At 42.9% G+C, this 57671-nt stretch carries 55 protein-coding genes, 2 tRNA genes, 1 rRNA gene and 1 pseudogene (2 of these 59 only partly in view); 5 read left to right on the forward strand and 54 right to left on the reverse strand.

What is annotated here, in order from left to right; all coding sequences use genetic code 11:
* The 19 genes from M1E09_RS21505 to spoIIE all read right to left on the reverse strand — a co-directional run.
* A 16S ribosomal RNA gene (locus M1E09_RS21505) occupies positions 1 to 395 on the reverse strand; it reaches 1157 nt to the left of the window's first position.
* Between the two features lie 320 nt (positions 396 to 715).
* Positions 716 to 2209, reverse strand: coding sequence for a lysine--tRNA ligase (gene lysS, locus M1E09_RS21510; protein WP_456272796.1), 1494 nt, complete (start codon positions 2207 to 2209; stop codon positions 716 to 718).
* A gap of 378 nt (positions 2210 to 2587) precedes the next feature.
* Positions 2588 to 2800 carry a helix-turn-helix domain-containing protein gene (locus M1E09_RS21515; RefSeq protein WP_456272797.1) on the reverse strand — a complete coding sequence of 71 codons (213 nt, stop codon included), beginning with the start codon at positions 2798 to 2800 and terminating at the stop codon, positions 2588 to 2590.
* Positions 2752 to 3279: a 2-amino-4-hydroxy-6-hydroxymethyldihydropteridine diphosphokinase gene (gene folK, locus M1E09_RS21520; protein WP_456272798.1), complete on the reverse strand. Its 528-nt coding sequence runs from the start codon at positions 3277 to 3279 to the stop codon at positions 2752 to 2754. Before folK ends, M1E09_RS21515 begins: the two co-directional genes overlap by 49 nt.
* A gap of 1 nt (position 3280) precedes the next feature.
* The gene (folB, locus tag M1E09_RS21525) at positions 3281 to 3640 is read right to left on the reverse strand and encodes a dihydroneopterin aldolase (RefSeq protein ID WP_456272799.1); all 360 of its coding nucleotides are present in this window, start codon (positions 3638 to 3640) and stop codon (positions 3281 to 3283) included.
* Positions 3633 to 4469 carry a dihydropteroate synthase gene (gene folP, locus M1E09_RS21530; protein ID WP_456272800.1) on the reverse strand — a complete coding sequence of 279 codons (837 nt, stop codon included), beginning with the start codon at positions 4467 to 4469 and terminating at the stop codon, positions 3633 to 3635. Before folP ends, folB begins: the two co-directional genes overlap by 8 nt.
* A 5-nt stretch (positions 4470 to 4474) precedes the next feature.
* Positions 4475 to 5341, reverse strand: a complete 867-nt coding sequence (pabC, locus tag M1E09_RS21535) for an aminodeoxychorismate lyase (protein ID WP_456272801.1) — start codon at positions 5339 to 5341, stop codon at positions 4475 to 4477.
* Positions 5342 to 5356: 15 nt separating this feature from the next.
* A complete protein-coding gene (gene pabA, locus M1E09_RS21540; RefSeq protein ID WP_456272802.1) occupies positions 5357 to 5944 on the reverse strand; it encodes an aminodeoxychorismate/anthranilate synthase component II in 588 nt (195 codons plus the stop codon).
* Positions 5941 to 7335 (reverse strand): aminodeoxychorismate synthase, component I, encoded by a 1395-nt coding sequence (gene pabB, locus M1E09_RS21545; RefSeq protein WP_456272803.1) that lies wholly within the window; start codon positions 7333 to 7335, stop codon positions 5941 to 5943. Before pabB ends, pabA begins: the two co-directional genes overlap by 4 nt.
* A 169-nt stretch (positions 7336 to 7504) precedes the next feature.
* Positions 7505 to 8428 carry a cysteine synthase A gene (gene cysK / locus M1E09_RS21550; protein ID WP_456272804.1) on the reverse strand — a complete coding sequence of 308 codons (924 nt, stop codon included), beginning with the start codon at positions 8426 to 8428 and terminating at the stop codon, positions 7505 to 7507.
* A gap of 369 nt (positions 8429 to 8797) precedes the next feature.
* Positions 8798 to 9700 (reverse strand): peptidyl-prolyl cis-trans isomerase, encoded by a 903-nt coding sequence (locus M1E09_RS21555; RefSeq protein ID WP_456272805.1) that lies wholly within the window; start codon positions 9698 to 9700, stop codon positions 8798 to 8800.
* A gap of 22 nt (positions 9701 to 9722) precedes the next feature.
* On the reverse strand, positions 9723 to 10610 hold the full coding sequence (gene hslO / locus M1E09_RS21560; RefSeq protein ID WP_456272806.1) for an Hsp33 family molecular chaperone HslO: 888 nt from the start codon (positions 10608 to 10610) through the stop codon (positions 9723 to 9725).
* 11 nt (positions 10611 to 10621) lie between these two features.
* Positions 10622 to 11392: a type III pantothenate kinase gene (locus M1E09_RS21565; protein WP_456272807.1), complete on the reverse strand. Its 771-nt coding sequence runs from the start codon at positions 11390 to 11392 to the stop codon at positions 10622 to 10624.
* 864 nt (positions 11393 to 12256) lie between these two features.
* Complete coding sequence (gene ftsH, locus M1E09_RS21570; protein WP_456272808.1) at positions 12257 to 14215, reverse strand: ATP-dependent zinc metalloprotease FtsH; 1959 nt, start codon at positions 14213 to 14215, stop codon at positions 12257 to 12259.
* 123 nt (positions 14216 to 14338) lie between these two features.
* Entirely contained in the window at positions 14339 to 14887 is a 549-nt protein-coding gene (gene hpt, locus M1E09_RS21575) for a hypoxanthine phosphoribosyltransferase (RefSeq protein WP_456272809.1), read from the reverse strand.
* 12 nt (positions 14888 to 14899) lie between these two features.
* Positions 14900 to 16300, reverse strand: a complete 1401-nt coding sequence (tilS, locus tag M1E09_RS21580) for a tRNA lysidine(34) synthetase TilS (RefSeq protein WP_456272810.1) — start codon at positions 16298 to 16300, stop codon at positions 14900 to 14902.
* Positions 16301 to 16389: 89 nt separating this feature from the next.
* Entirely contained in the window at positions 16390 to 17370 is a 981-nt protein-coding gene (locus M1E09_RS21585) for a protein kinase domain-containing protein (protein ID WP_456275049.1), read from the reverse strand.
* Positions 17339 to 18076: a VWA domain-containing protein gene (locus M1E09_RS21590; RefSeq protein WP_456272811.1), complete on the reverse strand. Its 738-nt coding sequence runs from the start codon at positions 18074 to 18076 to the stop codon at positions 17339 to 17341. Before M1E09_RS21590 ends, M1E09_RS21585 begins: the two co-directional genes overlap by 32 nt.
* Before the next feature lie 112 nt (positions 18077 to 18188).
* The gene (gene spoIIE / locus M1E09_RS21595) at positions 18189 to 20678 is read right to left on the reverse strand and encodes a stage II sporulation protein E (RefSeq protein WP_456272812.1); all 2490 of its coding nucleotides are present in this window, start codon (positions 20676 to 20678) and stop codon (positions 18189 to 18191) included.
* Positions 20679 to 20959: 281 nt separating this feature from the next.
* Between spoIIE and M1E09_RS21600 the strand changes: the two genes are divergently transcribed.
* A tRNA-Met gene (locus M1E09_RS21600) sits at positions 20960 to 21036 on the forward strand.
* A gap of 10 nt (positions 21037 to 21046) precedes the next feature.
* Positions 21047 to 21118, forward strand: a tRNA-Glu gene (locus tag M1E09_RS21605).
* Positions 21119 to 21639: 521 nt separating this feature from the next.
* Here the strand turns inward: M1E09_RS21605 and M1E09_RS21610 are convergent.
* From M1E09_RS21610 to spoVT, 8 genes are all read right to left on the reverse strand, one after another.
* Positions 21640 to 22062, reverse strand: a complete 423-nt coding sequence (locus tag M1E09_RS21610) for a S1 domain-containing RNA-binding protein (RefSeq protein ID WP_456272813.1) — start codon at positions 22060 to 22062, stop codon at positions 21640 to 21642.
* A gap of 74 nt (positions 22063 to 22136) precedes the next feature.
* Complete coding sequence (locus M1E09_RS21615) at positions 22137 to 22535, reverse strand: FtsB family cell division protein (protein WP_456272814.1); 399 nt, start codon at positions 22533 to 22535, stop codon at positions 22137 to 22139.
* 14 nt (positions 22536 to 22549) lie between these two features.
* On the reverse strand, positions 22550 to 23176 hold the full coding sequence (yabQ, locus tag M1E09_RS21620) for a spore cortex biosynthesis protein YabQ (RefSeq protein ID WP_456272815.1): 627 nt from the start codon (positions 23174 to 23176) through the stop codon (positions 22550 to 22552).
* Positions 23173 to 23475: a sporulation protein YabP gene (yabP, locus tag M1E09_RS21625; RefSeq protein WP_456272816.1), complete on the reverse strand. Its 303-nt coding sequence runs from the start codon at positions 23473 to 23475 to the stop codon at positions 23173 to 23175. The genes yabQ and yabP overlap by 4 nt, the downstream gene beginning before the upstream one ends.
* Positions 23476 to 23556: 81 nt before the next feature.
* Entirely contained in the window at positions 23557 to 23826 is a 270-nt protein-coding gene (locus M1E09_RS21630) for an RNA-binding S4 domain-containing protein (RefSeq protein WP_456275050.1), read from the reverse strand.
* Between the two features lie 26 nt (positions 23827 to 23852).
* Positions 23853 to 25313, reverse strand: a complete 1461-nt coding sequence (yabN, locus tag M1E09_RS21635) for a bifunctional methyltransferase/pyrophosphohydrolase YabN (protein ID WP_456272817.1) — start codon at positions 25311 to 25313, stop codon at positions 23853 to 23855.
* 12 nt (positions 25314 to 25325) lie between these two features.
* On the reverse strand, positions 25326 to 26930 hold the full coding sequence (locus M1E09_RS21640) for a putative polysaccharide biosynthesis protein (protein WP_456272818.1): 1605 nt from the start codon (positions 26928 to 26930) through the stop codon (positions 25326 to 25328).
* A gap of 124 nt (positions 26931 to 27054) precedes the next feature.
* Positions 27055 to 27591, reverse strand: coding sequence for a stage V sporulation protein T (spoVT, locus tag M1E09_RS21645; protein ID WP_456272819.1), 537 nt, complete (start codon positions 27589 to 27591; stop codon positions 27055 to 27057).
* Positions 27592 to 28141: 550 nt separating this feature from the next.
* Between spoVT and M1E09_RS21650 the strand changes: the two genes are divergently transcribed.
* Positions 28142 to 28678, forward strand: coding sequence for an MEDS domain-containing protein (locus tag M1E09_RS21650; protein WP_456272820.1), 537 nt, complete (start codon positions 28142 to 28144; stop codon positions 28676 to 28678).
* Positions 28679 to 29035: 357 nt separating this feature from the next.
* Here the strand turns inward: M1E09_RS21650 and mfd are convergent, their stop codons facing one another.
* The 13 genes and pseudogenes from mfd to yabG form a co-directional block, all read right to left on the reverse strand.
* Positions 29036 to 32566, reverse strand: a complete 3531-nt coding sequence (gene mfd / locus M1E09_RS21655; protein WP_456272821.1) for a transcription-repair coupling factor — start codon at positions 32564 to 32566, stop codon at positions 29036 to 29038.
* 185 nt (positions 32567 to 32751) lie between these two features.
* The gene (locus M1E09_RS21660) at positions 32752 to 32982 is read right to left on the reverse strand and encodes an anti-sigma-F factor Fin family protein (protein ID WP_456272822.1); all 231 of its coding nucleotides are present in this window, start codon (positions 32980 to 32982) and stop codon (positions 32752 to 32754) included.
* A gap of 72 nt (positions 32983 to 33054) precedes the next feature.
* A complete protein-coding gene (gene pth / locus M1E09_RS21665) occupies positions 33055 to 33612 on the reverse strand; it encodes an aminoacyl-tRNA hydrolase (RefSeq protein WP_456272823.1) in 558 nt (185 codons plus the stop codon).
* Between the two features lie 88 nt (positions 33613 to 33700).
* Positions 33701 to 34354: a 50S ribosomal protein L25/general stress protein Ctc gene (locus M1E09_RS21670; protein WP_456272824.1), complete on the reverse strand. Its 654-nt coding sequence runs from the start codon at positions 34352 to 34354 to the stop codon at positions 33701 to 33703.
* Positions 34355 to 34927: 573 nt separating this feature from the next.
* Positions 34928 to 35887, reverse strand: coding sequence for a ribose-phosphate diphosphokinase (locus M1E09_RS21675; protein WP_456272825.1), 960 nt, complete (start codon positions 35885 to 35887; stop codon positions 34928 to 34930).
* A 14-nt stretch (positions 35888 to 35901) separates the two neighbouring features.
* Complete coding sequence (gene glmU, locus M1E09_RS21680; protein WP_456272826.1) at positions 35902 to 37278, reverse strand: bifunctional UDP-N-acetylglucosamine diphosphorylase/glucosamine-1-phosphate N-acetyltransferase GlmU; 1377 nt, start codon at positions 37276 to 37278, stop codon at positions 35902 to 35904.
* Between the two features lie 732 nt (positions 37279 to 38010).
* Positions 38011 to 38307: a septation regulator SpoVG gene (spoVG, locus tag M1E09_RS21685; protein ID WP_113928178.1), complete on the reverse strand. Its 297-nt coding sequence runs from the start codon at positions 38305 to 38307 to the stop codon at positions 38011 to 38013.
* A gap of 269 nt (positions 38308 to 38576) precedes the next feature.
* The gene (locus M1E09_RS21690) at positions 38577 to 38951 is read right to left on the reverse strand and encodes a RidA family protein (RefSeq protein ID WP_456272827.1); all 375 of its coding nucleotides are present in this window, start codon (positions 38949 to 38951) and stop codon (positions 38577 to 38579) included.
* 1 nt (position 38952) lies between these two features.
* Positions 38953 to 39802 (reverse strand): annotated as a pseudogene (gene purR, locus M1E09_RS21695) (pur operon repressor).
* 61 nt (positions 39803 to 39863) lie between these two features.
* Positions 39864 to 40733 carry a 4-(cytidine 5'-diphospho)-2-C-methyl-D-erythritol kinase gene (gene ispE, locus M1E09_RS21700; protein WP_456272828.1) on the reverse strand — a complete coding sequence of 290 codons (870 nt, stop codon included), beginning with the start codon at positions 40731 to 40733 and terminating at the stop codon, positions 39864 to 39866.
* A gap of 568 nt (positions 40734 to 41301) precedes the next feature.
* Positions 41302 to 41481 carry a small, acid-soluble spore protein, alpha/beta type gene (locus tag M1E09_RS21705; protein ID WP_456272829.1) on the reverse strand — a complete coding sequence of 60 codons (180 nt, stop codon included), beginning with the start codon at positions 41479 to 41481 and terminating at the stop codon, positions 41302 to 41304.
* Positions 41482 to 41611: 130 nt separating this feature from the next.
* Positions 41612 to 41878: a biofilm formation stimulator Veg gene (gene veg, locus M1E09_RS21710; protein WP_006837798.1), complete on the reverse strand. Its 267-nt coding sequence runs from the start codon at positions 41876 to 41878 to the stop codon at positions 41612 to 41614.
* A gap of 614 nt (positions 41879 to 42492) precedes the next feature.
* Positions 42493 to 43386: a sporulation peptidase YabG gene (yabG, locus tag M1E09_RS21715; protein ID WP_456272830.1), complete on the reverse strand. Its 894-nt coding sequence runs from the start codon at positions 43384 to 43386 to the stop codon at positions 42493 to 42495.
* A gap of 142 nt (positions 43387 to 43528) precedes the next feature.
* Between yabG and M1E09_RS21720 the strand changes: the two genes are divergently transcribed.
* Positions 43529 to 43930, forward strand: a complete 402-nt coding sequence (locus M1E09_RS21720) for a VOC family protein (protein WP_456272831.1) — start codon at positions 43529 to 43531, stop codon at positions 43928 to 43930.
* A gap of 401 nt (positions 43931 to 44331) precedes the next feature.
* Here M1E09_RS21720 and rsmA read toward each other — a convergent pair whose 3' ends face one another.
* From rsmA to metG, 5 genes are all read right to left on the reverse strand, one after another.
* The gene (rsmA, locus tag M1E09_RS21725; RefSeq protein ID WP_456275051.1) at positions 44332 to 45210 is read right to left on the reverse strand and encodes a 16S rRNA (adenine(1518)-N(6)/adenine(1519)-N(6))-dimethyltransferase RsmA; all 879 of its coding nucleotides are present in this window, start codon (positions 45208 to 45210) and stop codon (positions 44332 to 44334) included.
* On the reverse strand, positions 45203 to 45763 hold the full coding sequence (gene rnmV, locus M1E09_RS21730) for a ribonuclease M5 (protein ID WP_456272832.1): 561 nt from the start codon (positions 45761 to 45763) through the stop codon (positions 45203 to 45205). The genes rsmA and rnmV overlap by 8 nt, the downstream gene beginning before the upstream one ends.
* A 175-nt stretch (positions 45764 to 45938) precedes the next feature.
* On the reverse strand, positions 45939 to 47147 hold the full coding sequence (locus M1E09_RS21735) for a ubiquitin-like domain-containing protein (RefSeq protein ID WP_456272833.1): 1209 nt from the start codon (positions 47145 to 47147) through the stop codon (positions 45939 to 45941).
* A gap of 242 nt (positions 47148 to 47389) precedes the next feature.
* Positions 47390 to 48157, reverse strand: coding sequence for a TatD family hydrolase (locus M1E09_RS21740; protein WP_456272834.1), 768 nt, complete (start codon positions 48155 to 48157; stop codon positions 47390 to 47392).
* A 259-nt stretch (positions 48158 to 48416) separates the two neighbouring features.
* Entirely contained in the window at positions 48417 to 50375 is a 1959-nt protein-coding gene (gene metG / locus M1E09_RS21745; protein ID WP_456272835.1) for a methionine--tRNA ligase, read from the reverse strand.
* Between the two features lie 469 nt (positions 50376 to 50844).
* On the opposite strand from metG, the gene M1E09_RS21750 reads away from it, so the two are divergent.
* Entirely contained in the window at positions 50845 to 51135 is a 291-nt protein-coding gene (locus tag M1E09_RS21750; protein WP_456272836.1) for an AbrB/MazE/SpoVT family DNA-binding domain-containing protein, read from the forward strand.
* 168 nt (positions 51136 to 51303) lie between these two features.
* Here the strand turns inward: M1E09_RS21750 and M1E09_RS21755 are convergent, their stop codons facing one another.
* From M1E09_RS21755 to tmk, 9 genes are all read right to left on the reverse strand, one after another.
* Positions 51304 to 52158, reverse strand: a complete 855-nt coding sequence (locus M1E09_RS21755) for an STAS domain-containing protein (protein ID WP_456272837.1) — start codon at positions 52156 to 52158, stop codon at positions 51304 to 51306.
* Positions 52159 to 52202: 44 nt separating this feature from the next.
* Entirely contained in the window at positions 52203 to 53078 is an 876-nt protein-coding gene (gene rsmI / locus M1E09_RS21760; RefSeq protein ID WP_456272838.1) for a 16S rRNA (cytidine(1402)-2'-O)-methyltransferase, read from the reverse strand.
* 30 nt (positions 53079 to 53108) lie between these two features.
* On the reverse strand, positions 53109 to 53855 hold the full coding sequence (locus M1E09_RS21765) for a tRNA1(Val) (adenine(37)-N6)-methyltransferase (protein ID WP_456272839.1): 747 nt from the start codon (positions 53853 to 53855) through the stop codon (positions 53109 to 53111).
* Positions 53856 to 54059: 204 nt separating this feature from the next.
* Positions 54060 to 54431: a DNA replication initiation control protein YabA gene (yabA, locus tag M1E09_RS21770; protein ID WP_456272840.1), complete on the reverse strand. Its 372-nt coding sequence runs from the start codon at positions 54429 to 54431 to the stop codon at positions 54060 to 54062.
* Between the two features lie 14 nt (positions 54432 to 54445).
* Positions 54446 to 55273: a PSP1 domain-containing protein gene (locus tag M1E09_RS21775; RefSeq protein WP_456272841.1), complete on the reverse strand. Its 828-nt coding sequence runs from the start codon at positions 55271 to 55273 to the stop codon at positions 54446 to 54448.
* A gap of 6 nt (positions 55274 to 55279) precedes the next feature.
* Positions 55280 to 56263, reverse strand: coding sequence for a DNA polymerase III subunit delta' (holB, locus tag M1E09_RS21780; RefSeq protein WP_456275052.1), 984 nt, complete (start codon positions 56261 to 56263; stop codon positions 55280 to 55282).
* Positions 56264 to 56282: 19 nt separating this feature from the next.
* On the reverse strand, positions 56283 to 56723 hold the full coding sequence (locus tag M1E09_RS21785; protein WP_456272842.1) for a YaaR family protein: 441 nt from the start codon (positions 56721 to 56723) through the stop codon (positions 56283 to 56285).
* A gap of 19 nt (positions 56724 to 56742) precedes the next feature.
* Entirely contained in the window at positions 56743 to 57072 is a 330-nt protein-coding gene (locus tag M1E09_RS21790) for a cyclic-di-AMP receptor (RefSeq protein WP_456272843.1), read from the reverse strand.
* A 234-nt stretch (positions 57073 to 57306) separates the two neighbouring features.
* A protein-coding gene (gene tmk, locus M1E09_RS21795) for a dTMP kinase (RefSeq protein ID WP_456272844.1) crosses the window boundary here: on the reverse strand, positions 57307 to 57671 show its 3' portion. Its footprint extends 283 nt past the window's final position; the window shows 365 of its 648 coding nt (coding positions 284–648); its start codon lies off the right edge, out of view — the gene reads right to left on this strand; it ends in the stop codon at positions 57307 to 57309.

A 57671-nucleotide genomic window follows, 5' to 3' on the forward strand; every position in this document is an offset into this window, starting at 1 on the left:
CAGACTTTCGTCCATTGCGGAAGATTCCCTACTGCTGCCTCCCGTAGGAGTCTGGGCCGTGTCTCAGTCCCAGTGTGGCCGATCACCCTCTCAGGTCGGCTACGCATCGTCGCCTTGGTGAGCCGTTACCTCACCAACTAGCTAATGCGCCGCGGGTCCATCTGTAAGTGGTAGCTAAAAGCCACCTTTCCACTTTTCCTCATGCGAGGAAAAGAAATATCCGGTATTAGCCCCGGTTTCCCGGAGTTATCCCAGTCTTACAGGCAGGTTACCCACGTGTTACTCACCCGTCCGCCGCTGACTTCAGGGAGCAAGCTCCCATCAGTCCGCTCGACTTGCATGTATTAGGCACGCCGCCAGCGTTCGTCCTGAGCCAGGATCAAACTCTCCGATAGAAGTTTGACTTGCTCATTTGCTATTTTTAAAGTGTTAGCAACTTTGTAAGAACTTTGTTCTTACTAGAATTAACGTTGACGTTTTGTCTTGTTTTGTTCAGTTTTCAAGGTTCAATCTGTTTCGCCGCTCGTTTTTGGCGACTTAATTATCTTACCATTTCTCCGAAGCTGAGTCAACAACTTTTTTGAAAAAGTTTTTCGTGTTGTCCGCCTTGTTTTGCGGCAACGAATAATAATATACCATCTATTTAAAACTCGTGCAACACTTTTTTTGAAATTAAATTAAAAACTCCGGCTGACAACAGCCGGAGTTAACAAAATCAGTCTCTATGACGCATTAACGGGAATAATAGAACATCACGGATTGAAGGAGAGTTGGTCAGAAGCATCACCAGGCGGTCGATCCCGATTCCAAGACCGCCAGTTGGAGGCATGCCGTATTCCAAAGCTTCGATGAAATCGTCATCCATCATGTGCGCTTCTTCGTTTCCTTCTTCTCTTTCTTTCAACTGGGCCTCAAAACGCTCTCTTTGATCAATAGGGTCATTTAACTCTGTAAATGCGTTTGCATGTTCACGGCCGACTATGAATAGTTCGAAACGGTCAGTGAAACGGCCGTCCTCGTCATTCTTTTTCGCAAGCGGAGAGATTTCTACCGGGTGTCCATAGATGAAGGTAGGCTGGATTAGCTTGTCCTCCACCTTTTGCTCAAAGAATTCATTTAAGATATGTCCGTACTGCATAGTTGGCTTAACTTCGATGCCATGATCTTTGGCAAGCTGATGAGCTTCTTCATCAGTCATCTCTTTCCAGAAGTCTGCGCCTGTATGTTCTTTTACGGCATCTGCCATATGAAGACGAGTCCATTCTGGTTCAAGGTTAACTTCATAGTCACCGTATTGAACCGTTGTCGAACCAAACACTTCTTTTGCAATGTGGGCAATGAGGTTTTCCGTCAGAGCCATGATATCACGGTAGTCCGCATAAGCTTCATACAATTCAATCATTGTAAATTCCGGGTTGTGGCGTGTGGACACTCCCTCATTACGGAATACACGGCCGATTTCATATACTTTCTCCATGCCGCCGACAATCAGCCTCTTTAAGTGAAGCTCAATGGCGATACGCATGTACAATTGCATATCAAGGGCATTGTGGTGGGTAATGAACGGACGGGCAGACGCTCCCCCTGCGATAGCATGCATCATTGGTGTTTCTACTTCAAGGTAACCATTGTTATCAAGGTACCTTCTCATAGACTGAATGATTTTACTGCGGGCAATGAACGTTTCTTTGCTTTCCTGGCTTGTAATAAGATCAAGATATCTTTGGCGGTAACGCTGTTCAACATCTTTAAGGCCGTGGAATTTTTCAGGAAGCGGTCTTAACGCTTTGGCAAGGAGGGTGAATTGTTTTGCCTTGATGGACAACTCTCCCACTTTTGTTTTGAAGACGGTTCCTGTCACACCGACAAGGTCTCCAAGGTCGGCTGTATTGAAAATTTCATACTCTTCTTCACCGACACCATCTTTACGGACGTATAGCTGAATTTGGCCGGCAAGGTCCTGAATGTGAGCGAAGCCCGCTTTTCCTTTTCCGCGTTTTGTCATGATTCTTCCTGCCATCGTCACTGAAACTTCTTTCTCTTCCAGTTCCTCTTTCGTGAAAGAATCATATTGTTCTTTGATTTCTTGAGAAGTATGTGAACGGTCGAAACGCTTTCCGAATGGATCTAACCCTTTTTGACGGAGGTTTTCCATCTTTTCACGTCTCACCCGCAGCTGGTCGTTTAATTCTTCGTGACTCATTCTCATTCACTCCTGTTCTATCTGCTAGTTTTTATATTAAATTAGCCTATATGATTTTATACCATACTATTTTACACAATATATGTATTTCGAACACCCCTAAAGGTCTATTTATTGCAAAAAGCTTGTTTTTAAGCTTACTCTGTTTGGGCTTTGCTGCTAAAAGAAGAGCTATCTTTGACTATCACCATCAAGGTAAGCTGCTGCATAAAGCCGAAGGTGAGTTCCCCGGAACCGCCCACCGTCCAGGCAAAAAAATAGGACCGGCAGCATGAAAGCTTCCAGTCCTTACGATGTATCCGGCGTTCGATTGCCTTGCTTTTTCTTTAGCTTGCTTCATTAACGAGCTCATGAGTTCACAATCGTAAATGGCAATTCACTAAGCTATCTATCATCAGAAGGATCCAAGTCTTCCCGAGGTATTCCCAGGATTTCTGCTACATTACCGAGAAATTCCTCCGTAGGCAGGCGGCTGCCTCGTTCTATTTCTCCAAGGACAGATACTGATATACCCAACTTCCGGGCCAGCCCTTCTTGTGTTAAACCTTTTAACTTTCTGAATGCACGTATGCGTCTTCCCCACTTATCTGTTTCCATAACCGAACTCCTTCTTTATCAGGTATTTCATCTAGAAGAGCACTCATAGAGGTATCCAGCTTAGGATGTTTGATTGTCTGGGACAGTTCCGCCAGCGGCACGAGCACAAAAGCCCGCTCATGCATGCGTGGATGAGGAACAATAAGTTTCTCTGTTTCAATATTTTCTTGATTATAGAGTAAAATGTCAAGGTCAATTATTCTCGGCCCCCACCTGAACTCCCGCTCTCTCCCAAGGTCCTTTTCGACTTGGAGGCATTGGCGCAGAAGTTTTTCCGCAGAAAGTGAAGTGGTGATTTCCAGAACTAAATTCAAGAATTCACCTTGTTCCGTAAATCCTACCGGCTCCGTTTCGTAAATCGAAGAAACCTTCATTACCTCTATGTCGTGATGGTGATTTAAAAGTTTAATAGCCTCTTTCAGATAGTTCTCCCGGTTTCCTACATTGGAGCCCAATGACAGGTATGCTGTGTTTTTCATATTAACGCCCCCTGGTAATTTCAACAGCTACCGAACGATAATGTCCCGGTATCGGCGGGTCCGGTTTGATGACTTCAATTGTACAGGTTTCCACCTTTGAAAAATCAAAGAGGATCTTTTCAGCCAGCTTCTCGGCCAATGCTTCCAGCAATTTATATGGTTCTCCCTCGACAATCTCTTTGCAGACTGAATATACTTCTCCGTAATTGACAGAATCGTCCAGTTCGTCACTTTTACCCGCTTGGGATAAGTCGAGTTGCAGAGAAAGACTGACCCTGAACCTTTGGCCGAGTTTCGTCTCTTCAGGGAAGACTCCATGGTACCCGTAAAATTCCATATCGCTGACTTTGATTTTATCCACTGCATTCACCCTTTCCCATCATCGCATCCATCATGACAGCCATTCTTTTGATTTCCCTGACATCATGGACACGAACAATCTGGCAGCCTTTCTGTATTCCGAAGCAGACAGTTGCCCCTGTCCCTTCCATTCTTTCTTCCACCGGAAGGTCGAGGATGGCGCCGATCATCCGTTTGCGGGAAGTTCCAAGCAATACCGGGTATCCCAAATCAACAAGCATGTCCAGCTTTCTCATCATTTCAAGGTTGAGTTTAAGGTCTTTTACAAATCCGATACCTGGATCGAGAATGATATTCTCCCTCGGTATTCCCGATTTGATGGCAATATCAATGCTTCCTCCAATATCCTGAAGTACATCACTGATAAAATCCCCATAATCCATGTTATCCCGGTTGTGCATCAGAATGATAGGCGCTTTGAACTCTGCAGCCACTGCAGCGATTTCCGGCTCCTTCTTAGCACCCCAGACATCATTAATGATATGCGCTCCTGCTTCCAAGGCTCTTCTTGCAGTTTCAGCTTTATAGGTATCAATGGAAATCGGTACAGCCACTTCTTTCGTTAAGGCTTCTATGACAGGACATACTCTTGCAATTTCCTCTTCTTCAGTGACAGGTTCATGGCCGGGGCGGGTCGACTCTCCGCCTACATCAATGATATCCGCTCCCTGGCTTACCATTTCTTTAGCACGTTTCACCGCCTGTTCAACAGCATTGAATTTTCCTCCATCCGAAAAGGAGTCAGGTGTAATATTCAAAATCCCCATCAAAAGGGTTCTTTTGCCATAATCCAGCTCATATGGTCCGGCTTTGATGATCTTTGATGCCATCTTACTCAGCCCCCCTGCAGTTCTTTTTTTGAAAATAAAACTTTAGAATCCCGTTCATAATGTCTATATAACCTCTTGGTAACAGGTCCATTTTCACCTGGGTATGGTTTACCGGAAAAACCATTGACCGGAATGATTTCCTGTACTGAGTTTGTAAAGAAGGCTTCACTCGCGTCGAGTAGATGTTCCGGCTTATATAACCCTTCTTCAACTGTGATTCCTGATTTTTTCGCCAGTTCAATGATATACTCCCTTGTTATCCCGTTCAATATTCCAGTCTCCAGTGCAGGGGTATAAAGCCGGCCTTCAGATACCCAGAATATATTGGAGGTGATGCCTTCCGCGATATAACCGGCTCTTGTTAGAAACAGGCCTTCTTTTCCTGGGTCATCCCCTATTTCTCTTTTGGCCGCTATGTTATTGAAATAATGATGCGATTTCAGCCTGGTTGAGGTTTCGGGAGTATTCCTCGCCAGCTTTAGCAGCACAGCTTCCTTTTCCCTTAAAGGATTCAGCACGGGAAGTTCTTTTTGCAGCAAGAGAACATTCGGCGCGTCATAAGGGGCCGTTCTAAGACCGATTTCACCTTCCCCTGCAGAAATGTTCAAACGCAGATATGAATCTGCCAGCTTGTTTTTCCCAGAGAGTTCAGTTATCACCGCCTGAACGTTCAATTCATCAACCTCAAGCTTGATATTCAAGGTATCCAGCCCTTTTTGGAGCCGATCAAGATGATCTTCCAGAAGAAAGGCATGCCCGTCATAAGTCCTCATGGTTTCAAACAAGCCCATTCCATATAAAAAGCCATGGTCAAAAGGCGAAATCCGGACTTCATCTTTATGGATTATCTCACCGTTCAGGTAAACGTACACTTTAAGCCCCTCCCCTTAGACAGTTAAAGGTGCCCTCTTATAATTTTTCAAAAAATTCGCCAAAAGTTCTTTGCCTTCTTCGGTAATAATCGACTCAGGATGGAATTGAACACCTTCAATCGGATATTGTTTGTGACGTAAAGCCATGATTTCCCCATCCGCTGTTTCCGCGGTGATTTCCAGGCATTGGGGCATTGTCTCTTTTCTGACGATCAAGGAATGGTACCGCCCTGCCTGGAACGGATTGGACAATCCTCCGAAAATCGTCTTTCCATCATGGGTGACAGCTGATGTTTTTCCGTGCATCATTTTCTCCGCTTTCACCACATCGCCTCCGAACACTTGGGCAATCGCCTGATGTCCGAGACAAACACCGAAGATCGGTATCTTGCCGGCAAAGTATTCGATTGCTTTGAGGCTGATGCCTGCTTCATTAGGAGTACAAGGGCCTGGAGAGATCATCAGGTAATCCGGAGACAGAAGCTCGATTTCTGCCAGATTGATTTCATTATTTCTTTTTACTACAATTTCTTCACCAAGTTCTCCTAAATACTGAACGATGTTATATGTGAACGAATCAAAGTTGTCAATCATTAGTATCATTTGCCTGCTCCTTCTGCCAGTTCTTTTGCTTTCCAAACGGCTTTTGCCTTTTTCAGGGATTCCTTATATTCATGTTTGGGATTCGAATCAATCACGACTCCTGCTCCCGCCTGAATATGAGCTTGTCCATTTTGGGCAAACAGCGTTCTGATGACGATATTCAATTCCATATCCCCATTAAATCCGATCCATCCGATTGAACCTGTGTAGATACCCCTTCTGACCGGTTCAAGTTCTTCGATGATTTGCATTGTCCTCACTTTAGGCGCTCCCGTTATTGTTCCACCAGGGAACACAGAACGGATCAAATCCTTCCCATTCTTATTATTCGCTATCGTTCCTCTGACGTTTGAAACGATATGCATAACGTGTGAGTATTTTTCGATAACCATAAATTCATTCACTTCCACGCTGCCATATTGACAGACCCTGCCGAGGTCGTTTCTTTCCAAATCCACTAGCATGACATGTTCAGCCCGCTCTTTTTCATTTTGAATCAGTTCATCTGCAAGCCTTCTGTCTTCCTCTTCATTTTCCCCGCGCGAGCGAGTACCGGCTATCGGTCTGGTACTCACCTCTGACCCTTTCTTTTTGACAAGGAGCTCAGGGGACCCTGATGCAATTTGAAAGTCAGGTGTGTGGACATAGCTCATATATGGGGAAGGGTTCAACTCTCTCAACTTTCGGTAAATGCCATAAGGTGACGCTGCCAAAGGCTGGGATTGCCTAACAGACAGGTTAACCTGAAACACATCTCCTTCACTGATATAAGACTGAATCCTTTCCACCGCCGAGATAAACTCCCCTTCATTCATCGAGACTGATCGTTCTGCATGAGAAGGCACTGCTGCAGAAGCTTCTCCAGGCGCCTGTTGTGATAATGCATTTTTCCAGGTACTGATGTATTGTTCGAAGGTATCCATCCCGGTAGAATGGGCCATCAGCCAGATTTGTTCTGTCTCATGATCGAATACCGCCCATTGATTAAACACCATGAAATAAAGATCGGGTGTTTTTAAGTCATCTTCCGCCTTGTTTCCGAGCTCTTCGATTTGACGGGCATAATCATAACTGATAAAACCCATGGCTCCGCCTTGAAAATCCGGGAGGCCGGGGTCCCTTTTCAAGTGCGGGGTCTGAAGGCGGCTGTATAAAACATCCAATGGATCACCATCAACGGCCTCTGTATTTCCTTGTTCCCTTATTTCCGTTCTCTTATCCTTCGATTCTATAATTGTAACCGGATCGAACCCGGCTATACTGTAGTTTCCGCCTCTTCCGCTTTCAAGAAGAATATGATGGCTCTTGTCAGCTGTTACCTTTTCATACGCCTGAAAAAAGCCAGCCTTTGAAGATGATAGAAGTTCATAATGAAGTCGATTAGTATCCACGGATGGTTCACTCTCCTAGTTTTTCTCTTCTACCATCATACATGAAGTCCTGACGTGTTTCATAGTCCAAAAAACATCGCTGTTTTACTCAGCAATAAACCCTTCATAGCGTTACTGATATTTTAAACTGCAAAAAAATTGACCAGGAAATAATCCCTGGTCACCATTTTCAGTCTTCAAATTGATATAGTGGTGTGCTCAAATATCTTTCGCCGTTACTAGGAATGACAGCCAAGACTTTTTTGCCTTTTCCTAGCTGTTTGGCAACTTTCAATGCGGCACTGATGGCAGCGCCCGAGGAAATCCCTCCCAGAATCCCTTCTTCCTTCGCAGCACGGCGCGCAAAGTCAAAGGCCTCCTCATTTTGAACTGTAATGACTTCATCATAAACGTCTGTGTTCAAGATATCAGGTACAAATCCGGCACCAATTCCTTGAATTTTATGAGGCCCTGGATTTCCTCCTGATAGAACCGGTGAATCTGAAGGTTCCACCGCATAGATTTTAACATTCGGGTAGTTCTCTCTTAGCACCTGTCCAGCACCTGTAATCGTTCCTCCAGTACCGATACCGGAAATGAAGGCGTCCAGGCTATCCATCTGCTCAACGATTTCCTTTCCTGTTGTTCTGCGATGAATCTCAGGATTGGCTTCGTTCTTGAATTGCTGCGGCATAAAGTAACCTTTTTGCTTGGCAAGCTCATCTGCTTTTCGTATAGCGCCTCCCATACCTTCTGGTCCCGGAGTCAAAACCAACTCCGCCCCGTAAGCACGAAGCAGATTCCTTCTCTCCATGCTCATTGTGTCCGGCATAACAAGCACCGCTTTATAGCCTTTTGCAGCCGCCACCATCGCAAGCCCGATACCGGTATTGCCGCTCGTCGGTTCGACAATGGTATCTCCCGCCTTAAGGTTTCCTGACTCTTCAGCAGCTTCAATCATTGCTAATGCGATTCTGTCTTTCACACTGCTTCCCGGATTCATATATTCCAGCTTCAAGTACACTTCTGCACTGTCATCTTCAACTAGTCTGTTTAATTTAACGATCGGCGTTTGGCCTATTAAGTCTGTGATCGAGTTTGCTATTCTAACCATAATCACCACTCCTAATCCCAAGTATTTTGATGGGTTTTAATTTAAATTAACAATTTTCTGTCATTATGTCAATTATTTGATTCCTAACCGTGAATCAATGGCTTTATAAAAGGCTGTTTTCGTATAGATTGTTGCTCTCGGAAAAATCCCAAGTGCTGGATTTTCCCCCTGGGTACAAGGTTTTTTCTCTCTGAACAGAGAGAGTAGCTCTTTTCTTTCTTGCTTACTAAGTTATACCCTGTGGATAATGGCTGTATTTTTTTGGGATTCATGTTAAATTGCAACAAAGTTTAAGAAAAGAGCCTTATAAAAAAGAAGCACGGTTACATCGACAACCGAACTTCCTTTTTATCTAAAACGACCTATATCTTAAAGGCTTCCTTCATAGAACCATTCAACATCAAGTTCATTCCAAAAATCTTCCGGCTTCACTGTCCCTTCCACCTGTTCCAGGGCCAGCCTTCTCCGGATTTGTTCTTTCACTTCTTTTAAAGAATAGTCTTTCGCTTCCAGCTTATCATTCAATTGTACAATGTAATAATTCCCATCGTATTCAATAACATCCGATGTTTCACCTGTTTCCAAAGATGTAACAACTTCTCCGGCATCCCCTGCTAATATATGCGAATCGGCAGGGATATATCCGATATTTCCCCCTTGAACGGCAGAAATGTCATCAATGGACCGTTCCATAGCCAGAGCAGGGAAACTGGAACCTTCGTTCAGTTCCTTAGAAATTTGTTCTGCTTCTTCTCTGCTCTCTGCAACAATTTGCGAAAGGTTGTACATTTCCGAAATGGAATACTGGTCTTGATTTTCTTTATAATACTTTTCGATGTCATCAGAAGGGATATCAACATCCTTGGTAACGATCTTCTCGAGAAGAAGCTCCATTCTTACTCTTTCTCTCAGGACTTCATCACTTTTGCTAAGATCTTCATCATAAGTATTGAACACACTTTTGATCAACATTATTTCCTGATCCAATTCCTCTTCTGATACTGTAATAGCATATTGATCCGCAAGCTGGGCGATCACATTCTGATTAATCAGTTCTCTCAGGACCTCTTTCCCATACCTTTTTTCCATTTCGTACATCCACGATTCCCTGCTTATCTGCTTTTCACCGACACTCGCTGCCGTTTCTGTCCCTGCTGGCATGGCGGTACCAGCTTCTCCTTGATCTTGGTTTAAAAAGACCAGGAATGTTATCGCATTGCTCACTATCAATATAAATACCAATGCAACTAAAACCGATCTTTTCAATCTCACTTCGCATCCAACCCCTTAGATGTTACTGCAGATTTTCGCCGTCATTCTTTAACTCTGCCAATTCATCAGCAGAGTAGTGATAAGTCTCATTACAGAAATGGCATTGTGTTTCCGCTCCGCCATCTTCATCGATCATTTCCTGGATTTCTTCTGCTCCCAAACTTGCAATGGCATCCCCAAATCTCTCCTTGGAACAGCGGCATTGAAATTGAACCGGCATCTTATCGAGGATTTTGACATTCTCTTCTCCCAGAAGCTCATGAAGCAGCTCTTCCGGAGTAAGGCCTTTTTCAATGAGCTTGGAAACAGGCGGAATTGTTTTCAGCCTGTTTTCAATTTCTGTAATCGTCTCATCTGGAGTCCCTGGCATCAACTGGATGATGAAACCGCCTGCTGCCAATATTGAATTATCCGGATTGACAAGTACACCAACACCTACTGAAGATGGAACTTGCTCTGACGTAACAAAATAATAAGTGAAGTCTTCACCAAGCTCACCTGAAACAATCGGTACCTGACCGGTAAAATGATCTCGCATGCCGATGTCTTTGACTACTGATAACGTGCCCGAAGTTCCCACTGCCCTTCTGACATCGAGCTTACCATGTTCGTTCAAATCAAAATGAACCTGAGGGTTGGTAACATAACCCCTGACTTCTCCCTTCGCGTTGCTGTCTACGATGATAGCACCAAGAGGGCCGTCGCCTTCAACTTTGATCGTCAGCTTATCTTCCCCTTTTAACATTGCCCCCATCATGACACCGGCACTCATTGATCTTCCGATGGCAGCTGATGCCGTAGGCCATGTTCCATGTCTTCTCTGTGCTTCATTTACCGTATCTGTACTCTTAACCGCATAGGCTCGGACTTGTCCTTCGTACGCCAATGCTTTCACTAAATAATCGCTCATACTATTACCTCCTATACTGTGCTGTTTCTTTCATAAATGAGCTTTAATCCTTTTAACGTCAAAAATGGATCGACAACATCGATGACATCCGATTCTTTCGAAATCAATTGTGCAAGACCGCCAGTCGCAATTACAAGCGGATTATGTTTACTGGTCGCTTTCATTCGTTTGACAATGCCCTCTACCTGTCCAACATAACCGTACAGAATTCCTGACTGCATCGCTGAAACGGTATTCTTCCCGATGATATGGTCAGGGCGGCCGATTTCGATCCTTGGCAGTTTAGCTGCTTTTGAATAAAGAGCCTCCGTCGAGATTCCGATTCCGGGAGCGATAGCCCCTCCCATATATTGCTTGTCCTCATTGATATAACAATAGGTTGTCGCAGTTCCGAAGTCGACGATAATCAGCGGCCCGCCGTGTTCTTTAATGCCGGCTACCGCATTGACGATTCGGTCTGCCCCTACTTCACGAGGATTTTCATATTTTATATTCAAACCTGTTTTAATTCCAGGTCCAACAACTAACGGTGTGATATTAAAGTATTTCTTACACATTCTTTCCAATGAAAACATAATTGGAGGAACAACAGAGGAGATAATGATCCCTTCAATTGAGTCAAAAGATAGTTTCTCATGCTCAAAAAGGTTCTTTACAATCATGCCGTATTCATCTTCTGTTTTGTGGCGATTCGTTTCCATCCTCCAGTGATACTTCAGCTCTTCACCGTCATATACTCCAAGTACTATATTGGTATTCCCTACATCCAAGACAAAAATCACTATTTTCACCCACTAATACATTGATTTCATTCTGCCAACATCATACCACAATTGAAACTGTTTGGTGAAAGCTGTTGTCTTATTAAAATGCTCTTTTCGCAAAGAATGTGGCTGAGTAAAAAGAATGGATTTCCGCTCCAGGCGCACGACTCCGCGGGGCGGGCGGTGAGCCTCCTCGGCTGAATAAAAAGCGGAAGCGGCCGTTCAGCGACGTACAGATTGGAGGGCTCTCGCATGAGATAAAGGAAACACAACGAACAACGTGAGTTGATGTTGACTTATCGCAAGGAGAGAGACCGAAATCTGCTAGTCGCTGGCCGCTGGAGCTGGATTCGCCTGCGGGGTTACGTTCCAGTGGGTACGTAACCTTGGTCTCACCTGTCCCGCTAATCCCGCAGGAGGTCGCACACCTTCCGCTCCAATCCCCCTACCTCCATTAAAGCAGCGGTAAATTAGGCTGAAAAACAACAATCTTTTAGAAAAGAGGCTATTAAAAAGCGAAAAGGCCACGTTCAGCGGCGTAGAGACTGTACCGGCCGAGCATTCATTAGAATGAACGGAGAATTTCCATCGGAGCTGAATCGAGTGCTAAAAAAATGGGGATTCAGACAGAAGGTTCAATTTAGAACTAATTTGAGTCCGAATCAAGAGGGCATTCGTCCAAAAGTAACAGCGAGACCAACTAAGTCGGGAATGATTGGGTGGTTAGGAATCAGAAGGTCATAGGAAGCTGGTCAAGTAAGATAGGATGCTCTTTCTGTTATTCTCGTGAATTATTTGACCTTTTAAGATTTCTACGTGTATTTTTAGAAGCCTTTTTAACGCAAAAAAGACACCAGCTAAGCCGGTGTCCTTTTTAAAGAATTATTCTTTTTTATCATCCTCAGCTGACTCATCAGATGTTTTAACAGTGTCATCCTTTTTTTGAATGTTCACTTTCACATCTTCTTTGTCATTCTTCGGAGCTTCATCATCTCCATAGCCGCGGTCAGGAAGTTTGCCGTGATCCATTAGATGCTTGATTTGTCCGGCATCCAGTGTTTCCACATCCAATAATGTGTTTGCGACAAGTTCCAGTTTATCACGATGCTCGGTAAGGATTGTTTTCGCTCTTTCATAACAATCCTTGATAAAGCGCTGAATCTCAAGATCAATCTCATATGCGATTGCATCAGAGTAGTTTTGCTCGTTGTTAATATCTCGTCCAAGAAACACTTGGCCGCCTTGTGTTGAACCGAATTGAAGCGGTCCGAGTTTTTCACTCATTCCGAATTCGGTTACCATTCTGCGGGCGATTCCTGTGGCACGCTGGAAGTCATTATGGGCACCTGTAGAAACTTCACCGAAGATAACTTCTTCCGCTACTCGTCCTCCAAGCAGTCCTGTAATCTTATCCAGAAGCTCAGGCTTTGTCATGAAGTAACGATCTTCTTTTGGAAGCATTACAGCATAACCGCCGGCTTGGCCGCGTGGTACGATTGTAACTTTGTGGACCATTTCCGCTTCGTCCAGCACAAGGCCGATAACCGTATGGCCAGCTTCGTGGAATGCCACAATTTTGCGTTCCTTCTGTGAAACGACCTTGCTCTTCTTGGCTGGACCGGCAATGACACGGTCAGTCGCTTCATCAATGTCACGCATATCGATTTTCTTTTTATTTTCACGGGCAGCTACAAGCGCCGCTTCGTTCAATAGGTTCTCCAAGTCTGCCCCGGAGAAGCCTGGTGTCCTTGCAGCAATTGCCTTTAAGTCAACCGACTCATCAAGCGGTTTATTTCTGGCATGCACACCAAGTACTGCTTCACGTCCTTTGACATCAGGACGGTCAACCGTAATTTGACGGTCAAAACGTCCCGGACGCAGTAAGGCTGGGTCAAGAATGTCAGGACGGTTTGTCGCAGCAACGATGATGATTCCTTCGTTTGCACCGAATCCATCCATTTCAACAAGTAATTGATTCAATGTTTGCTCACGCTCATCATGTCCTCCGCCAAGGCCTGCTCCACGCTGGCGTCCCACTGCATCGATCTCATCAATAAAGATGATACATGGGGCATTTTTCTTAGCATTTTCAAATAGGTCACGAACACGTGATGCACCGACACCGACAAACATTTCTACGAAATCAGAACCACTGATAGAGAAGAATGGTACTCCCGCTTCTCCGGCAACGGCACGTGCGAGCAATGTTTTACCAGTACCCGGAGGTCCGACTAGAAGGACCCCTTTTGGAATTCGTGCACCGACCTCTGAGAATTTCCTCGGGTCTTTAAGGAATTCCACGACTTCCACAAGTTCATTTTTCTCTTCATCCGCTCCGGCAACATCTTTGAAGCGGACTTTCTTCTTTTCTTCACTGTAAAGCTTGGCTTTACTCTTACCAAAGTTCATGACCCGGCTTCCGCCGCCCTGCGCCTGGTTAAGAAGGAAGAAGAAGAGTATAAAGATGATCACAAATGGAATGATTGTCGTAAAGAAAGACACCCAGCCGCTTGTTTCTTTGGCCATTAAGACATCAACCTCAATGCCATTTTGAGCTGCAGCTGTATTGATCCGCTCCAATACTCCTGAATCATTCCCCAGTACATTTGTAAGGAAATACTGTTCCTCGCTATATCCAGTCAGTTTCCCCCGTACCTGATATACACCTCGTTCAGGCTGGATGGAAAACGACTCTACCTCACCATCTTCCAAGTGAGTGATGAATTCGTTATATTTAATGTTTTCTGTAGGCTCGTTGCTGTTGTTAAAGTAACTCACCACACCTATAATGACGAGAAATACTAGTAAGTAGAATATGGTGTTTCGAAAGATCCGGTTCATCCCTTACCTCCTCCCACGGTAAAAATGCTATATAAAATAGTATCATAGTAAATCATGGTATTACAACAATTAGCTACCAGCTTTCATACATTATAACGGAATCGCTTCCCCGTTAGATTGTACTTATTCGTTTGTACTATACACTTCTGGTTTCAGGACGCCGATATAAGGCAGATTGCGATATCTTTCAGCGTAGTCCAAACCGTATCCTACAACGAACTCATCCGGTACCAGGAATCCAACATAGTCCGCTTTGATATCCGCTTTTCTCCCTGACGGCTTATCCAAAAGCGTGACGATTTTGATGGACTTCGCTTTTCGGTAGCGGAACAGTTCAACCAGGTAGCTCAACGTAAGGCCGCTGTCGATGATGTCCTCGATAATGAGGATATCCCTGCCTTCCACTTTTGTATCCAGGTCTTTGACAATCTTGACTTCTCCCGATGAAACGGTTGAGTTCCCATAACTGGAAACATCCATGAAGTCCATTTCCAAGTATGTATCCATGCGCTTAAGCAGGTCACCCATGAACGGCATTGCACCTTTTAGGACACCGATTGCCAACGGGTAGCTGTCTTTATACTCTTCAGTGAGTTCAGCGCCCAGTTTCTTGATTTTTTCTTGAAGTTCTTCTTCAGTAATAAGGACTTTCTCGATATCTTTGTTTAACACTTCGTCTGCCTCCTAGGAAGATGTTTGCTGTGAAAAGATTAACCTTACATAATTACCCGTTTCTTCTGCTTCATCACTGGCAAAGACTGATTTTCTCAGTTTGGGAATCCAGAGAATCTCACCGGCATCATCCTCGATGATCGGCCATGCATCTCTTAGACTGACAGGAATCTTTTCATCGATAAATATATCTTTTACCTTTTTCGTACCATTCAACCCTTTAACTTTCATACGGTCTCCCGGCTTCCTGTTCCGAATCCTCAGCGGAAAGGCTACCCTCTCCTTCTGGAAAATGACGGAAGGTGCTCCCCCGTGCTGATCCTCAGCGCTTTGCAGTATAAATGCTTGCTGATCAGGCAGTTCAATACTCTCACCTATGTCCAATGTATAACAAAAATCTTTGCTGCCCTCCGGCCTTCCAAATGTAAATGAGCATTCATCATAGGAACGGACTGCTTTGAGGTTTCCCGGAAGATCGAGACTTAATGAGGGGCTGTCTTTCATTATTATTGCTAAAACATCTTGAATATGTATAGATGATAATGATGAAGGCCTGTCTTTGTAAAGATAATTTAATATTAGATGAATCATTCTTCTTTGTAAAGGAAGAGGCATTGCGCGAAAGGCAGGAATATCAACAGCCGCTCCATCCTTGTTTTTAGTAAGCATGCTTTCGAGTTTTTCCTCTGCCAACACTTGCAGAAATGCTTCATCCTCTGCCTGTTCTTCACTAAATTGTTGAAATTTCAAATGAACCAATGGATTCTCTTCCTTCAGGAAAGGCAGAACCCTGTGCCTGAACCTGTTTCGGGTGTAATCCTGTTTATCATTGCTCGGATCATGCCGGGGATTCAAGCCGGTGTCTACACAATAACTGGTGATCTCGAGCTTGGAAAGGCATAAGAGAGGCCTTATGATATGTCCCTTTCCAAATTCCCTCCTGAAAGGGATTCCGCTCCTGGTCATTCCACTGCTGCCTCTTGTGATCCTCATCATGATGCTTTCTATTTGATCGTCTCCATGGTGCCCTAAAGCCAGCTTTGTAAAACCCTGGCCTTTCATAAGTCCGTCAAAAACCTTATACCGTACCTTCCTCGCACCCTCTTGAAGGCCAAGCTTTTGCTGATCGAGATAGCCCTGTACATCCACCCTTTCACCAAAAAAGGGAATGCCTCTCTCTTCACAGAATCCTTTGACAAAAAGGAGTTCCTCATGGGACTGTTCCCCCCTGAACATGTGATCGATACACACGGCAGCCAGGCGCAAGTCCCAAAGCTTTTTATATTTATCTAAAAAATACAGCAAAGACAAGGAATCCGGCCCGCCGGATACTGCTGCCAGAACAGAATCACCTTGCTCGATTAATTGATGCTTCTTAATAAAATCTATGACTTTTCTTTCGTAACTGAACATAGTGCCTCTTCCTGAAAAAAGATTTACTCCTATTTTAACAATAATCCCTTCCCATTACACTGAATGCGGTGTACAGCCGGAAGATGGATTCACAAAAGTTCACCATAAATATAGAGAACATATAGCAGAGTGACAATAAGAACAATCAGGACTGTTTCAAGAAATCCTCCTCCAGACTTCTTTTTGTTCAGCTGCTGGCGTGAAGCTGTTACAGGCTGCCGGGAAGGCCTGGGCGGTGCAGTTTTCCGGCTGGCGGATGCATTGCCCGCTGATAAGGCATTCAACATCGATTGCCTCATCTCCATAGCAGAAGAGAACTTCCCTTCGATAGCCATCATAATCGGCTCCTTGAACTTCTTTAGTTCTTCTTTCGCCCCTACCGCGTTCTTTAATTGGTCTATTCCCCCGCTGCCGCTCTTATTAAACCTTTTGGGGTAGGACAGGTTGATCAGGATCATGGCAGCGGAGAATAAATCATAAGAAGGCTCTGCTTTTCTTGAGTGTCCAAGCCAGTAGCCCCTGTCGAAAAACTCGGTGAATTCCTTAATCGCTCTTCCCTGCATTGTCGTACCACCTACATCAATACAGCGGATCTTATAAGGAGGGCCTGCCACGATCAGGTTATCCGGCTTCAAATCCCCAAAAACCCACCCTTCTTTATGGATTCGGTCCAAGTCATTCAACAGCTGTATGACCAATACACCGGTCCAGGAGAACCCTTTCTTTCCAACAAATGCGAGCAGGTCGGGGCCCTGGATATATTCCATCACATAAAAAGGGATCTTCTTCCCTCCAATTTCCCAATCATCCACATCAAGCAAAGAAGGTCCAAGGGGTGCTCCTTGGACCTTGGCAAAAGCCTTTAATACGTTTACTTCCGAGGTTACCGACATCGAGCTGTCACTCATCTTTAGTGCTACATAATCCGCACCGGTCTGAGCGAGGTAGACGATACCGTTAGCCCCGTATCCAAGTTCTTTTACAATCGTATACTGTTGTTTATGCCACTTGCCGGTAATTCTTGTTCCAGAAGAAAATTTATATTGTTTCTTCAAAGTATTGTTCATCATCACGTGAGAGCAAACCCCTTAATGAACGTTTTTTCTTAAAGGAAGAGATCGCTTCGCTGATTGCTGGACCGGTTGGCGTTATGCCGCCTGAGGAAAGTTTTGAAAAGACGCTCGTCAGCGACTCCAGCTTAGGAGTCCAATCCAGCAATTTTTCGACATCTTTCCTTTTCCCGGGAAATACTAATACTGAAAACATATTGTCTCCCATTCTGGCGTTCATGCTTAGGGACAAGTCCAACAAGGCTTCTTTCACTGTAGGGAGCTTGTGCTTCATGCTGGCACTTGTATCGACAAGAATCAACACTTCCAAGTCCGAAGACTCTCCCAGTTCATCGACCACTTCCATAACCTCTCCACGTTTCTCCGGAGGCAGTTCTTCCATTGATGCATTATTTCCCAATATCTGTTTCAATTCTTTATTAACGACCCCCTGCAAGGTTTGCGTCATTGCTTTTCTTGTAACCATTTGAACAGTCTGCGACAATTGCTGTGCGTAGACAATCTGGCTGACTCCCCCGCCTGACATTGCTATCCCTTCTATTTCCTCCATGCCTCTTTCATCAATCGCATCATTCTCCATTACCCCAATAACATTGACCGTGATTCCCTGTTCCTTTGCCAGTGCTGCCATTGCAATTGGGTCTTCTCCTTGATTGGAGCACCCATCCGTTATTAATAGAACTTGTCGAAGTGTACCTGTCTTCAACAGATTCCCCTCCTCTAACTTTGTTTGTTACCATCTTCGCCTGTTTGAGAGGGAAATATACTCTATTGAACTACTTTTAAAGACTACCAAACACCATGCTCCTTCTTAATTCTTATGAAATTTTCTCCTTCCTCTTATATTTTTGGACTGGGATGGAACTCCATTTTGGTATATTGTGCTGGATTTTTGATACGACAATCGTCATATCATCCTCTATCTCCCCAGACCTTGTCCGGATGACTTCATCCATAATAATATCTGCCATGGCTTGAGGATCCTCTGTATCTACTTCTTTTATCTTCCGTTTCATCCAAACATCATAGTTTTCAACATGCTTCGGCCCTTCGAATACACCATCACTCATCATGATCAGCAGATCTCCCGCTTTCAATTGTTCACTCACAACATCGACATCGAATTCATAAAAAATCCCCATTGGAAGATTGCCTGCTTCCACTTTCACTACTTTATCTCCTCTTTTGATGAAACTTGGGGTGGAACCGATCTTCAAGAACTTTGAAGAGGCATCCTGGAGATCAATCATGGCAAGATCCAGGGTTGAAAAGATTTCATCATTCGTTCTCAACGATAAAATAGAGTTCACTGCCTTGATCGCCACCTTTTCTTCAATACCGGACTGAAGAATTTTTTGCAGCAGACTCAAAGTTTCATTGCTTTCATAATGTGCTCTCTCTCCATTTCCCATTCCATCACTGATGGCTACCGCATACTTGCTGGCACTCAGCTCGATCATCGAATAACTGTCTCCAGAGATCAGCCCCCCTCCTTTTGCTGCATGGGCGACACCTGTATCGACCATGAAGGCTTTGGCACTTCCGAAGGTAATTTGGCAGTGCCCGTTTGGAAATGCCGAACTTTCCTCCTTTTGAACAACAATATTCTCACCTAAAATGTCCGAGAGCATTGGTGCTATCAGCTTCTCTCCTTCCCCATGTCCATTTCCGTTAGGCAGGGTCATCTCAATATCCACGTTCCCCTGGTCAAGCGAGTAGATTTCCACATTTTCAATATCCATTCCGAACTCTTGCAGAGATTCAAGAATCTGCTCTTCCTGCTGCTGATGATTCTCTCTTTCCCGCTGGATTTCGCGGGCAAAATCCCCCATTACTTCCGAAACACCCAGTAATTGATCTGCGACGAGCTTCCTGCTTTCTTGTACCTGCTTTTTCAATTTGAGATTCGCCTGATAATATGTCAGCTCCTGTGATATGACATCCTGGACTTTTTTGGAGCGGACACAGTGCTTCTCCAGCTCTCTTCCTATTTTTCCGGTTACAGGAACATTCCCCTGATCCATTTCACACATGACATCTTTCATTAAATCATAGGTATGATTGAAGTTTCTTGCCCAGCATTGCTCCTTCTTGAAGCATGTCTGACAAGTCTTTTCCGTTACATTGCTCAAAAACTGATCGAATTCCCATTCATCAGTATCCTCCGTATCTGCTCTGTCCTCCAACCTGACAAAACTGTTGGATAGCGCTTGGAAAACAGAAGAAAACTGTTCAACTCTGCTTGCTGTTACATCCCTTACTTTTCTAATATATTGCTGCTGCTCCTGGTTATACTCAGCTGTACCTGGTATATGCTTAGCGAGCTTAGTCGTAAGTGCAGGGGGCGTTAAAAATAGCAGAAAGATAGCGATTCCTGATTCATATAGAGTTTTTGTCAGAGATGTATCACTCTCTCCGTACATTCCGATCAGCAGCGTTGCAATCAACAAACCGATTGCTGCTCCAGCTTTCTTCCCCTCTTTCAGCAGGCCGCCGAGAAGTCCGGAAAAAGCCAGCAGGCTCATTTGATAGAAACTCGCTACACTTGCAAGGCTGAAAATCAACCCTGTCACCACTCCGACAGTGGAGCCAACGGTAGCTCCGGCAACAAAGGAGAAAAGCAGTACAAGATAGCGCGATAAGATATGTTCAATAGAAAGGTTATAGACAGACCAGCCGATTGTGCCAGTCATGACCGATGCCAACAGGATGATGAGGCTGACCACTTCTTCGGTCTTTAACGCCTTTTTTCGCTTGCTGATGGAAAACAGGGGGACACTCTGTATGAAAATTAAAGTCAAGATAAACGAAAGTGTCGCTTCCACCCCGGCCATCGCACCATCATAGATTGTCAGTACCTGTCCGTTTGTTATGTACCCAAAGGACAGTTTGACCGCTATTGTCGTGAAGAACACGAAGTAAGGCACAGCCTTAAGTTCATTTTTTTGAAGTTTTCTTGTAATCCTGAAGAAAATCAGGAATATAATTGTACTGGCAAACGTATACGTAATATTAGTAACTGACAAGGTTAGAGCTCCAGCCAGCAAGCCCATCAGAGCCACAGGAGCACGATCTCGCCGGACCATATAGACAGCCGCAAAGAAAGGGATGGCAAACGGAGTCAAATGTGACAGAATCAGTGCTCTTCCAAGAAGAAACCCTAAACCGAACAGAACAAAGCCCTTTTGGATAAAAAACCACTCGAGCTTCTGCATTAAGGCTTTCACCCCCAATGAGAACTCCGATTTAGTATGTTCAATGTCGACATTCCTCACCGGCTCCATTACACTGTGCTCAATTTTTTCCATACTTATCCTCTCCCCTGGTCTTATTCATTGTAGACATTATAAAGCGGACAAGCTCAGAAGTTTGTCAAAACAGCGGTTATAATTGAAAGAAAAGTTCGACTTCTTTCTTCTAAAATACAGGAAACCTGTAGATTGCCAAGGAGACTACAACCCTTGAAGGGCTGTTAGACAGCAGGGAAAATAAGGAATGATTAAATTGACATATTTCTCGAATAATCTGTTGACAATTTTTTTAATCCTATGTATTATATTACTTGTGTCTCAAAACATTTTTTAAATATGGCGGTGTAGCTCAGCTGGCTAGAGCGTACGGTTCATACCCGTGAGGTCGGGGGTTCGATCCCCTCCGCCGCTACCATATTTGTTTTGGCCCATTGGTCAAGCGGTTAAGACACCGCCCTTTCACGGCGGTAACACGGGTTCGAATCCCGTATGGGTCATACTAAAACACGACAGGAATCCTGTCGTGTTTTTTGTTTTTCCTTTATGATTTTCAGATTCAACATCACACAAATCAAAACAACAGGGCTTTGTTAGTTAATGCTTCTCTCATTTGACTCTAAAAGGAGAAATATATTTATACATTGGTTTAACAAGTGCATTTGTTCTGATTCTATATCAGTTAATTAAGAAAAGAGCAACCTGGACGATTGAATCAATCTTGCTTTTAAATAAACTCATACAGTTTCAGGGGAATATTAAGGGTGATTGGAGCGGAAGGTGTGCGACCTCCTGCGGGAATAGCGGGACAGGTGAGACCAAGGTTACGTACCAACTGGAACGGAAATCTGAAAACACTTTTTTAAATAGGGAAAATCAACAGCCTCATAATGTAGCCAAACAAAAAAAGAACCAGCTGCTTTCCAGGGATGAAATTCAGCCAATTCTTTTTCTTGCGCTCTGGTAAGCTCTTACTTACAGAGACTTCTCTATAAACCTGCTATATATAATAGACAGCAAGTTAACCTCTTTTAGCTCCTCTGCCGCCACGTTTTGATTCTGTATGACGTTTTAATGAAGATAAACGGTCTTCGCTATCCTTTAAGAAACGCGCCATCTTCTGTTCGAAATTCTCTTTTGTGCGAGTGTCATTCATTTTGTTATTGCGTGGACGCTGAGGACGCTGCGGGCGCTGGGGGCGTTGCGGCTGGTCTTTAGCCTTCCGGATGGATAAACCGATCTTTCCGTCTTTCTCAACATTCATGACTTTTACTGTAACTTCATCACCGACTTTTAAATGTTCATTGATATCCTTAACATAATTGTCAGCAACTTCACTAATGTGGACAAGACCTGTTGCACCTTCCGGCAATTCTACGAACGCTCCAAAATTTGTAATCCCTGTTACCTTACCCTGTACCTTGCTGCCTACTTCAATTGACATAAAAAGAATGCTCCTCCTTAAAATATTAAAAAATAAACCTTACTATATATTATAGCCAAACAAAAAAAAGAGTGTCAATAAGACGACTCTTCTTCTTCTTTTTTCTTATCCGGCTCGGGAATATTGAAAATTATTTCACCTTCGTCTGAAAGAAAATAATCTCTTCTGGCCAATTTGGCGATATAGTCATCATCATTGAGCTTTATGATTTCCTCTTCCAATATGGCCTGCTGCTTCTCCAGGTGTTCAAGTTTCACTTCAAGCCTGGCTTTTTCTTCTTCCTTCTGGTCGAGAACAGAAGCGCGCGAGATGAGGGTGGAAACGAGAAAACCGCTTATGGTGACGGCCAGGATAAATAGTAAAGTCAAACGGCGAAAGAGTCTCTTCTTCCTGTGGTGGCTGATCTTTTTCTTTAGTTCCTGCTGGCGGACATAAGCATTTTCCATCGAAGTGATATTTCGTTCACGGCTCACCCCTTGCACCTCCTTTATCTTTTAAATATCTTTTTCACCTTGGTAAGTATAACTTTAACAAATGGAAATAAATATCCTGCTAATTTATTATATAACTTCTCGACGAATTTTTTAAGATTTTTCGGCAAAAGCCCATAAATTATTTTTACCACCCAAAGCAACGGCGCAAACAAGATTTTTATAATGGCAAGTACCGCTTTCACAACAAAGCCAAAGACTGACCATAATCCTTTGGCAATGCCTGCGAGAATCGAAACCAGTAACAGGACCAGCCATTTCACCGGTGAGTAGATCAAATTCATTGCCAGTTTTACAAGAAACCTGTAGAAAGAAATACTCCCCTGAATGACTCTTTCCAATATCTTTTTGTATAAATCTTTCAGAAGAGCCTGGTATCCTGCGAAACCGCATAGCAGTGCAACAAAAATGTAAAATCGCACTTCACCGAAATTGACAGAGAACAAGATATAGAAAATAAAAAGGGCTTGCAGAATCCAAAACAGGAAATCGTTCAGGAAAACAAGCCAGCGTTTTTTCGTCTTTCTGTTCAGAAAACGGTTATACGTATCCAGTGCCGCTCCAAAAACACTGCCCATGCCGACCATCGCCAGCATGGTATAAAATTGGACCGAGAGCGTCATCGGAACAGCTTGCTAAAGAATCCTTTAGCTTTTTCTCCACTTTGCTCATCTAAATAGACAATATCAAACACTTTACCCTTAATGGAGACAATACCTTTATCGACATCGAGATTCTTCATCTGCAGGTTCTGTCCTCTGATTGAAAGGAATCCCATCACCGTTTCCAGCAGAAATTCCTCATTATCAAAGCTCTCCACCTGCTTCACACCTGTAATATCCAACAGGCGTCTGCCTCTCATCATGACATCATGTTCCTGCATTGTTCCTTTGTTACTGCCACTTTCATGATATTGATTCATTTTCATCCCCCACATTCACAAAGTACAGGCTTTGTAACTATATGTATGCGGTTGAAATGAAAATAGAACAAGCTATGAAATTCACTCAGACTCTTCGTTAACTCTTTCTTCACTTATGATTGTAAACATGGTGCCGGCTTCTTCCTTGCGTGTTGATTCCTGCAGGCGGTCCACTTTTGCTGTCACTACCTTCTGACCGAAGCGGATCTTTAATTCATCGCCGACCTTCACATTCGAACTCGCTTTTGCCTGTAAATCATTGATGGTGATTCTGCCTTTGTCCGCCACTTCTTTTGCCAAGGTTCTTCTTTTAATGAGGCGTGATACTTTTAAGAACTTATCTAATCGCATTGTTGCCATTTATATTCTCTCCTTCACTAGTTGATTCCCTTCTCTTTCGCTTCATCCCAAAAGTGATCCAGTTCATTCAACGAAAAATCCTCGAAGTTCTTTTCACTTTCCTTCACCTTTTTTTCCACATATGAAAAGCGATTGAAGAATTTATTATTCGCCATCGCCAGAGCCTCTTCCGGATGTACCTTATAAAAACGGGCGATATTGATCAGCGAAAACAGCAAATCACCAAATTCACTGATTTGCGTGTGTTTATCTCCTTTCGCTGCCTCTTCACGGAATTCCTCTATTTCCTCGCCTACTTTTTCCCAGGCATCATCGGCAAGATCCCAGTCAAAGCCGACTTTGGCAGCCTTTTTCTGATACTCGTACGCTTTCATCAACGCTGGGTATCCTTTTGCGACTCCTTTAAGCAGCGGCTTTTCCTGTTCACCTTTTTCTTCTTTTTTAATACTTTCCCAGTTGGCTTTTACATCAGCAGAATTCTCCACACTCACATCTCCGAATACGTGCGGGTGCCTTCTTACCATTTTGGCAGCGACCGTTTCCAGAACTTCATTGATCGAGAACATTCCCTCATCTTCCCCGATTTGGGCATGAAGCATAATTTGAAGCAGAACATCTCCCAGCTCTTCAATTATATGGTCGGGATCCTCTTCTTCTATCGCTTCAAGAAGTTCATATGTTTCTTCTATTAAATACTTCTTCAGCGAATGATGGGTCTGTTCGATATCCCATGGACATCCGCCCGGTCCGCGCAGGCGTGCAATGATATGCCTGAAGGTGGAAAATTGTTTGTACCTTGTCTCCATTGCAGGAGCCGGCGGCACATACAAGCTTGTTAAATTATTGAGTTCCACTTCCCGGTCAAGTTCAACCAGGGGAACAGCCTTGACAATTTCTTCTCTGGTGCCGGCAGCCGCGACAATCTTCACTTCATAATCATAAGGATAAAGTTCCATCAGCGTCAGCTTTACATCAGAGGCGACAAAACTATCGTAGACCTGGCCGATGATAAGATGCTGTGTCATCCGGATATCTTCCTGATGCAAGTCGGTCCCATCCAACAGCTGAAATCCCTCAATCGGATCAGCTTTCACCGCCGCAAAAAGCGGGTCCAGAAAGCTCTGTCCTCCTGAAATCTCCAGTTCGAATCCCTCTTTTTCCGCTGCTTCAATTAACAGCTGAACTGTTTTTTCAGCAACAAGGGGATGCCCCGGGACTGCATATAAAATCTCATCTTCACCAGCAGCCTGTTTCAGCACTTCGACAATTTCAATGTAGACACTTTCAAAGCTGTCATGCTTTTCATATATGTAATCAAAAGACTCATAAATGAAGCCTTCTTCCTCTAATTGCTGTACTACCGGGTGTCTTTCAGTCCGGATAAAGGTCTTTCTTTCACTCTTTAACTGCTTATAAACACCCAGCGGCAGCTGATCCAACTCGCCTGCTCCAAGGCCGGCAACAATAATTTTATGCATGGTATACCTCCGTCATGAATTAATACGCCTTGCTAAGGAACTCAGTTTTGATCCCAACGGAAGCTGTTCCATTTCAACCTGGGAAAAAATCTGCCCTTTTAAAATGATCGCAATAAAAATGATGCCGCCCAGCCCCGCACCGGTAAGGGCTTGTATCATTGATAGGAAGCGGGAGTCCACACCGTCCATCATCATCGTGAAAACAAGTGAATGAAGCTGAAGGACCAGTGTCATGCCTAATCCGGCAATTGCTGTAATCAGATAAAACCGGCGTGAAAGGAATAAAAAGCGGAATTGTTTCTTTAAACGCCATATGAGCATGGCAGCGATCATTCCCAAGGCTGCTACAGTCGAAATCGAGGAGCCCATCGTTCCATACTGATATACAAGAAGGATATTAAGAACGTACTTAATCCCAAGCCCTGCAAGAATCGTCATCGCTGGAAAATAGATCAGTTCAATTCCCTGCAGAATGCCTGCAATCGTCAAGATGATGGAACTGAATAATATAGATAAGCAAAAAACAGCAATGACATCAGAGCCTGCACTGTTTTGAAAAAGCATGATGTTCGTGGGTTTGATGATATTGATTAAGCCAAGAGCAGCAGCAAACCCTGTTAAACTTCCAATTTTAAGCGCCAGCCTGATCTTTTCATGCATCTCTTCCTTTTCACCTTTGCGGAAAGCCGCAGTAATCAGCGGAACCAACGTTAAAGAAAGAGAGGTGCTGACAATGGTGCCTAATTGGATGAAAGGCTGGCCGCGGTCATAAACCCCCTTCAACTGTTTCGCTTCCGCTTCTGCTATTCCCGTTTTTAACAAAAGAGAATAGACATTAAGGGCATCGATCAGCTGAAGCAATACGAGCAGCATCCCGCTGACACATATAGCTGTGCCATGCTTGAGGAGCCTGCTCCATATTTGTTTGTCTTCCCGCCTTAATCTTAAAGAGAAGGGATTAAATATACGCGCTCTTTCCTTCCATACAAACGTTATGAGCACCAAAATACAGACAAGACCCCCTGTGATGGAGCCGAACAAGGCGCCTGCACCTGTTACATAAAGCGAATATCCTTCAGCTGTCAGTATCGCTGAAAAGGCAATGATTGTTATAACCCGTACCAGCTGTTCACCCACTTGAGAGTAGGCAGTGGGGACCATATTTCCGGTCCCCTGATAAAAGCCCCGCAGTCCCGATATAAATGGAAGCAGGAGGAAGGTGAAACTGATCAATTCAATCAGTTCTATCAGCTGAGGGTCCCCCATCAAAGCTGCAATGGAACCTGCTCCGAAGTAAAGAAAAAGAAACCAAAGCATGCCGGTCACACTCAAAAACAGGAAAGACGATTGAAGGACAGCCAGTATCTCTTTATCATTCTGTCCGTCCTGCCGTTCAGCAATCATTTTTGAAATGATGACCGGGAAACCATATGTAGACAATGCGAGGGCTATCCCATAAAAAGGATAGACCTGCTGATAAATATAAAAACCTATATCTCCGACTATATTTTGAAAAGGCACACGGTATACTGCACTGAGAATCTTGGTGATCAAGGCTGCAGCTGTCAGGATAAAGGTTCCTTTCATAAAGTTTTTAGATGTATTTTCGTAAGGCAATCGTTGTTTCCTGCCTTCCTATGCAAATTAATGTACTGTATTATAACACAAATCACCCATTATTTTTCAGTATGCGGCCCTGATGGAGGGCAAAAAAAAGAAGCGGCATTAACCGCTTCGATTTTTATGATTCCATTTGTCTTGCTAAAAAGCCAGCTGCCGTTTCTACTGCTTTCTGTTCAACTTCTCCAACCGTCTTCTCCTTAGAAAAGATTGTTACTGTACCGATCGGGTCGCCATTGGCAATAATCGGTGCAATGGTATAGGAGGACACTTCTTCTTCCACTCCTTCAACAAGTTCCACTTTCCCTTGTTGTGTTTGTAAAACGGAGGTGCGCTCTCCCATTTGCTTTTCAATAAGATCGCTGATATTTTTATTGAGGAATTCTTTTTTAGAGCTTCCTGCAACTGTAATAACAGCATCCCTGTCAGTAATCAGTACGGAGCTGCCAAGGCTGTCATACAGTGCTTCAGCATATTCTTTTGCAAAATCACTTAACTCACTGATCGGTGAGTATTTCTTCAAGATGACCTCGCCGTCTCTATCAACGAAAATCTCCAATGGATCACCTTCGCGAATTCTTAGAGTCCTGCGGATTTCCTTTGGAATTACGACACGACCCAAATCATCAATACGACGAACAATACCAGTTGCTTTCATCTATAGTTGCCTCACTTTCATCAGATGATTTTTTTCGGTAATTACTGTTGAATTCATTACCAAACTTGACTTTAGTATCCTTCAAGAGGAAACTTCTATACACAATACACTATTTTTTCTGCAATTACGTTTTTGTACTAGTTGAGGTTTATTTTACCAAAATGGCAGCTGCATTAATTTAATACCCTGACTCCTCCAAATTAAACAAAATTTACTTATTACAATTGGATTACAGTTCTCCATAGCTAATTAACAGGACCCAGCCACTTTAGCACTTCACCGCACGAAGAGGGCCTGGCCCTTTTAGCGCTTTACCGTACTAAATTTCTAATTCTTCCGGATCCCCTCCATTTAAGATAAAAACATACCCTTCTTATTCAACTTTAGACGAAATTTTTAGATACTTCACCTGAATCAATGTTATGCTGAATATGCATGCAGCTTGGCTAGGTATTGTGGGTGCATTGTTGCAATACTTATTCCAACAATCTGAAAAGAGTTTTTTACTGGTTGAAGATAAAGAAAGCCGTAGATATAAGAATGGGGTGCTATGTTGGAGAAAACGCATTATAAAACAATCAATCGCCTTAATAACCTTACCGAGGGACATATATTATATATTTTTGAGGATGTAGAAGAGTATATAAAAAATGTAGTGGACTTTGTTAATTGCGGTTTAGAAGAGAATCAATACTGCATAATAATCGAAAATGATCGAATAAATCTTATGTTGCAAGATAGGCTTGCAAAAATATTGAACAAAAGCCAATTAAGTAAAGTAGTTATCATCAATAATTTTGATTTTTATTACGCTAAGGGTGATTTTCAATGTAATTCAATCTTCGAATATCTCCCGAAATTAATTGAGAATTTTTCAGAGGAAATCCCTGTCCGAAGCTGGGCTCACGTAGAATGGAGAGATGAGGGAGAAATACATCAAAATTTATCAGCCTCTGAAAAAGAAGCGGATGTTATTGTTAGTCAGGAAAGACTTCTCTCTGTTTGTGCATACGATTCAGAAAGGGTTAGCGGAAAACTTAAAGAAAGCTTGATAAATCACCATAACTTTCTTTTGAAAAATGATTGAAAGAAGCGAATGGGAAGAGAGGCTGGCAACTACAGGATAGAAGAACATGATAAGAAACTCGCTACGAAGCGGTGTTACAGGAGGAGACCCAAGGGTTTCTTCCTTTTTTCTTTTGTTAACGCTCTTTATGTCACTGCTTTTCTTGGACAAACCCCACCGTCACTTTAAGTAATTTATCCGCATTCATCTTTTCCTTTTCAATGAACAGCCAATAAACTTGAAGCTAGTATCGTATGTATCGGCGCGTAACCACAAAATAAGCAGTCCAATTTACAGGCATCGGACTGCTTACAGGTTTCTTATTTAATGTTTAGTCCTCTTAAACAGATTCCATGACATTGTTACCGGATGGTTTTCTTATGAATGGACTTCTGCATCTTTTCTCGCAAATTGTATATTCTTTACGATATCGTATGCGATATTAAACCACTGGGATGTTTTCATTCGGTTTGTATTGATGGTCACTTTAAGCTTTTGTTCTTCCATTCCCAGTCCGACAGCACGGCCGTGTTTATTGCAGATATCAAACACCTTGCTGCCGTCGATTTCCTGTGTTCCCTCAGGTGACATATAAATTGAAATTTCCTTTTTGTTCTGTTTGATGCTTTCCAGCTTGGCCTGTCTTGCATAAACCTTCATTTCTGATATCTGGAATAGATAGGCCGTTTCTTCAGGATATTCACCGAAGCGGTCCATCATTTCATCTTGAAGTTCCTCCACTTCCTTGAGAGTGGAGACAGACCGGAAACGTTTATACATCTCAATCTTTTGGTGGCCGTCTTTAATATAGCTGTCCGGGATATACGCATCGACTTCAATATCCACCTCGAATGAATAAGCTTTTTCTTTTGGAAGGTCGCCTTTTCGTTCTTCGATTGCCTCTTTCAGCATCTGTGAATAAAGGTCGAACCCGACAGAGTCAATAAATCCGTGCTGCTGGGCGCCAAGTATATTCCCGGCTCCCCGGATCGTCAAATCACGCATGGCGATTTTGAAGCCGGAACCGAGCTCCGTGAATTCTTTAATTGCCTGAAGCCTTTTTTCAGCAACCTCTGTAAGGACTTTATCTTTTCTGTAGGTAAAGTAAGAATAAGCAACCCTGTTCGATCGGCCTACCCTTCCTCTCAATTGATAAAGCTGGGAAAGTCCCATTCGGTCCGCATCAAAGACAATCAAAGTGTTAACGTTCGGAATATCAACACCCGTTTCAATGATTGTTGTCGTAACCAGCACATCAAACTCACCATCAAGAAAACTGAGGATGACCGATTCCAGCTCATTTTCATTCATTTTCCCGTGGGCAAAAGCAACCCTTGCATCTGGAACGAGCATCGAAATCTCTTCGGCTTTCCGCTCGATATCTTCCACACGGTTATACAAGAAGTATATTTGGCCGTCCCTCGCAAGTTCCCTTTCAATTGCTTCCTTAATTAATGCACCGTTATACTCCATGACATATGTCTGGACAGGAAAACGGTTTTCGGGTGGTGTTTCAATGACGGAAAGATCCCTCACGCCAAGCATCGACATATGAAGCGTCCTTGGAATTGGCGTAGCTGTCAATGTCAGAACATCAATGTTGGTTTTCAGCTGCTTAATCTTCTCTTTATGAGTAACCCCGAACCTCTGTTCCTCATCAATGATTAAGAGACCGAGGTCGCGGTACTGGATGTCTTTGGATAAGATCCGATGTGTACCAATCACCACGTCAACCGTACCCGCTTTAATGCCTTTAATCGTTTCTGTTTGTTGTTTTTTCGTCCTGAACCTGCTCAACAGCCCGACTTCAAGGCCGAAATCTTGAAATCTCTCTTTCATTGTTTCGTAGTGCTGCTGGGCAAGGATTGTTGTCGGCACAAGCAAAGCCACTTGTTTTCCATCTACCACCGCTTTAAAGGCCGCCCGGATGGCCACCTCTGTTTTACCGTAACCGACATCACCGCAAAGAAGCCGGTCCATAGGTCTTTCCCTCTCCATATCCTTCTTGATTTCATGAATGGATCTCAGCTGATCTTCTGTTTCCTGATAAGGGAAAGAGGTCTCAAACTCCCTCTGCATATCCCCATCTGGAGAATAGGCATAGCCTTTTGAAGCTTCCCTTTCAGCATATAGCTTGATAAGATCATCCGCGATATCCTGCACCGAGGACTGGACCTTGCTTTTGACTTTCTTCCATTCAGAACCGCCAAGCTTATACAGCTTGGGTTCCTTGCTCTCGGATGCCACATATTTTTGGACCAGATCAAATTGTTCAACTGGGACATACAGTTTATCAGTGCCCTGATATTTAATATGAAGATAGTCTTTATGAATGCCATTTATCTCAAGGGTTTCAATCCCTAAGTATTTACCTATACCGTGATTGACATGAACAACATGATCGCCGACTTTAAGTTCTGAATAGCTTTTGATTCTTTCTGCATTGGAAAGCTTTTGCCTGCGTGGAGCTTTTTTCGTTTTCTTATTGAAAAGCTCTTCCTCTGTCAGAACAGCAATCTTCATCATTGGCAGTTCAAAGCCGTTCGTTAAGTGGCCGTTGAGAATCTGCGCCTGGCCTTTCAAGAGCTTGTCATCTGTTGTTACCGCCACTTCTATGTCATAATCATTCAAAACCCGCTGAAGTTTTTTAATCCTTTCTTCATCAGGGCCCAATAAGACGATCGTAAAATTCCCTTTTTTCCAACGATCCAATTCAGCCTTCAGCACATTCATCTGGCCATGAAAGCTTTGCATTGGCTTACTGGAAAGATTGAATATATTCTGCGGGCTTGTATTTGGAATATGACGCAAAAATAAAGAGAAATAAACCTTAGGCAGACTTGTTTGGACAAGAAGTTTTGAAAGATTATGAGAAACCTTCACATCATGGACGATTTCGCCCTCTTGCAAGAGAGATGTATACCAGTCAGCCTCTTCTTTATCAAGTGACTCTCCCATTTCCTGGATTCTTCCCAATTCGTCCAGGAAGAACACCCCATCCCCGGGGAGGTAATCTAGCAAGCTAGCAGCTTCATCATAGGCAAACGATAGATACTTATAAATCTGCTCCGGCTTTTGCCCGTTTCTCAGCTGTTCCAGTTCCAAACCTATATTTTGGGTCAGCTTCTCTTTTACAGCATCCGTTTTTATTTTCTTCAAGCTCTTAGACAACCCGGTTTCCAGACGATCAATAATATTCTCCAGGTGCTCTGTATTCATGATGGTCTCTGATGCGGGACCTATCGATACTTCCTGTAATTTTTCAATTGATCTTTGATCCTCTAGTGAAAAGGAACGAATCGAATCAATCTCTGTATCAAATAATTCAATTCTGACCGGTGTGGGCAGAGTATGAGGAAAAATATCAAGAATTCCTCCTCTTAAACTGAATTCACCCGGTGTCCCGACCATTTCATTTCTTTGATACCCCATTAAAACCAACTGATCCAGTAACTTGCCGAGATCGACGTCTTCTCCCATAGTGAATGACAATTGCAAAGATTTCCAGAGCGATTTAGGCGGCAGAATCTTTCTCAGGCCTGCTGCAGGAACAACAAACACTCCGTTCTTATTCATGGCAAGCTTGTTCAGTACCTCAATACGCTGTGATTTCAACTCCGGACTCGCAACACTCAATTCAGCGGCAATCAGTTCATTTGCCGGATAGAGAAAAACTTCTTCTTCAGAAAGGAACTGAAGAAGGTCATCATATATTTTTTGTGCTTGCAGCAGATTGTGTGTAAGCACAACAGCCGATTTCCCTGATTTCCGGAACATCGACGCAATGAATACGCTCCTGGAAGATCCGGACAGGCCTGCAACCAGCTGCTCCTCCAAACCTTCTTCCACACCTGCAGCAAGTGCCTGCAGTTCTTCATTTTGTCCGATCAAGTGTAAGATGCTTTTCAAGGGAGTATTCCTCCTCTCTTTATGCTTTCTATTTATAAAATTTTAGAATATCTCAATTCCTGCTTCTTGCAGGTATTGAGCATGAATGTAAATCGTATGAATCGATTAAATTAAAAACCTATTAACACAATGCTACAGGGTGTTATATCAATAGAAAAATGCTTTGGTACTAAGACCAAAGCCGATTAATGGATAAGATAATCTGACTGATGATAGTCCGGATTACGGTTTAAGGATTCCTCGCAGTCCTCGCAAATCGTTCTAATATGGATATCGCCATTTTGTTCATAAGAGACCATATCCATCCGCTCTTCCTCCGAAAGCTTATGCAGCCCCACCTGCTCGGAATGCAAAGATACTTGCGAAAGACTCCCGACTTTATGGCCGCAATGACGGCAGAAATAATGGATAGTCATGTTCCATCCTCCTTCATAAACACTCCTGTCATTAGTATGAACGTGTTATGAAGGAGTTATACAGCAGAAGGCTCAGTTAAACTTATTCATTACCTCGAGGAAAGGCTTCCCGAGCCATTCTTCACATGCTTCCGTACAGGATTTGATGACATCCTGCATCGTCTCCCATTCTTCCGGCGTAAACTTCCCTAACACATAATCAGGTACCTTCATCCCGCTTGGCGGACGGTCAATTCCGACTCTGATCCTGTTGAACTGCTGGGTACCCAGGTGAGCAATGGTTGACTTGATGCCATTATGCCCTCCTGGACTACCTTTTTGGCGAAGCCTGATTTTCCCTACAGGCAAATCCAAATCATCATAAATCACCAATAAGTCCTCTTCATCGATATCAAAGTAATCCATCAGAGGAACAATACTTTCTCCCGATAAGTTCATATATGTAAGAGGCTTCAGTAATATGACCTTTTCGCCTTTATGATGAATGCTTGTATATACCCCTTTGAACTTTGATTGATTAAGGGGGCTGTCAAACTTTTTGGCAAGTTCATCTATAATTTCAAAACCGATATTATGCCTTGTACGATCATATTGAGCTCCCGGGTTGCCAAGCCCTACTATTAATTTCATTTATTACACCTCATTTTCCTGCACTGCCGATACCCTAAGTATAAACGATAAAAGGCGCAACCCGCAAAAGGCTGCGCCTGAAATTAGATTATTCTTCTTCGCTTTCGCTTTCATTGCTTGCTTCTGTTTCTCGGCCTTCCTCATTTTCAGGCTGGCCAGCTTCCTGTTCTTCACCAGAACTGATTTCTTCCTCTTGGCGAGGAGCAAGCACAGATGCAATTGTACGTTCATCTTCTGTGTTAATGGTAAAGGAATAATTGCTTTTAATATCGCCTATTGTAATTGTATCCCCTACTTGCAGCTCAGAGATATCCACCTGGATGCTGTCAGGGATATCAGAAGGCTTAGCAGTTACTGACACATCATGCAGCGGCTGCTGTAATACACCGCCATCTTTAACTCCTGCAGATTCTCCAACAAGCTCCACCCGCACATCTGCGTCCATTTCTGAAGACATGTTGACTGCAAGGAAGTCAGCATGGATAACAGCATCTTTAATGTGGTCCTGCTGATATTCACTCAAGACAACATTCTGTTTGTTACCGTCAATATTTAAAGAAATGATTCCGTTTCTTCCTGCTTCTCTCATTGTTTTAATGAATTCGATGGAGTCAATTGAAATCGGAGTATTCTTTGCTTGATAGCCATAAACTACCGCAGGAATATCTCCATTATGTCTCAGCTTGGTCAAATCAGATCTCTTTGTACCTTTTCGATTATTAGCTTTTAGTTCAACAGCCATGAATAAACACCTTCCTCAGTTTCTAGAATAGTCTCTCTATAGAAAATACCCTAAAATAGGAAAGATTAAACAGGTTATTCTTAATTTATGTTTTCCTTTGGGTGATTACGGTTGGCGAGAGGTTGTACTTTTGTTGAATTGCGGTTCGTTCTCGGCTCTTTCGGGGTGTGACTTTTTCTTTTGTGCTGACTTGAACCTCATTCCGGACTCTTTCGGGGTGCGACTTTTTCTTTTGTGTTGACTTGAACCTCGTTCCGCCCTCTTTCGGGGTGTGACTTTTTCTTTTGTGCTGACTTGAACCTCATTCCGGACTCTTTCGGGGTGTGACTTTTTCTTTTGCGCTGACTTGAACCTCGTTCCGCCCTCTTTCGGGGTGCGACTTGACTCCTTTTGGCTGACTTGAACCTCGTTCGTTCACGCCTTTTTCTAAGTCTGACTTTTCCTTGTCAAATAATTCTTCCCCTTGTAAAAACAATTACAAACATACTTTTATGACTGCTGCATTACGTTTCTAACCATTATATAAAGCAATAAAAAACCAGACGACATATGCCGTCTGGTTCCAGTCATCGATCAATCAAACAAAGTACTTACTGATTGCTGCTCGAATACACGGATGATCGCTTCACCGATTAGAGGAGCAACAGAAAGCTGTGCAATTTTATCGATCATTTTATCTTCTGCTAAAGGAATGGAGTTCGTTACGATTAATTCTTTGATCTTTGAGTTTTGAATTCTTTCAATAGCAGGGCCTGAAAGTACCGGGTGAGTACAGCACGCGTATACTTCACGTGCGCCATTTTCCACAAGGGCATTGGCTCCAAGAGTGATGGTTCCTGCTGTGTCGATGATATCATCGATCAGGATGGCGATTTTGCCATCAATGTTTCCGACGATATTCATGACTTCAGATACATTTGGCTTTGGACGGCGTTTGTCGATGATGGCAATCGGCGCTTTCAATCTTTCAGCGAGTTTACGGGCTCTTGTCACTCCGCCGTGGTCCGGGGAAACAATAACAACATCCTCAGAATTGAAGCCTTTTTCAATGAAGTAATCCCCCAGGATCGGTACACCCATTAAGTGATCAATCAAGATATCAAAGAAGCCTTGGATCTGAGGTGCATGAAGGTCCAGCGTGATAACGCGGGTAGCACCGGCAGTTTCAAGCAGGTTTGCAACCAGCTTTGCTGTAATCGGCTCACGCGCACGTGCTTTACGGTCTTGTCTTGCGTAGCCATAGTACGGCATTACGATATTGATTGTCTTTGCAGAAGCTCTCTTAAGCGCATCCACCATGATCAATAACTCCATCAGATTTTCATTTACCGGAGCACAAGTTGATTGGATGACGAACACGTCGCAACCGCGGATACTTTCTTCGATATTGATTTGGATTTCCCCGTCACTGAATTGTTTTACGGTACATTGTCCAAGTGGGACTCCCACTTCTTTCGCAATTTCTTCTGCTAGCGATCTGTTTGAATTCAAAGAAAAGATTTTTAATTTAGAATTAGAGTAACTGTTAGGCATGGCAACCTCCAAAATTAGTTGTTGTTAAGATTTAATTTATTTACATAGTTTTCTTTGTTCACTTGGCGGGCTCTGGCAATGGACAGGGATTCACCTGGAACATCCTGGGTAATCGTTGATCCTGCAGCAACATAAGAACCTTTTCCGATTGTCACAGGTGCTACGAGGTTTGAGTTGCATCCGACAAAAACACCGTCTTCAATCTTTGTAAGGTGCTTGTTCTTTCCATCGTAGTTCACAGTGATGGAACCGCAGCCCAGGTTCACATCTTCTCCCACTTCTGCATCACCAATATAACTTAAGTGGGAAGCTTTGCTGCCTTTCCCAAATGTAGATTTCTTGATTTCAACGAAGTTGCCGATTTTCACTTCATCCATAACCTGGGAATGTGGACGGATATGGGCGAATGGCCCGATATTCACATCCGAACCGATTTCACTGTCATGGGCAACAGACTGCTTGATGACAGTATTATTGCCGACTTTACAGTTAATAATTTCAGTATTGGGCCCGATTAGGGTATCCTCTCCAATTACCGTATCTCCTTTAATAACGGAACCCGGCTGGATGACTGTATCCCTGCCGATTTCAACATCGGCACCAATATAAGTGGTATTCGTGTCAATGATTGTGACACCGTTGCGCATATGTTTTTCGTTAATGCGTTTTTTCATGATTTGTTCTGCCTGAGATAAAGCGACACGGTCATTGACTCCCAATGTCTCTTCAAAATCATCGGTCTGATAAGCTCCGACTACTTCGCCGTCTGCTTTCATGATTTCAATGACATCCGGTAAATAGTATTCACCTTGTACATTATCATTGGAGACTCTTTTCAATGCATCAAAAAGGGCTTTGTTATCAAAACAGTACGTTCCTGTATTGATTTCTTTCACAAGCCTTTCTTCTTCAGAGGCATCCTTATGCTCTACGATCTTTTCCACGAGCCCCTCTTCATTCCGGATGATTCTTCCGTAACCTGTCGGATCGGCCGGGTTACCTGTCAGGATGGTCGCTTTTGCTTTTTGCTCATCATGATGCTTTAAAAGCGCTTCCATTGTTTCTGCTTTAATAAGCGGAGTATCCCCGCAAACCACCAAAGTAGTGCCTTCAAGTCCGCTCAGGCTGCTTTCCGCCTGCATGACTGCATGAGCTGTTCCAAGCTGTTCCTCTTGAAGGGAAAATTCACTTTTTCCTTCAAGGTGTGTCTGAACAAGCTCAGCGCCATGTCCTACTATCGTTACTGTTTTATTTATATCAAGATTTGAAATTTGATCAACTACATGTTCCACCATCGGCTTGTCGCAAACCGGGTGCAGCACTTTATATAGCTTGGATTTCATTCTGGTTCCCTGTCCTGCTGCTAAAATAACGGCATATCTATTAGTCATATATTTAGGGCCCTCCAATATCCTATTTTCCATTACGAATATATCCTAAATACCTGCATATTTCAAGGAATCTCTATAAAATACACATATTTGACAAGGGCTGAGTGAATGGGGATTGTATGTGAAAATAATATTGAGGGGAAAGGGAGCTATTAGTAAATGAGGAATTTTAACCTGGTGTGGATTGTAATCTCTGGCATTTAAGTTGGAATGAACAATGCATAACCTCATTATGCTCTTTTCACAAATATAGTTGCTATTCAAATATGATCAGAGTAGTGATTTCCGCTCCAGGCGTACGACTCCGCGGGGCGTGCGGTGAGCCTCCTCGGCTTCGCCTGCGGGGTTACGTTCCAGTGGGTACGTAACCTTGGTCTCACCTGTCACGCTAGTCCCGCAGGAGGTCGCACACCTTCCGCTCCAATCGACACATTAATAACTTTAGCAGCAATAAAAAGCACTAAAAAACCACAACCAGCCAGGTGACAACATTTTGTAAATATGATTGACATTGATAATGAGGAGAATAATATCTACTCTAGAATCTCCCTAACTTAACAAAAAAGCAGGATATTACTTGGGTGATATTGGTCTATTAGAATCGTTCCATCTATACAATTTCATATAATCCATTCTTTATCCCTGTGACTTACCCAGGTAACGGAATCCCTTGCATAGACTCAAAAAAAAAGAGCCTTACTATAGAAGTAGGCTCCTGCTGTCATTATTCTGTTAAGAAGCACTTCCAGCTTCTTCTAGTTCCACTTCTTCCAACTCACCTAAACGATGATATTCTGTAAGAACTGCTTCCTGGATTTTGCCGCGAGTGCCTGAGTTGATTGGATGAGCGATATCACGGAATTCTCCATCTGGAGTTCTTTTGCTTGGCATTGCAACAAACAATCCGTTATTGCCATCGATGACACGAATATCGTGTACGACAAACTCATTGTCCAGTGTAATGGAAGCAATGGCTCTCATTCGACCATCGGTATTTACACGGCGTAATCTAACATCTGTTACTTCCACTTTATTCACCACCTTTTTCCCTAGATGAAATCTACTTAAAATATTCAACGAAATTTTCGCAATTCCTTCTTAATTTGTAAAATTTTTTGAAAAAATTACGTTTTTTCAGAAATCTTCTGACAAATAACGTTTTAAACCTTGATATATAGGGAATAGTACATGATTAATTTTTTTCAATTTTTTATGAAGTTTTTCACTTGTAATGTCACTCCAAAAAGAATTTCCCACAAAAAAAGAGGATTTCGCAAGACGAATCCCTCTTTTACCAATTATTTTACAAGTGCGACTACTTCTATCTCCACCAGCGCATCTTTTGGAAGTCTTGCAACCTCGACACACGATCTGGCTGGTTTGTGGTCCGCAAAATATTCGCCATACACTTCATTGATGGCAGCAAATTCATTCATGTCCTTAATGAAAACTGTCGCTTTAACGACCGTTTCAAGTGAGGCACCGGCTTCCTCCAAAACAGCTTGCAGGTTTTTAAAAACCTGATGTGTCTGGTCTGCCACTGTTCCTTCGATCATCATTCCTTCTGCTGTCAATGGAATTTGACCTGAACTGTAGAAAAGGTTATTAACGATGATTCCTTGTGAATATGGACCAATAGCCGCCGGGGCTTTAGAAGTGGAAATGCTTCTCATATTAATTTCCTCCCGTTTCAAGAAATGAAATAGCAGATTTGAAATAATTTCCTTCTGATACGTTAATTTGTTTCTCTTTTACATCAACATCTGATAGCTTCACCAGTGAGATGTATTCATCTACAAGGCGCTCATCGGCATTTTCCGCTTCTACCAGGACGGCAATCCCAGATAATTGGGCGGAGAATTCATCAAGAAGATTTTTCATGCCGTTCACAGTGCCGCCCGCCTTCATGAAATCATCTACTACCAGGACCTTTGAACCTTCCTTGAGGCTTCTCTTAGAAAGGACCATTGTTTGAATGCGTTTAGTTGATCCAGATACATAGTTAATACTGACTGTGGACCCCTCTGTCACCTTGCTGTCCCTTCTTACAATTACGACAGGTACATTCATGTGACTCGCTATGGCATGGGCAATCGGTATCCCCTTTGTGGCCACTGTCATGATGACATCAATATCACTGTCGGCGAAAGCAGAGGCAAATAACTTGCCGACCTTGTCCATTGCCCTCGGGTTTCCAAGCAGATCTGTCATATATAAATAACCGCCTGGCAAAAGCCGTTCCGGATTGGCAAGGTGGTCACACAGTTCTGCAATCACTTCACCCGCATCAGACTTTTTTACTTTTGGTATATATCGTACACCGCCTGCAGCCCCGGGTACAGTCTGTACAGTTCCTACCCCCCCGGCCCTCAAACGTTTCCTTGATAATTCCCAAGTCTTCACTGATCGATGATTTCGCAGAGCTGTATCTTTCGGAAAAAAACGTAAGGGGTACTAAGTGGTGAGGCCTCTCCAGCAGATAGTGAGTCATATCGATTAACCGTTCGCTTCTTTTGAATTTCAATTGTGATATACCTCCTTCAAATCCGAATATTGTAAGCTAAATATATCACTAATATACGGATTTAAGCAAGAGGGATCCGGTCACCCTGCATCCTCACAGCAAAAACCTGGTCACAGAACCCACGCAGTCCGTTATATATACGCGGAAGTCTTGATTCATATTGGACAAGGCCGAATACTGTCGGACCGCTCCCGCTCATTAGCACGGCGTCTGCACCGAAACGCTCCATTTGTTCTTTAATGTGCTGGACTTCCGGATGCATGTTTAGCGTGACAGATTCCAGGACATTCCCCAGGCTGCTGCACATATCATCATAATGCCCTTTTTCAAGAGCTGTAAGCATGCCGGCAGTATCAGGATGGCGGACACTATCCAATCTCAGATTCTTGTAGACCTCCCCAGTAGAAACGCCTATTGACGGCTTGGCCAGGATCACCCAGCAGTTCGGCGGAGCTTTAATATGCTGGATCTTTTCTCCCCGCCCTTTTGCCAGTGCAGTTCCTCCATACACACAAAATGAAACATCCGAGCCAATTTCAGAACCGAGCTCAGCCAGCTCGTCCAATGAAAGGCCAAGATTCCATAAATCATTAAGCCCTCTCAGAGTAGCAGCCGCATCACTGCTTCCGCCAGCAAGACCTGCGGCAACAGGGATGACTTTATCTATAGATATGGCGACACCCTTTTTGATTCCGAGCCTTTCTTTCAATAAATGAGCAGCCTGATAGGCAAGGTTGCGCTGGTCATCCGGAACAAACCGGTTATGAGACAGGATCTTGATCGTATCTTGTTTCAGCTCATTTAGTTCAATACGGTCGGCTAAATCAATTGTCGTCATAATCATCTCGACTTCATGGTACCCATCTGGACGTTTATGGAGAACATCAAGGGTAAGGTTGATTTTAGCCGGTGCTTTTACTAACGTTCTCAAAAATATCACCTACTTTTATACAAACCAATTAGACGAACATCTTTGCTATTTTTTCTTATATGCTCTTTTCGTGAAATTATTGCTATTCAACAAGTTCAGACTGATTTACGCTCCAGGCATGCGACTCCGCGGGGCGTGCGGTGAGCCTCCTCGGCTTCGCCTGTGGGGTCTCACCTGTCACACTAGTCCCGCAGGAGGTCGCACGCCTTCCGCTCCAATCGACATTTTTAGTTTATAAACTAAAAATGGAATTCAAAAAAACACATTATTGGAAAACAGCCATCATTTAAAGAAACAATTCGCTCAAAGATGTTCAATTCGTTCGTTTTTTATGCTCTTCATGGATTATCTATGGAAACTATTTTAGCATATTCCTTCTTTGGCATGCTGTAAAACCCTCGATTTTTTATTAGTTACTCTCATGCTAGCCTTTTCAAAGAAAGAACATTCATTGCAGAGCTTAATTATTGTTCATCAGAACAAAAAAAGGACCGGCCAGAAGGAATTCTCCCTTCTAAAGCCGATCCTTTTCACTGCGGCAAGTCAGCAAGTGATTTATTCAGGAGTTTCAGGACTGGTTGTTCAACATCCCTCGTTGCGCAAGTTCTACTGCCCTTTTTACCATATTTCCGGCATCCTTGGATCTAATGCCACCCCATCCTTCTTTTTGGACAGTGTCATAAAATCCAAGTTCTTTCGCAATTTCTTCCTTCAAACGATCGGACATCATTCCTCGTCTTCTGCTCATCACTATTCCTCCTTTATTAAGGCCGCATGTTTAGCATGAACAGAAATGCAAATAATGTTACTGGGAGAATGACTCCATAAATTCCAATATGTATATGCTCTATAAAAGTTAAAAAGCAGTAAACGGATGTTTACTGCTCAAGGATCATTGCTCCTGCTGCTTCATCATAGAAAGTTAACTCAACTGTATCAGTGAGTACATCTGCATAGCTGTAAGATACTCGTTCAAATGCGTTCTCATCTTGATCTAATTGAACGACGAAAACTGAAGGGTAAGTCTCTGCTAGGACACCTGACCGTTCGATTGTTTTACGACGTCCGCCATTGGCTTTTAACATCAAACGTTTTCCTAAATTAGAATCAAGGGATTTTTTTATGTCGGCTAATGTTTTTGGCATCACGCTTCCACCTCACTATAATTAGTATAGCACTTTATGTAACAAAAGTCAAATAAATTTATAATTTTATCAATAAGCTTTAAACTCTGTCAATGCTTTTCATCCAACAAAATACTTTTTTTTTCAACAAAGTTAGCTTTCCCCGAAGGATTTCATATTATGTAAAGGATTTACTTTTGGCTTCTTTTGACTAACCGTCAGCCAAATTGTCGAAGAATATTTATCATATTGCTAATAATCATTAGTCATTCCATGCGAAAATTATTGGGTGCAATGATTTCCGCAATTAAGTCTAATTTGCAAAAAAAAATTGAAGAACATTAATTTTCATCACTCTTGTTATATCAATGCTAATTCTTTTTCTAAAATACACCCTTTCTAGATCCCTCAAAATAAGAGGGAGACCCTTAAGCGATTTCGCCCTTCAATTGTTATGTTATTTTCACTTTTCTCCTCGATACTGATTACTCTACTCATAAACCTGAGTCCTTTTGTTCAAATGCTTGCTTAATTATAAATGTACATGCCTGCATTTAGATTGATAGCGATTTTCCAATCACGGCAGCTTAAAATAAAAAAAAGCCGTAAGAATCATCTTCATACGGCTAATATGGTTAATCATCATCCACTGGCTTATATGGCATCCCCGTTCTCAATACCCCCCTGGTCTCGATGCCGCCCAGGCCCTTGTCGCCCGTCAATGTATTTCTCAGTATATCCCATACATTTACCGGCTCAGTAAAGGCTGTATAACTGATCTTTGCAACAATATATACCGGGTCTAACGCGTGAATATTCACCCGCAGCGGAGAGCTCGCGAAATTAGCTCCCGCATGGATGAGAGATTCGAAATGGGATTGGCAGGCACCCGCAAAGATGACCAGCTGATCAAGGTGAGGAACCCGCTTCCTCGCTTCTCTGACTGTATTGACAAAGTAACGGGAGTGGCGGTACGCATTGATATCTGACTTCTTCCCTTTGGACTTCGTGTAGGCATCATGGCCCGTTATCACCAAAATGTCAGGACGATACGTCTCGATAAGGGCACCAATCCTATCTGGCATTTCTTTTTCATTGCAATGCACGCCGTCTACCGGTACACCGATTTTTTCATACAAATCAAGGCACTTTTGCAGATAAGATTGATCACCGTCTAGATGCAGCACACGCCCAGGGATTTGGAAATAATTATATTCTTCTCTATAAGCATTTGTGGAATGGTATTCCTGTTTCTGTTTTTGCAAGTCGATATCCTGTCGGAACAATTCTAACGATTGCTGTTCCAGAGACCTGAATTCCATAGTCCTTCGCTTGTATTCGCGGGGATCAATGATTTGCAGATCCTCAATCGGAGCATCTGCTACCAACCTGTAGTCTTCTCCATATAATATCGCCGTTTTACGTCCGCCTGATTCCATGATGTCAATGATGCGGAATAAGATGTCACATTGATGAGACTTCCGGCCGACGATGGCATTGACCTCTAATTTCACTGGCGTCAACTCCATTGGATAGAACATCCATTAAATAAATCTTCCTTTAGTAACCTATGCACCTGCCCGGAATTCGGTGTCTTCCCAAATATTCAGAAGGAATTTCAACAAAGTAAGCGAAAACTATATTGATTAATATAAATGGGGGATGTTTGTAATGTCTGATTTCATTTCACATGTCGGTACGATCGAGATTCCTGTAAGCAGCCTTGAGAAAGCCATTCCATTTTATAAAGAGGTTATCGGTGTTGAAGTTGCATTCAGGGGTGAAAAGAACGCCATGCTGACGTTTAAAAAAACCGGGGTACCAACTATATTTATTGTTGAAACCGACCAAAAAGACCGAATATCTTTTATAAATTCCAATACAGGTGTTGAGCATACGATTATCGATTTCTACACCGCTGATTTAGAGGGTTTTTACAAATGGCTGAAGGCGAAGAACATCGAAGTGGGTCCGTTGAACATCCATCCGGAGCACGGGTTAGGCGGTTTTGGCTTTAAAGACCCGGATGGCAATTTATTGAGTGCCACGAACGTTTTGCATGAAGGACAATAGACAAAATAAGAGGCTGGGACAAAACCTTAATAAAAGGGTCTTTTCGCAATGAGTGTGGCTGTTTAAAAGTAATGGATTTCCGCTCCAGCCGTACGACTCCGCGGGGCGGGCGGTGAGCCTCCTCGGCTTCGCCTGTGGGGTTACGTTCCAGTGGGTACGTAACCTTGGTCTCACCTGTCCCGCTAGTCCCGCAGGAGGTCGCACGGCTTCCGCTCCAATCCCCCTACGTAATAGGGTAAAGGGTAAAATAGCATTAAAAGAACAATCTTTTAGAAAAGATCCTAATAAAATGAATGAACCGCATGAGGTCAAGTATATAAACCTTGATCTCATGCGGCTTTATTTTCGGTAATTCTACTTGAAACAATTAATTTTATACTTATGTCCCAGCCTCATATCATCTATTTAAATAACGGAAGCAGTTCATTACTCAAAGTTGCAAATTCCTGGATTGAAAGGGTTTCTCCCCTTCTGACAGGGTCTATTCCCGCTTTTTCCAGGCTGGCGATAATTTCTTCCTTTTTTTGTTTTCCATCTGGCAGCTGGCTTGTCAGGTTGTTTAAGATGGTTTTTCTCCTTTGGGCAAAGGAAGCTCGAGTGACTGTAAAGAAAAAGTCTTCATCCGCTACCTCGGCAGCCGGTTTTTCCCGTTTCGTCAGCCTGATAACAGCGGAGTCCACATTGGGCTGGGGCATGAACACAGTCTTAGGCACCGTCATGACCGTTTCAGCCTCTGTATAGTACTGAATTGCAATGGAAAGCGAACCATATTCTTTGGTACCAGGAACAGCCGCAATCCTGTCCCCCACTTCTTTCTGAAGCATTACGCAAATCCCCTTTATCGGTAACCCTTCCGTAAGAAGCTTCAATATTATGGGTGTCGTTACATAATAGGGAAGATTGGCGACAACCATTATATCTTCATAACCTGACAATTCTTTTTCAATCATTGCCTCAACATCAGCTTTCAAAATATCTTCATTCACGATTGTCACATTATTATAAGGTGACAGCGTATCAGCCAGAATAGGGAGAAGCCGCTGGTCAATCTCAAAAGCAAGGACCTTTCCAGCCGTTCTTGCTAAATGTTCTGTCAAAGCACCGATTCCCGGACCGATTTCTATGGCTGCTGTTTTCTCTGAAAGGCCGGCATATTCGGTAATATTCCTCAGTATATTAGGATCAATTAAAAAGTTCTGCCCAAGGCTCTTTTTGAATGAAAATCCATATTTCTGCAAAATTTCCTTCGTCCGAATGGGCGTCGCAATATCTTTATGCATCATTTTCCTCCTGTAATATTGTAGTAAGTGCTTCAGCAAATTCTTCTTGCTTTATTTCAAACATTTTCAACCTTTTATGAAGCTGCTTTCCATTTGTATAGCCGATTCTCAGCAGTTCCCCCAGCCGCTCTCTTCTTTCCTTTGCTTTGGGGCCGCCGATTAATCCGGCAGTGATCAAGTCATCTACGCTGATTTCTTCCTGAAGGGAGCCGTTCATGATATGCGCTTCCTTCAATGCTGACTGGATTGCAGAGGGAGAGGCATGTTCAACCCCTATCCCTCTCCCTCTCTTTGGGAGTGCCTCGCTTTTAGGAATGAAGGCGTGCTTGCAGCCTGGAACATGGTCATTTACTATCTTTCTTATTCGCTCACCAGGATAATCAGGATCAGTGAATATAATCACTCCTCTTTTTTCCTGGGCGTGTTTTATTTTCAATAAAGTTTCATTTGAAACAGCCGACCCATTTGTCTCAATCGTGTCAGCATCGACAGCCCTTCGGATGGCCGTTGTATCGTCTCTGCCTTCCACCACAATGATTTCTTTAATTTTCATTATTTCCTCCAAAAATTTGAAACATTTTTGTAACTTGAACCGTCTAATATGTAACGAACCAATTTGCTTGTATTGAATATTATAGCCTTTCTAAGCAAAAGGGAAAAGAAAGATATGTAAAAACAGGATTTAGTGGAAAATAAAAAAGCAGGAGGAAATCCCCCTGCCTCATAAATCAGTTCAATATTTTAATTTTCACCTGTTTCCTGCCCCAACGGTAAGCTTCAGATTTCGATGGGAAAAAGACGTCAATCTTATTTCCTCTGATCGCTCCGCCAGTATCGGCAGCGACTGCATAACCGTAGCCTTCAACATATACCTTTGTTCCCAATGGAATGACAGAAGGGTCAACAGCAATGACTTTGACACCAGGATTGGCTCTTAAGTTGATTCCTGTAGCCGTAATGCCTGAACAGCCGTTACAGCTTCCAGTGTACGCCGTAGAGCTTACATAGAACTCTTTACCGCCGCTTGGGGCGCTGGATGATGTTCCACGGGATACCTGGGCAACCAGTACCTTTGTGCCGACATTAACAATTTTGTCCTGGCTTTCCTTAACGGTCTTTTCACTGACCAGTTTACGGGAAACCTCTTTTCCGTTTTCCTTCACCACTTCATACTTCTTTTCTATCAATCCCTGCTGCCCGGCTTGAACGACTTCTTCCTTGCCTTTTGTCAGGCCTGAGTCCTTACGGGTTACGACAGAAAAATCTTTCGGTTCTTCCACTACATCGGTGACTTTTTCAACTCGAACGACATTTATGACATCATTTGCTTTAACTGTGCTGTCTAAATTGGGTTCCACTCGGTCTTCTTCCGCTAGTGTGATTCCTTGTTGCTTTAAAAAGTCAGCGACCGTAGTCGAAGTTGACCATGCATCCTTTTCTTCTCCTCCAACAACCAGTTTCAGAGAAAATGCCGGTGCAATCTCAACTTTTAAATCTTTCTTTACTTTTTCGTCAAGGCTGACATTGACTTTATCGTACTCGCCAACCTCAATTTTTTCATCTGCCAGCAGTTCCTTGACTGTTCCCGCTGTGGTCCAAACCTTCTTCGTTTCATTTCCAACCTTGATTTCCACCTGTTTCGCCGGTTCCCAAACCACTTTCATGTTATTTGTAACCTCAGTCGATCCTGTAGGATACAAATAGTCTTCTGATTGCAAAGGAATCTCTAAATCTTGCAAAATATCTTGTATGGTATTTGCGTGTGTCCTAATTTCTTTGTCTTCGCCATTCAACGTCAGAGCAACTGACTTCTTAGTCCCCTCGAACAGAAGGTAACCGAAAACTGCCGCAAAAGCCACAATACTTACGGTCAGAATGGCCCATTTCCTTTTTTTCATCGACTTGGAAAACAGGTTTTTCATGTTTTCATCATTCATGAAAAACGCCTCCTTTTCTCGGAGTGATTATATTAGACTAGTAACACACTTGTCAAGCCTAACCCCCTTAGTTTATGAGTCTAGTAATTTTGGGAACATATCGCCATTATGCAAAAACTCATAAAAAAAGGGAAGGATAACTTCTCGACACGGTTATCCTATGAACAAGATGATAAATGTAGAACATTCGATTTTTGGTCTTTTCCAGGACAAGCTTTCCTAAACCTCGACAAAATCCCTTGTCAATCTATGCCGAATAATTTTTTTGCATTTCGGGTTGTTTTTTCGGCCACTTCCTCAAAAGTAACTCCTTTTATGTCTGCAATTTGTTCAGCAACCAATTTTACATAGGAAGGTTCATTTCGTTTTCCTCTGTATGGGTGCGGAGCGAGATAAGGGCAGTCTGTTTCGATCAGAAGCTTATCCAAAGGAACTTCTTCTGCAACCTCTTTAGGTTTTTTTGCATTCTTGAACGTAACCGGACCGCCTAAGGAAATCAGAAAGTTCATATCCAGGCAATCACGTGCCGTCTCCGGGCTCCCGCTGAAACAATGCATAATCCCGCCAACTTCCTTAGCATCTTCTTCTTGCAGAATATCCACAATATCCTGGGTTGCTTCACGATTATGTATTACGATCGGCAGCTTTACTTTCTTTGCAAGCCTGATCTGTTTACGGAATACTTCCTGTTGAATGTCTTTTGGCGACTTATCCCAATGATAATCGAGTCCTGTTTCGCCAATTGCCACTACTTTCGGGTGTGACGACAATTCTTCAATCCAGTTCAAATCTTCGTCTGTCATATCAATCGCATCAACCGGATGCCATCCAATGGCAGCATAGAGAAAATCATACGTATCAACAAGCTCCATTGCCTTATTGATCGTCGGGCGGTCAAAGCCGACCACAACCATATTCTCTACTCCCTCTTTTTGCGCTCTTGCAATGACTTCTTCTAAATCTTCACTGAATTGATCAGCATTTAGATGGACATGAGTATCAAACAACATAAATAAGACTCCTTTATTATTTAAATTCTATACTATTCTTCTATGACAAGCTTCTCACTTATGTAACGTTTTCCTAACAAATGAATCCCTGATGATAATTACGTTATAACGTAAATGATTCACTTTTCAAATATTCAGCGTGATTAAAGACTTCTCAATAACAATCCAAAAATTATTGTTACCCTGTACGAAAACGGTTAAACATTTTTTGGAAAAATAAAGAGAGTGTTTCACGTGGAACACTCTCTTTATAAAAGTATTACTTCACTTTTGCTCCATTAGCAAGAGATTCATCTACACTTGCCAAAGATAGTACTCCATCTTTTTCTCCAGCGAGGATCATTCCCTGTGATAATTCGCCGCGAAGTTTCACCGGCTTCAGGTTTGTCACGCAAATCACTTTCTTTCCAACCAGCTCTTCCGGTGAGTAAAATTTAGCAATCCCTGAAACTACCTGGCGTTTTTCATAGCCCAGGTCAAGTTGAATTTTAAGAAGCTTGTCTGCCTTCTTCACCGGTTCCGCATGTGTAACCGTTGCAACCCTGAGTTCAACCTTCATGAAATCATCTATGGTGATTTCCTCCTGCTCAGGTACCTTTTCCTCTTTTTCTTCTTTTGGCTGAGGAGCCGTCCCCTGCATTTTCTCTTTGATGAATTCTACTTCCTCAGCAATCTCAAGGCGAGGGAAAATCGGTTCTCCCTTTTGCACAACCTTTGTACCGCCTGGAATCATACCGAATTCTTCAAGGCTTTCCCAAGTTGTCAGTTCTTCCTTATCTACATTCAATTGCCCAAATATCTTTTGCGGTGTTCTTGTCAGGAAAGGCTGAAGCATAACAGCTGCACGGCGAAGTGTTTCAGCAAGATGAACCATTACATTTCCAAGTTCGTCTTTTTTGTCCTCATCTTTTGCCAGTATCCATGGCTGAGTTTCATCGATATATTTATTTGTACGGCTGATCAGCTGCCAAATGTTTGATAATGCGACGGAGAACTCCATGTTTTCCATAGCCTTCTCATAGTTTTGCACACTCTCTTTGTTAACTTCGAGAAGTTCTTTATCGAAAGGACCTTCCGAACCTTTATACGCTGGAATGACTCCATCGAAATATTTATTGATCATGGCTACTGTACGGTTCAACAGATTGCCTAGATCGTTGGCAAGGTCAAAATTGATTCTTTCTACAAATCCTTCCGGAGTGAACACACCATCAGATCCGAATGGGACTTCGCGAAGAAGATAGTAACGCAATGCATCCAGGCCGTAACGATCGATCAGTGTGACCGGATCTACTACATTCCCTTTTGATTTCGACATTTTTCCGTCTTTCATCAGCAGCCATCCGTGTGCAAAAACCTTTTTCGGAAGTGGAAGTTCAAGAGCCATGAGCATAATTGGCCAATAAATCGTATGGAAACGGACGATTTCTTTTCCGACAAGATGAACATCAGCAGGCCAATACTTAAGATATTTCGTATCTTCTTCACTACCATAACCTAGAGCAGTAATATAATTGGAAAGAGCATCAATCCACACATAAATAACATGCTTGGGATCTCCCGGCACTTTTACTCCCCAGTCAAAAGTCGTTCTAGATACTGCCAGATCTTCCAGCCCCGGCTTAATGAAGTTGTTGATCATTTCATTTTTGCGTGATTCCGGCTGGATGAATTCCGGGTTCTCTTTGTAATACTCCAATAACCGGTCGGCGTATTTACTCATTTTGAAGAAATAGGATTCTTCCTTCACCTTTTCTACGGGACGTCCGCAATCCGGACAGTTACCATTCTCCAGCTGTCTTTCTGTAAAGAATGACTCACAAGGTGTGCAGTACCAGCCTTCATACTGGTCAAGGTAGATATCCCCTTGTTCAACCAGCCGGCTGAAAATCTTTTCGACAAGGTCCTTATGGCGTTTTTGAGTAGTACGGATGAAATCGTCATAGGAAATATCCAATTTACCCCACAAATCTTGAATGCCCGACACAATATCATCGACATACTGCTGAGGGGTAATTCCGCTTTCTTCTGCTTTGCGCTGGATCTTCTGGCCATGTTCATCGGTCCCTGTCAAATACATGACATCATAACCGCGCATTCTTTTATAGCGTGCCATAGCATCTCCTGCTACAGTCGTATAAGCATGTCCGATATGTAAATTCCCGCTGGGATAATAAATAGGCGTTGTAATATAGAAGGTATTCAACTTTTCCTTCATTTGCTTTTCCTCCCTTATTCTTGTCGTTCGCATTCAGCTTGCCAGGGGCATCCCATTCAGTTCGGACCCCTGTCCTTATAAGCTTGCAATACATACATCATAACCTCTTGTATCCTCAAAATATACCTAAAATAAGCTGATTCTGCAACTAACAGAGGATGCCGGGCAGTCATAATCGACAGCATCTAACGGTTTATGTCGATTATTGTCGAATAAAGTAAAGTGTTAACTTGAAATTCGACATAAGTTTACACAACTTGATTTTAACTAAATAATATTCATTTGGGAATTTTTCAAAACACCAATCTAACAAAACCCTGATATAGCAACTTTTCATTGAAATTTGGGGTAATAAAATTTACAATTTTTATTATTGACGAATTTTGGAATCGCTGTTATTATAGATTCATAATCAAAAATATGTCGAAAAATGACGAATTCAAATAGACCATTTTTTCGAGAGGGGATAATGAAAATGAAATCAACTGGTATTGTACGTAAAGTGGATGAACTTGGACGTGTTGTAATTCCTATCGAATTGCGCCGTACATTAGGAATTGCTGAGAAAGACTCTTTAGAAATTTATGTAGATGATGAAAGAATCATCTTAAAGAAATACAAGCCAAGCATGACTTGCCATGTAACAGGTGAAGTATCTGACGATAACATCAAGTTAGCTGATGGAAAATTGATCTTAAGCCGTGAAGGTGCAGAAAAAATCATTAAAGAAATTCAAGATTCTTTTCAACTTGAAAAGTAATTTATAAATATAAAACACCCTGCAGGACAGACACCGTGATAATAGGTCTGTATGCAGGGTGTTTTTATGTTCATGTTTTGCTCTTTCAATAAGTATAGTTGCTATCAAAGGAGAAGAGTGATGATCCCGCTCAAGACGTGCGGCTCCGAGGTACGGGATTCCAGCTGCCTATGATTCGATTTTCATTCCCATTTCATGGAGAGCTTGCTTTAGCGTGCTGAAGGTCTTGATTTCGCTTAAATCAATCCCCAGCTGGATCGATGTCATAGCCACTTCCGGCCTTATACCTGAAAGGGTGGTTGTGATTCCAAGTAATGATAAGGTTTGAATGATGGAGTATATTTGCTGGGCAACCATTGTATCGACTATCGGTACTCCCGATAAATCGATAAAAAGCTTGTCCACTTGTTTTTCGATACATTTTACAGGGACAGTCTCCATTATTCTCCTTGCCCTTTCCGTATCAACATCCCCTATTAAGGGAAGAACTGCAACATCATTTCCAACTGGGATGACAGGGGCACCTAATTCTGAAATCAATTCATGCTGGGCTTTCATTCGGTCCCTCGTGATTTGATAATACAATTTTGAGAACTCCTGCATCAGTCTATCAAACGCGGTATGGATCGATTGATTACAGTTAAGGATGTTTCGTTTTGTCATTTCCTCGTCATGTTTCAAGACATATTCAGCCATGAAATCCATGATCACCTGGCGAAAATTCTGAACAGCTTCCAGTACCTCATGAATCGGTGTGCCAAGATCTGCCCTGCTCTTTGCCACCATAGCTGCCCATTGTTCCAGATTAAGCTGATACTCTTTTTTGTCATCCAAGAGAGAACTGGCGACTGTTTTTGTTGTTAATGCATTTTGCTCTCTTAAGAGTTCCTCATACTTTCCATCTGCATCAGCGGAATAAATGGACTCAGGAACAGGTTTTCTCATCTTCAGCCATTTATCCGCAAGAGCAGCGGTATTATCAATGATCGCTCTATATAATTCTTCATTCACTTTTCTGCTCATTTTTATAACTCCTCAAGGGTACTGTACCTTCCCTGGTTTACTCGTCACTCTACATGAAATGCTTGATATACATCTCTTTTCGGAAGGCCTCTTTCCTTGGCAACCCTTTTAATTGCTTCTTTTGAAGAGAGTTCCCCTTCATCTATGTAGTGATTTACATGCTCAACCAGAGACAGAGCACTCCACCATTGTTCACTCTCTTCTTCCGTTTCCGCTTCATTGCTTCCCTCTATAATAAGGCAGAACTCTCCTCGTATTTCACTGCTGCCGCTCCATTCCAGCACATCTTCCAAAGATCCCCTGATGAACTCTTCATATTTCTTCGTCAGCTCCCTGCAGAGGACAATTGCCCGATTGCCAAGGATCTCTTTCATTTCCTTAAGAGTCTCTTTCAGCCTGTGGGGTGATTCATAAAAAATCAAGGTACTGTTCTGCTTCGAAAGGATTTCCAGTTCTTTTCGCTTCTCTTTCTTACTGCGAGCAAGAAAACCGTAAAAATAAAATGGCTGCGGCGATAAGCCGGATGCAATCAGAGCTGTCAAAGCGGCATTGGCTCCCGGAAGAGGAATAACCGATATCCCTCTGTCTACAGCTTCTTTAACGATTTCATAACCAGGGTCCGAAATACAGGGCATGCCGGCGTCACTTACCAAAGCAACCGTCTCTCCATTTTCTATTCTTTCAAGAAGTTTTTCTCCACTGATTTCTTTATTGTGCTCATGGTAGCTGACGACAAACGTGTCAATCTCGTAGTAATTACATAGTTTTTTGGTGTTTCTTGTATCCTCCGCTGCGATGACATCACTTTCTTTTAGTATTCTAACTGCCCTGAAAGACATATCTTCCAGATTTCCGATTGGTGTCGGTACCAGATAAAGGCACCCTTTATCAGAACTGTTGAAGCTTTGCTGTGTTTTCAATTCCTTTCACCCTCTTCTCAAGCGACTTTCTTATTGTCCGTCTCCAAATAACATGCGGTGGACTTCCGGACCATATTGATTGTCTTCATTATATACAATAAGCGGCTGCAGTACCTTCAAGTCCGGGCTGCCGTCTTTAATTCCTTCTACAAGAACGGTGTTTGCTTCTTTATGTTTGTTTGGATACACAAACCGCATTCTTTTAGGTTCAATCCTATATTCCCTCATCAGTGTTAGTAAGTCTACCCCTCTTCCCGGCCTGTGGACGAAGGATGCTTTTCCCCCTTGTTTCAGCAAAAGGCTGACGGACTTCACGACATCTTCCAGAGTACACAGCAATTCATGGCGGGCAATAGCATAGTGCTCATTGCTATTAATCTTTTCTTTCTCTCCCTTGGAGAAGTATGGAGGATTGCAGGTCACCACATCAAACTTGTCATTTCCAAAGTGAGCCGGCATCTCTTTAACATCGCCGTGTATCATATGTATGCTGTTCTGCAGTCCGTTATATTCTATACTGCGGTTGGCCATGTCGAACAGCCGCTCCTGGATTTCCACCCCGGTGATCGGAGCACTTGTCCTGTTGCTCAGCATCAACGGGATCACTCCATTTCCTGAGCATAGATCAATTATTTTACCTTTGCGCCTCGGGACATAAGTGAAATTTGCCAGCAAAACCGCATCGAGCGAAAATGAAAACACAGATGGACTCTGAATAATCCTCAGGTTTTCGGCTAATAAATAATCAAGCCTTTCATCCTCTTTCATTATAACCATATTACTCCTCCATCATCTTCTAAGAAAATCGGATATCTTTATTGTCCGGTATTCTTTCAGTTTTACTCCTATTTAAAAATCGGAAGCGCCCCGTTTAGCCCAGCGGGACCGTACACTTGGAGCGAAAATCAGGCATCACATTTAAATTTTGCTTGCTTAGGAAAAAAAGCCCTCCTGATAGAACAGGAAGGCTTAAACCATAAGCTATTTTTTATTGAGGAAAGATAAACAGAACAAACAGTCTTCATCTTTACGGGGACTGCCAAAATGGATATTGCAAATATGAAAGCCTTCCTGATACAACCGTGCAAGATTATCATAGCCTTCACCCACATCCAGTGACTTATCCTCCGAGTCAGACTGTACCAGTCCCTTATTACCTTCAAGTGCAGCGCCTTTTGATGAGTTCCCTGTTTGCTCCAGTCTTCTGCGCAAATGTTCGTTTTCCAGCTGCAGAGAATTATTTTCTTCGAGAATTTCCGCTAAGACTTGTTTCAATTCACCCAGCTGCTGATAAAGCTGTCCTATCTGTTGCTCCATATTACTGACTGAATCAAAGAACTCTTTTTTATCCACTAAACTCCACCCCGTTACTCTGTGGCTTGAATTGAGACGGCACTTTCGTTTGCAATTTCATCTAAGGTAAACTCAAGAACCCGCTCGGCTTCCCTAACATCAACCTTGATGACACGTTCCAAAATATTGAGCCCGACCACTTTACCTTCACCATGCGGCGTTTTAATTATTTCCCCTAAGTCCGGAAGTTCCTCTTTGGCCGTTTCATACTCATCGTTTTCATATTTCAGGCAGCACATAAGCCGGCCGCATAAGCCCGAAATCTTCGTAGGGTTAAGGGAAAGATTTTGATCTTTCGCCATTTTGATTGATACTGGTTCAAAATCACCCAGATAAGTTGAACAGCACAGCATCCGCCCGCAAGGACCAATTCCGCCGAGCATCTTCGCTTCATCCCTGACACCGATTTGGCGAAGTTCAATACGTGTACGGAAAATGGATGCCAGATCTTTTACTAGTTCACGGAAGTCCACCCTGCCGTCAGCCGTGAAGTAAAAGATCACTTTATTTCTGTCGAAAGTATATTCTACATCAACCAGCTTCATATCAAGCTGATGTTCGGTGATTTTGCTGCAGCAGACCTCATAGGCTTCTCCAGCTGCATCTTTATTTTCTTGAACGGCCATTTGATCTTTATGATCGGCCAGTCTTATCACTTTTTTCAAAGGAAGGACGACATCATTCTCGCCGACCTGTTTACGGTCAACGACAACCTTGCCATACTCCACTCCTCTTACTGTCTCTACGATTACATAGTCGTTTTTTTCGATTTCCAGCTCGCCTGGATCGAAATAATATATTTTTCCCGCTTTTTTAAAGCGTACTCCTACAACATCGTACAAAGGAAATCACCCCTGTAATTTTAGCACAAGCTGTTCCAGTAACAGCTGAGTATTCATATTTGCGTTCAGTTTTCGTTTTGCTTCAAGTACGGCCGTCATTTTATCCGACAAACTGTTAGTGGAAACCTGAAGCGCGTCTGACTCCCATTCCTGCCTCTTGTCCGGGTATACCAGCTTATCTCCTTTATCTATCTGTATATACAGGAGATCTTTATATATAAGAAGTAATAGATCTAGCGCCCGATCTATTTGATGCTTCTCTTTGAAATGCTCGTTAAAATCCTCCTGCAAACTGATCATTGTCTGAAATGGACTCTTGCGGAGGACTTCATACAATTTTAACACTATTATTCTCGCTTGTGCAAACCACTCATCGCCGCTTAATTCAAAAGCCTCTTGGTAATTATTAGTTAAACTTGCTGCCAAAGGCGCCAAATGGACGGACACCCCTTCTGATACAAGCCTTTCTCTGATCAATTCCCTTGGCAGCGGTTGAAACGAAACCACCTGGCAGCGGGACAAGATCGTTGGCAGCATCCGGTGAACCTGCTCCGTCATCAATATCGCTGTGGTTTCTGATGAAGGTTCTTCCAGGAACTTCAGCAAGCTGTTTGCCGCATTAGGTGTCATCTTATCTGCATGAGATAATATATAAATCTTCTGCTTCGATTCCACCCCGGTTTTGCTGAACTCGCTCTGCAGGGTTTTGATCTGCTCCTTTTTGATTGAAAGGCCGTCCGGTTCAATCACATGGACATCCGGATGGTTATGGCTGTTGATTCGTTTGCAGTTGTTGCAATGGTCACAGGCAATCCCGTCAACAGGATGTTCACAGAGCAGGGACTTGGCAAAGAGTACGGCAATTTCTTTTTTTCTTGTTCCTCTTTCTCCCTCAAAAAGATAAGCATGGGCCACCCGCTCTCTCTTGATGCTGTTTGAAAGCATCTGCAGGACAACCGGCTGTATTTCATTGAGATCTTCCCAGGTCATTGACAACACTATCACTCACTTACGTATATAAATTAATTAAAAGTCCTCTGACTTCGCCGATTTTTCCTAAAATATCAATCGACTGCTTTTCTTCATTTAAAATGTCTTCTGTCAGTTCGATAAGCTTGCGGTCAACATTTTCAACAATATTCAGCTTCCTGCCTTCACCATGCTGATTCCACGTATGGGACTGCTTCAAATTCATGCCATAATCGACTGCTTCTTTTACAAATCTCTTCACAAGGGTCTTATACTTCGCAAGATCTTTAAATGTCCTTGAACGCCCGAGTCTCTCGCCAGCACTGGTTATATCACCCATCAGCTTTCCCAGCTGCTGCATCTGCAGCTTCTGGTCCTGCTTGTCAACAAGCATGCTGAATTTATTCGCACCACCTGCAGTTGTCTTTTGCTCTGGACGAACTTTATCGACGCCAACCCGAAGGTCCTGATTGATTTTCATTTCCTATTCCCCCGAAACGTTAAAACTGCAGAAACTGCTCAACCGGAAGCACAAATACTGTGGCACCGCCAACTTCCACCTCTACAGGGTACGGAACATAAGAATCCGCATTTCCGCCCATAGGTGAAACAGGCGCAACCATTTGATCTCTTGACTTACAGCTGTCTTTAATTACTTGTAACGCTTTTTCAACCCTGATGTCCTCTGTACCGATCAAGAAAGTGGTATTCCCAGATTTAAGGAATCCCCCGGTACTCGCAAGTTTCGTCGATCTGAAATTATGCTCCATCAACGCATTGGAAAGACGGTTACTGTCCTGATCCTGTACTACCGCCATTATCATTTTCATCTCTTCCACTTCCCTCCATCCAACTTTTCCGAAAAACTGTTTATATACTATTATAGCAAGAATAACCTCTTGATAATATCTGTTATTGTTCAAACTTTTCAAATAAATTTTGGAAATAGAACAAAAGTGCCTCCATTGGCTCGTCCGAACAAATGTTTTGTCACTAGGGACCCTTCATTGGATTCCCTGAACCACGACGTTGCAATCTGTACAAGCCACAAGAAAACCAGCCTGCTATTTGACTGGTTTCTTCTCGGCAATATACTTTTCAACCATTTCAATCGCACTCTGATACACTTTTTCAAAAGAACTGCCGGCATCAATTTTTTTAATCCGCTGCGGAAACTGCTCCAGCAGCATGAAGTACCCTTCTCTGACACGCTCATGAAATTCGATGTCTTCAAGGTCAATCCGATTCACTTCCCTGCCCTGATGCTTACGGATCCGCTCCAGTCCGATTTCCGGAGAAACATCAAAATATAAAGTCATGTCAGGCATTGTATCACCGATGGCGAACTTATTAATGCTGTATACTTCTTCCATCCCAATTCCTCTTGCATGGCCCTGATAAGCAAGAGAGCTGTCCAGGAACCTGTCAC

The organism is Bacillus sp. AK031, assembly GCF_053903065.1.

Excerpts from the sequence above, each read along its gene's own strand:
- lysS (WP_456272796.1), bottom strand. The coding sequence starts at position 2,209 with ATGAGAATGAGTCACGAAGAATTAAACGACCAGCTGCGGGTGAGACGT.
- M1E09_RS21515 (WP_456272797.1), bottom strand. The coding sequence starts at position 2,800 with ATGGAAACAGATAAGTGGGGAAGACGCATACGTGCATTCAGAAAGTTA.
- folK (WP_456272798.1), bottom strand. The coding sequence starts at position 3,279 with ATGAAAAACACAGCATACCTGTCATTGGGCTCCAATGTAGGAAACCGG.
- folP (WP_456272800.1), bottom strand. The coding sequence starts at position 4,469 with ATGGCATCAAAGATCATCAAAGCCGGACCATATGAGCTGGATTATGGC.
- pabA (WP_456272802.1), bottom strand. The coding sequence starts at position 5,944 with ATGATACTAATGATTGACAACTTTGATTCGTTCACATATAACATCGTT.
- cysK (WP_456272804.1), bottom strand. The coding sequence starts at position 8,428 with ATGGTTAGAATAGCAAACTCGATCACAGACTTAATAGGCCAAACGCCG.
- hslO (WP_456272806.1), bottom strand. The coding sequence starts at position 10,610 with ATGAGCGATTATTTAGTGAAAGCATTGGCGTACGAAGGACAAGTCCGA.
- ftsH (WP_456272808.1), bottom strand. The coding sequence starts at position 14,215 with ATGAACCGGATCTTTCGAAACACCATATTCTACTTACTAGTATTTCTC.
- tilS (WP_456272810.1), bottom strand. The coding sequence starts at position 16,300 with ATGTTCAGTTACGAAAGAAAAGTCATAGATTTTATTAAGAAGCATCAA.
- M1E09_RS21585 (WP_456275049.1), bottom strand. The coding sequence starts at position 17,370 with ATGATGAACAATACTTTGAAGAAACAATATAAATTTTCTTCTGGAACA.
- spoIIE (WP_456272812.1), bottom strand. The coding sequence starts at position 20,678 with ATGGAAAAAATTGAGCACAGTGTAATGGAGCCGGTGAGGAATGTCGAC.
- M1E09_RS21610 (WP_456272813.1), bottom strand. The coding sequence starts at position 22,062 with ATGTCAATTGAAGTAGGCAGCAAGGTACAGGGTAAGGTAACAGGGATT.
- yabQ (WP_456272815.1), bottom strand. The coding sequence starts at position 23,176 with ATGACGCTCTCGGTCCAATTTTATACCATGCTGGCGATGGTCGGCATG.
- yabP (WP_456272816.1), bottom strand. The coding sequence starts at position 23,475 with ATGAATCAATATCATGAAAGTGGCAGTAACAAAGGAACAATGCAGGAA.
- M1E09_RS21630 (WP_456275050.1), bottom strand. The coding sequence starts at position 23,826 with ATGCGATTAGATAAGTTCTTAAAAGTATCACGCCTCATTAAAAGAAGA.
- yabN (WP_456272817.1), bottom strand. The coding sequence starts at position 25,313 with ATGCATAAAATTATTGTTGCCGGCCTTGGAGCAGGCGAGTTGGATCAG.
- spoVT (WP_456272819.1), bottom strand. The coding sequence starts at position 27,591 with ATGAAAGCAACTGGTATTGTTCGTCGTATTGATGATTTGGGTCGTGTC.
- M1E09_RS21650 (WP_456272820.1), top strand. The coding sequence starts at position 28,142 with ATGTTGGAGAAAACGCATTATAAAACAATCAATCGCCTTAATAACCTT.
- M1E09_RS21660 (WP_456272822.1), bottom strand. The coding sequence starts at position 32,982 with ATGACTATCCATTATTTCTGCCGTCATTGCGGCCATAAAGTCGGGAGT.
- pth (WP_456272823.1), bottom strand. The coding sequence starts at position 33,612 with ATGAAATTAATAGTAGGGCTTGGCAACCCGGGAGCTCAATATGATCGT.
- M1E09_RS21670 (WP_456272824.1), bottom strand. The coding sequence starts at position 34,354 with ATGGCTGTTGAACTAAAAGCTAATAATCGAAAAGGTACAAAGAGATCT.
- M1E09_RS21675 (WP_456272825.1), bottom strand. The coding sequence starts at position 35,887 with ATGCCTAACAGTTACTCTAATTCTAAATTAAAAATCTTTTCTTTGAAT.
- glmU (WP_456272826.1), bottom strand. The coding sequence starts at position 37,278 with ATGACTAATAGATATGCCGTTATTTTAGCAGCAGGACAGGGAACCAGA.
- M1E09_RS21690 (WP_456272827.1), bottom strand. The coding sequence starts at position 38,951 with ATGAGAAGCATTTCCACTTCTAAAGCCCCGGCGGCTATTGGTCCATAT.
- M1E09_RS21705 (WP_456272829.1), bottom strand. The coding sequence starts at position 41,481 with ATGAGCAGAAGACGAGGAATGATGTCCGATCGTTTGAAGGAAGAAATT.
- veg (WP_006837798.1), bottom strand. The coding sequence starts at position 41,878 with ATGCCAAAAACATTAGCCGACATAAAAAAATCCCTTGATTCTAATTTA.
- yabG (WP_456272830.1), bottom strand. The coding sequence starts at position 43,386 with ATGGAGTTGACGCCAGTGAAATTAGAGGTCAATGCCATCGTCGGCCGG.
- M1E09_RS21720 (WP_456272831.1), top strand. The coding sequence starts at position 43,529 with ATGTCTGATTTCATTTCACATGTCGGTACGATCGAGATTCCTGTAAGC.
- rsmA (WP_456275051.1), bottom strand. The coding sequence starts at position 45,210 with ATGCATAAAGATATTGCGACGCCCATTCGGACGAAGGAAATTTTGCAG.
- rnmV (WP_456272832.1), bottom strand. The coding sequence starts at position 45,763 with ATGAAAATTAAAGAAATCATTGTGGTGGAAGGCAGAGACGATACAACG.
- M1E09_RS21735 (WP_456272833.1), bottom strand. The coding sequence starts at position 47,147 with ATGAATGATGAAAACATGAAAAACCTGTTTTCCAAGTCGATGAAAAAA.
- M1E09_RS21740 (WP_456272834.1), bottom strand. The coding sequence starts at position 48,157 with ATGTTGTTTGATACTCATGTCCATCTAAATGCTGATCAATTCAGTGAA.
- metG (WP_456272835.1), bottom strand. The coding sequence starts at position 50,375 with ATGAAGGAAAAGTTGAATACCTTCTATATTACAACGCCTATTTATTAT.
- M1E09_RS21750 (WP_456272836.1), top strand. The coding sequence starts at position 50,845 with ATGAAAATGAAATCAACTGGTATTGTACGTAAAGTGGATGAACTTGGA.
- M1E09_RS21755 (WP_456272837.1), bottom strand. The coding sequence starts at position 52,158 with ATGAGCAGAAAAGTGAATGAAGAATTATATAGAGCGATCATTGATAAT.
- M1E09_RS21765 (WP_456272839.1), bottom strand. The coding sequence starts at position 53,855 with ATGGTTATAATGAAAGAGGATGAAAGGCTTGATTATTTATTAGCCGAA.
- holB (WP_456275052.1), bottom strand. The coding sequence starts at position 56,263 with ATGACCTGGGAAGATCTCAATGAAATACAGCCGGTTGTCCTGCAGATG.
- M1E09_RS21785 (WP_456272842.1), bottom strand. The coding sequence starts at position 56,723 with ATGAAAATCAATCAGGACCTTCGGGTTGGCGTCGATAAAGTTCGTCCA.
- M1E09_RS21790 (WP_456272843.1), bottom strand. The coding sequence starts at position 57,072 with ATGAAAATGATAATGGCGGTAGTACAGGATCAGGACAGTAACCGTCTT.